Source organism: Mucilaginibacter sp. SMC90 (genome assembly GCF_022811725.1).
Classification (GTDB): domain Bacteria; phylum Bacteroidota; class Bacteroidia; order Sphingobacteriales; family Sphingobacteriaceae; genus Mucilaginibacter.
Map to the genome: position 1 here is coordinate 7262631 of NZ_CP094527.1, position 56067 is coordinate 7318697.

The 56067-nt window shown below is 46.6% G+C and carries 62 protein-coding genes (2 of these 62 running past the window's edge); 25 read left to right on the forward strand and 37 right to left on the reverse strand.

Features of this window, described 5'->3' with window-relative positions; all coding sequences use genetic code 11:
• The 8 genes from MTO98_RS30255 to MTO98_RS30290 form a co-directional block, all read left to right on the forward strand.
• On the forward strand, nt 1-47 hold the end of the coding sequence (locus tag MTO98_RS30255) for a ParA family protein (RefSeq protein ID WP_243482889.1). The gene continues 559 nt to the left of window position 1, outside the view; the window shows 47 of its 606 coding nt (coding positions 560-606); its start codon lies beyond the left edge, outside the window; it ends in the stop codon at nt 45-47.
• 203 nt (nt 48-250) lie between these two features.
• Nucleotides 251-508 carry a hypothetical protein gene (locus MTO98_RS30260; RefSeq protein ID WP_243482891.1) on the forward strand — a complete coding sequence of 86 codons (258 nt, stop codon included), beginning with the start codon at nt 251-253 and terminating at the stop codon, nt 506-508.
• Nucleotides 509-674: 166 nt separating this feature from the next.
• Nucleotides 675-1085, forward strand: a complete 411-nt coding sequence (locus tag MTO98_RS30265) for a plasmid mobilization relaxosome protein MobC (RefSeq protein ID WP_112575083.1) — start codon at nt 675-677, stop codon at nt 1083-1085.
• On the forward strand, nt 1052-2284 hold the full coding sequence (locus MTO98_RS30270; protein WP_243482893.1) for a relaxase/mobilization nuclease domain-containing protein: 1233 nt from the start codon (nt 1052-1054) through the stop codon (nt 2282-2284). The genes MTO98_RS30265 and MTO98_RS30270 overlap by 34 nt, the downstream gene beginning before the upstream one ends.
• Nucleotides 2285-2294: 10 nt before the next feature.
• The gene (gene mobC / locus MTO98_RS30275; protein ID WP_243482895.1) at nt 2295-4232 is read left to right on the forward strand and encodes a conjugal transfer protein MobC; all 1938 of its coding nucleotides are present in this window, start codon (nt 2295-2297) and stop codon (nt 4230-4232) included.
• Between the two features lie 231 nt (nt 4233-4463).
• Nucleotides 4464-7067, forward strand: coding sequence for a lanthionine synthetase LanC family protein (locus MTO98_RS30280; RefSeq protein ID WP_243482897.1), 2604 nt, complete (start codon nt 4464-4466; stop codon nt 7065-7067).
• Nucleotides 7068-7071: 4 nt separating this feature from the next.
• Complete coding sequence (locus tag MTO98_RS30285) at nt 7072-7503, forward strand: MauE/DoxX family redox-associated membrane protein (protein WP_243482899.1); 432 nt, start codon at nt 7072-7074, stop codon at nt 7501-7503.
• An 88-nt stretch (nt 7504-7591) separates the two neighbouring features.
• A complete protein-coding gene (locus tag MTO98_RS30290) occupies nt 7592-7855 on the forward strand; it encodes a hypothetical protein (protein ID WP_112575088.1) in 264 nt (87 codons plus the stop codon).
• Nucleotides 7856-7897: 42 nt separating this feature from the next.
• Here MTO98_RS30290 and MTO98_RS30295 read toward each other — a convergent pair whose 3' ends face one another.
• The 4 genes from MTO98_RS30295 to MTO98_RS30310 all read right to left on the reverse strand — a co-directional run bounded on the left by MTO98_RS30295 (nt 7898) and on the right by MTO98_RS30310 (nt 14420).
• Nucleotides 7898-9316 carry a TlpA disulfide reductase family protein gene (locus MTO98_RS30295; RefSeq protein WP_243482901.1) on the reverse strand — a complete coding sequence of 473 codons (1419 nt, stop codon included), beginning with the start codon at nt 9314-9316 and terminating at the stop codon, nt 7898-7900.
• Between the two features lie 10 nt (nt 9317-9326).
• A complete protein-coding gene (locus tag MTO98_RS30300; RefSeq protein ID WP_243482903.1) occupies nt 9327-10712 on the reverse strand; it encodes a RagB/SusD family nutrient uptake outer membrane protein in 1386 nt (461 codons plus the stop codon).
• Between the two features lie 6 nt (nt 10713-10718).
• Nucleotides 10719-13988: a SusC/RagA family TonB-linked outer membrane protein gene (locus MTO98_RS30305; protein WP_243482906.1), complete on the reverse strand. Its 3270-nt coding sequence runs from the start codon at nt 13986-13988 to the stop codon at nt 10719-10721.
• A gap of 171 nt (nt 13989-14159) precedes the next feature.
• A complete protein-coding gene (locus MTO98_RS30310; protein WP_243482908.1) occupies nt 14160-14420 on the reverse strand; it encodes a hypothetical protein in 261 nt (86 codons plus the stop codon).
• Between the two features lie 334 nt (nt 14421-14754).
• Here MTO98_RS30310 and MTO98_RS30315 point away from each other — a divergent pair, with 334 nt between their 5' ends.
• Nucleotides 14755-14988 carry a helix-turn-helix domain-containing protein gene (locus MTO98_RS30315; protein ID WP_243482910.1) on the forward strand — a complete coding sequence of 78 codons (234 nt, stop codon included), beginning with the start codon at nt 14755-14757 and terminating at the stop codon, nt 14986-14988.
• A 539-nt stretch (nt 14989-15527) separates the two neighbouring features.
• Nucleotides 15528-16751 (forward strand): hypothetical protein, encoded by a 1224-nt coding sequence (locus MTO98_RS30320; RefSeq protein WP_243482911.1) that lies wholly within the window; start codon nt 15528-15530, stop codon nt 16749-16751.
• Here the strand turns inward: MTO98_RS30320 and MTO98_RS30325 are convergent.
• From MTO98_RS30325 to MTO98_RS30345, 5 genes are all read right to left on the reverse strand, one after another.
• Nucleotides 16748-18715, reverse strand: coding sequence for a hypothetical protein (locus MTO98_RS30325; RefSeq protein ID WP_243482913.1), 1968 nt, complete (start codon nt 18713-18715; stop codon nt 16748-16750). The genes MTO98_RS30320 and MTO98_RS30325 overlap by 4 nt on opposite strands.
• Before the next feature lie 2 nt (nt 18716-18717).
• Nucleotides 18718-19773: a hypothetical protein gene (locus MTO98_RS30330; RefSeq protein WP_243482915.1), complete on the reverse strand. Its 1056-nt coding sequence runs from the start codon at nt 19771-19773 to the stop codon at nt 18718-18720.
• 264 nt (nt 19774-20037) lie between these two features.
• Nucleotides 20038-21339 carry a patatin-like phospholipase family protein gene (locus MTO98_RS30335; protein WP_243482917.1) on the reverse strand — a complete coding sequence of 434 codons (1302 nt, stop codon included), beginning with the start codon at nt 21337-21339 and terminating at the stop codon, nt 20038-20040.
• Between the two features lie 3 nt (nt 21340-21342).
• The gene (locus MTO98_RS30340) at nt 21343-23586 is read right to left on the reverse strand and encodes a ThiF family adenylyltransferase (protein ID WP_243482919.1); all 2244 of its coding nucleotides are present in this window, start codon (nt 23584-23586) and stop codon (nt 21343-21345) included.
• Nucleotides 23579-24685 (reverse strand): hypothetical protein, encoded by a 1107-nt coding sequence (locus tag MTO98_RS30345; RefSeq protein WP_243482921.1) that lies wholly within the window; start codon nt 24683-24685, stop codon nt 23579-23581. Before MTO98_RS30345 ends, MTO98_RS30340 begins: the two co-directional genes overlap by 8 nt.
• 451 nt (nt 24686-25136) lie before the next feature.
• Here MTO98_RS30345 and MTO98_RS30350 point away from each other — a divergent pair, with 451 nt between their 5' ends.
• The 6 genes from MTO98_RS30350 (at nt 25137) to MTO98_RS30375 (ending at nt 29956) form a co-directional block, all read left to right on the forward strand.
• Nucleotides 25137-25607 carry a hypothetical protein gene (locus MTO98_RS30350; RefSeq protein ID WP_243482923.1) on the forward strand — a complete coding sequence of 157 codons (471 nt, stop codon included), beginning with the start codon at nt 25137-25139 and terminating at the stop codon, nt 25605-25607.
• A gap of 5 nt (nt 25608-25612) precedes the next feature.
• Nucleotides 25613-25852: a hypothetical protein gene (locus MTO98_RS30355; protein ID WP_243482925.1), complete on the forward strand. Its 240-nt coding sequence runs from the start codon at nt 25613-25615 to the stop codon at nt 25850-25852.
• Between the two features lie 382 nt (nt 25853-26234).
• Nucleotides 26235-26537: a hypothetical protein gene (locus MTO98_RS30360; protein ID WP_243482927.1), complete on the forward strand. Its 303-nt coding sequence runs from the start codon at nt 26235-26237 to the stop codon at nt 26535-26537.
• Nucleotides 26486-27328 (forward strand): SOS response-associated peptidase, encoded by an 843-nt coding sequence (locus MTO98_RS30365; RefSeq protein ID WP_243482929.1) that lies wholly within the window; start codon nt 26486-26488, stop codon nt 27326-27328. Before MTO98_RS30360 ends, MTO98_RS30365 begins: the two co-directional genes overlap by 52 nt.
• A 128-nt stretch (nt 27329-27456) precedes the next feature.
• Entirely contained in the window at nt 27457-28506 is a 1050-nt protein-coding gene (locus MTO98_RS30370; protein WP_243482931.1) for a nucleoid-associated protein, read from the forward strand.
• Nucleotides 28499-29956, forward strand: coding sequence for a hypothetical protein (locus MTO98_RS30375; protein WP_243482934.1), 1458 nt, complete (start codon nt 28499-28501; stop codon nt 29954-29956). The genes MTO98_RS30370 and MTO98_RS30375 overlap by 8 nt, the downstream gene beginning before the upstream one ends.
• A 56-nt stretch (nt 29957-30012) precedes the next feature.
• On the opposite strand, the gene MTO98_RS30380 is transcribed toward MTO98_RS30375, so the two are convergent.
• From MTO98_RS30380 to MTO98_RS30390, 3 genes are read right to left on the reverse strand one after another with little or no spacing between them, the layout of a single operon-like run.
• The gene (locus MTO98_RS30380) at nt 30013-33216 is read right to left on the reverse strand and encodes an error-prone DNA polymerase (RefSeq protein WP_243482936.1); all 3204 of its coding nucleotides are present in this window, start codon (nt 33214-33216) and stop codon (nt 30013-30015) included.
• Nucleotides 33213-34715, reverse strand: a complete 1503-nt coding sequence (locus MTO98_RS30385) for a DNA polymerase Y family protein (RefSeq protein ID WP_243482938.1) — start codon at nt 34713-34715, stop codon at nt 33213-33215. The genes MTO98_RS30380 and MTO98_RS30385 overlap by 4 nt, the downstream gene beginning before the upstream one ends.
• Nucleotides 34708-35433: an ImuA family protein gene (locus MTO98_RS30390; RefSeq protein WP_243482939.1), complete on the reverse strand. Its 726-nt coding sequence runs from the start codon at nt 35431-35433 to the stop codon at nt 34708-34710. Before MTO98_RS30390 ends, MTO98_RS30385 begins: the two co-directional genes overlap by 8 nt.
• A 90-nt stretch (nt 35434-35523) precedes the next feature.
• Between MTO98_RS30390 and MTO98_RS30395 the strand changes: the two genes are divergently transcribed.
• Complete coding sequence (locus MTO98_RS30395; RefSeq protein WP_243482941.1) at nt 35524-35793, forward strand: hypothetical protein; 270 nt, start codon at nt 35524-35526, stop codon at nt 35791-35793.
• A gap of 87 nt (nt 35794-35880) precedes the next feature.
• Here MTO98_RS30395 and MTO98_RS30400 read toward each other — a convergent pair whose 3' ends face one another.
• The 4 genes from MTO98_RS30400 to MTO98_RS30415 are packed head-to-tail and all read right to left on the reverse strand — an operon-like array spanning nt 35881 to nt 37439.
• Nucleotides 35881-36288 (reverse strand): DUF5655 domain-containing protein, encoded by a 408-nt coding sequence (locus MTO98_RS30400; protein ID WP_243482943.1) that lies wholly within the window; start codon nt 36286-36288, stop codon nt 35881-35883.
• A gap of 3 nt (nt 36289-36291) precedes the next feature.
• A complete protein-coding gene (locus MTO98_RS30405) occupies nt 36292-36795 on the reverse strand; it encodes a 2'-5' RNA ligase family protein (protein WP_243482945.1) in 504 nt (167 codons plus the stop codon).
• On the reverse strand, nt 36758-36913 hold the full coding sequence (locus MTO98_RS34515; RefSeq protein ID WP_371825390.1) for a DUF2256 domain-containing protein: 156 nt from the start codon (nt 36911-36913) through the stop codon (nt 36758-36760). The genes MTO98_RS30405 and MTO98_RS34515 overlap by 38 nt, the downstream gene beginning before the upstream one ends.
• Nucleotides 36900-37439 carry a DUF4385 domain-containing protein gene (locus MTO98_RS30415; RefSeq protein WP_243482947.1) on the reverse strand — a complete coding sequence of 180 codons (540 nt, stop codon included), beginning with the start codon at nt 37437-37439 and terminating at the stop codon, nt 36900-36902. The genes MTO98_RS34515 and MTO98_RS30415 overlap by 14 nt, the downstream gene beginning before the upstream one ends.
• A 36-nt stretch (nt 37440-37475) precedes the next feature.
• Between MTO98_RS30415 and MTO98_RS30420 the strand changes: the two genes are divergently transcribed.
• The 4 genes from MTO98_RS30420 (at nt 37476) to MTO98_RS30435 (ending at nt 39037) form a co-directional block, all read left to right on the forward strand.
• Nucleotides 37476-37634, forward strand: a complete 159-nt coding sequence (locus tag MTO98_RS30420) for a DUF3606 domain-containing protein (protein ID WP_112575405.1) — start codon at nt 37476-37478, stop codon at nt 37632-37634.
• A 66-nt stretch (nt 37635-37700) separates the two neighbouring features.
• Nucleotides 37701-37922: a hypothetical protein gene (locus tag MTO98_RS30425; protein WP_243482949.1), complete on the forward strand. Its 222-nt coding sequence runs from the start codon at nt 37701-37703 to the stop codon at nt 37920-37922.
• An 88-nt stretch (nt 37923-38010) separates the two neighbouring features.
• Complete coding sequence (locus tag MTO98_RS30430; RefSeq protein ID WP_243482951.1) at nt 38011-38409, forward strand: TraR/DksA C4-type zinc finger protein; 399 nt, start codon at nt 38011-38013, stop codon at nt 38407-38409.
• A 10-nt stretch (nt 38410-38419) separates the two neighbouring features.
• Nucleotides 38420-39037 carry a hypothetical protein gene (locus tag MTO98_RS30435; protein ID WP_243482953.1) on the forward strand — a complete coding sequence of 206 codons (618 nt, stop codon included), beginning with the start codon at nt 38420-38422 and terminating at the stop codon, nt 39035-39037.
• Between the two features lie 15 nt (nt 39038-39052).
• Here the strand turns inward: MTO98_RS30435 and MTO98_RS30440 are convergent, their stop codons facing one another.
• The 5 genes from MTO98_RS30440 to MTO98_RS30460 all read right to left on the reverse strand — a co-directional run bounded on the left by MTO98_RS30440 (nt 39053) and on the right by MTO98_RS30460 (nt 41272).
• Nucleotides 39053-39823: a Ku protein gene (locus MTO98_RS30440; RefSeq protein WP_243482954.1), complete on the reverse strand. Its 771-nt coding sequence runs from the start codon at nt 39821-39823 to the stop codon at nt 39053-39055.
• Complete coding sequence (locus MTO98_RS30445; protein WP_243482956.1) at nt 39820-40098, reverse strand: hypothetical protein; 279 nt, start codon at nt 40096-40098, stop codon at nt 39820-39822. The genes MTO98_RS30440 and MTO98_RS30445 overlap by 4 nt, the downstream gene beginning before the upstream one ends.
• Before the next feature lie 57 nt (nt 40099-40155).
• Nucleotides 40156-40314 (reverse strand): lmo0937 family membrane protein, encoded by a 159-nt coding sequence (locus tag MTO98_RS30450; protein WP_112575399.1) that lies wholly within the window; start codon nt 40312-40314, stop codon nt 40156-40158.
• Nucleotides 40315-40556: 242 nt separating this feature from the next.
• Nucleotides 40557-40769, reverse strand: coding sequence for a hypothetical protein (locus MTO98_RS30455; RefSeq protein WP_243482958.1), 213 nt, complete (start codon nt 40767-40769; stop codon nt 40557-40559).
• 47 nt (nt 40770-40816) lie between these two features.
• Nucleotides 40817-41272 (reverse strand): PA2169 family four-helix-bundle protein, encoded by a 456-nt coding sequence (locus MTO98_RS30460; RefSeq protein WP_243482960.1) that lies wholly within the window; start codon nt 41270-41272, stop codon nt 40817-40819.
• A 192-nt stretch (nt 41273-41464) separates the two neighbouring features.
• On the opposite strand from MTO98_RS30460, the gene MTO98_RS30465 reads away from it, so the two are divergent.
• Nucleotides 41465-41647, forward strand: a complete 183-nt coding sequence (locus MTO98_RS30465; RefSeq protein ID WP_243482962.1) for a hypothetical protein — start codon at nt 41465-41467, stop codon at nt 41645-41647.
• Nucleotides 41648-41663: 16 nt separating this feature from the next.
• Nucleotides 41664-41864, forward strand: coding sequence for a hypothetical protein (locus MTO98_RS30470; RefSeq protein WP_112575395.1), 201 nt, complete (start codon nt 41664-41666; stop codon nt 41862-41864).
• On the opposite strand, the gene MTO98_RS30475 is transcribed toward MTO98_RS30470, so the two are convergent.
• From MTO98_RS30475 to MTO98_RS30490, 4 genes are all read right to left on the reverse strand, one after another.
• Entirely contained in the window at nt 41865-42734 is an 870-nt protein-coding gene (locus tag MTO98_RS30475; protein WP_243482963.1) for a hypothetical protein, read from the reverse strand.
• Nucleotides 42735-42854: 120 nt separating this feature from the next.
• On the reverse strand, nt 42855-43628 hold the full coding sequence (locus tag MTO98_RS30480; RefSeq protein ID WP_243482965.1) for a DNA-formamidopyrimidine glycosylase family protein: 774 nt from the start codon (nt 43626-43628) through the stop codon (nt 42855-42857).
• Nucleotides 43629-43641: 13 nt separating this feature from the next.
• Nucleotides 43642-43872, reverse strand: a complete 231-nt coding sequence (locus tag MTO98_RS30485) for a hypothetical protein (RefSeq protein ID WP_243482966.1) — start codon at nt 43870-43872, stop codon at nt 43642-43644.
• Nucleotides 43873-43875: 3 nt separating this feature from the next.
• Nucleotides 43876-44769 (reverse strand): DUF72 domain-containing protein, encoded by an 894-nt coding sequence (locus MTO98_RS30490; RefSeq protein WP_243482969.1) that lies wholly within the window; start codon nt 44767-44769, stop codon nt 43876-43878.
• A 260-nt stretch (nt 44770-45029) separates the two neighbouring features.
• Between MTO98_RS30490 and MTO98_RS30495 the strand changes: the two genes are divergently transcribed.
• A complete protein-coding gene (locus MTO98_RS30495; protein WP_190295168.1) occupies nt 45030-45206 on the forward strand; it encodes a hypothetical protein in 177 nt (58 codons plus the stop codon).
• On the forward strand, nt 45203-45730 hold the full coding sequence (locus MTO98_RS30500; RefSeq protein ID WP_112575389.1) for a GNAT family N-acetyltransferase: 528 nt from the start codon (nt 45203-45205) through the stop codon (nt 45728-45730). The genes MTO98_RS30495 and MTO98_RS30500 overlap by 4 nt, the downstream gene beginning before the upstream one ends.
• Nucleotides 45731-45795: 65 nt before the next feature.
• On the opposite strand, the gene MTO98_RS30505 is transcribed toward MTO98_RS30500, so the two are convergent.
• From MTO98_RS30505 to MTO98_RS30560, 12 genes are all read right to left on the reverse strand, one after another.
• Complete coding sequence (locus tag MTO98_RS30505) at nt 45796-46218, reverse strand: hypothetical protein (RefSeq protein ID WP_243482971.1); 423 nt, start codon at nt 46216-46218, stop codon at nt 45796-45798.
• A gap of 212 nt (nt 46219-46430) precedes the next feature.
• On the reverse strand, nt 46431-47654 hold the full coding sequence (locus MTO98_RS30510) for a hypothetical protein (protein WP_243482973.1): 1224 nt from the start codon (nt 47652-47654) through the stop codon (nt 46431-46433).
• Nucleotides 47629-48666: a hypothetical protein gene (locus MTO98_RS30515; RefSeq protein ID WP_243482975.1), complete on the reverse strand. Its 1038-nt coding sequence runs from the start codon at nt 48664-48666 to the stop codon at nt 47629-47631. Before MTO98_RS30515 ends, MTO98_RS30510 begins: the two co-directional genes overlap by 26 nt.
• Nucleotides 48667-48672: 6 nt before the next feature.
• Nucleotides 48673-49800: a conjugative transposon protein TraM gene (gene traM, locus MTO98_RS30520; protein ID WP_243482977.1), complete on the reverse strand. Its 1128-nt coding sequence runs from the start codon at nt 49798-49800 to the stop codon at nt 48673-48675.
• A 5-nt stretch (nt 49801-49805) separates the two neighbouring features.
• Nucleotides 49806-50144 (reverse strand): hypothetical protein, encoded by a 339-nt coding sequence (locus MTO98_RS30525; protein WP_243482979.1) that lies wholly within the window; start codon nt 50142-50144, stop codon nt 49806-49808.
• Nucleotides 50145-50148: 4 nt separating this feature from the next.
• A complete protein-coding gene (gene traK, locus MTO98_RS30530; protein ID WP_243482981.1) occupies nt 50149-50766 on the reverse strand; it encodes a conjugative transposon protein TraK in 618 nt (205 codons plus the stop codon).
• 15 nt (nt 50767-50781) lie between these two features.
• A complete protein-coding gene (traJ, locus tag MTO98_RS30535; RefSeq protein WP_243487963.1) occupies nt 50782-51996 on the reverse strand; it encodes a conjugative transposon protein TraJ in 1215 nt (404 codons plus the stop codon).
• A gap of 5 nt (nt 51997-52001) precedes the next feature.
• A complete protein-coding gene (locus MTO98_RS30540; protein ID WP_243482983.1) occupies nt 52002-52649 on the reverse strand; it encodes a TerB family tellurite resistance protein in 648 nt (215 codons plus the stop codon).
• Nucleotides 52650-52659: 10 nt separating this feature from the next.
• Nucleotides 52660-53346, reverse strand: a complete 687-nt coding sequence (locus tag MTO98_RS30545) for a hypothetical protein (RefSeq protein WP_243482985.1) — start codon at nt 53344-53346, stop codon at nt 52660-52662.
• Nucleotides 53330-54016, reverse strand: a complete 687-nt coding sequence (locus MTO98_RS30550; RefSeq protein WP_243482987.1) for a conjugal transfer protein TraI — start codon at nt 54014-54016, stop codon at nt 53330-53332. The genes MTO98_RS30545 and MTO98_RS30550 overlap by 17 nt, the downstream gene beginning before the upstream one ends.
• A 52-nt stretch (nt 54017-54068) precedes the next feature.
• Nucleotides 54069-54452 carry a hypothetical protein gene (locus MTO98_RS30555; RefSeq protein WP_146750135.1) on the reverse strand — a complete coding sequence of 128 codons (384 nt, stop codon included), beginning with the start codon at nt 54450-54452 and terminating at the stop codon, nt 54069-54071.
• Nucleotides 54453-54463: 11 nt separating this feature from the next.
• Nucleotides 54464-56067, reverse strand: partial view of a TraG family conjugative transposon ATPase gene (locus MTO98_RS30560; protein WP_243482989.1) — the 3' portion only. 853 nt of this gene lie beyond the right edge of the window; only the last 1604 of its 2457 coding nucleotides appear in the window; its start codon lies beyond the right edge, outside the window; its stop codon occupies nt 54464-54466.

Below are 56067 nucleotides of genomic sequence, written 5' to 3' on the forward strand. Positions count from 1 at the left end.
AGGTGACTTTTCTAGCGGAGGAAATCATCAATCTGCTCAGTGAATAGATGTGGAATTGAATAAAGGAACAATGCTATTGATGAATAATGCTGCAAATGCGGCATTGAAGCTTTGCCGAAATATTCATTTGTACATGGATGCTTTTATGCAAACCTCCCTTTGTTCAAATGAAAAAATATCGCATTGTTCAAATGCTCCATTGTTCATCTGGTGATTGATAGCCTGCTGAGCGGTTATTAAAAGGAAAGCTATGGATGACTACAAAAAAAAGCTGGGTTCCCTGGCCGATAAGATCAAAAACGAAAAACCACAGACACCGATCCAACAGGTACTGCCTGTAAAGCCAATAACACATCCGGCAAAAGCGGAAGAGGCGCGGTTTAACAACTGGATTCCCAGGGAGCTGAAGAGGAAAATCAAGGCTTATGGCGTGCAGCACGATCTATCTCAAAAGGAAATCACGATACAGGCCCTGGAGAAATTCCTGGAAGAAAAACGAAGCCGATAGTGGAAAATGAAATGCCTTCAAAACGAGGATCATTGGAATGAAACCGCTGTCTTTTTGCGGTTAGCAAGATGTACGTTTGTTACACAAACGGATCTTGCCCACCCTCCCGAGTCGGTTTGGGGACATGGATTTAAACGCTCCGAAGTCGATTTAATGAAGATGTAATATGGGCGAACAGCATAACAACAGGTCCAACTGGCTGAACCTACGACTCAAGCCGGAGGAGTTTAACCAGTTCAAAAAACAATACGAACGATCCCGTTTCAGGAAAATGAGCGATTATGGGAGGGCGGTACTATTGGGTAAGCCCGTGACGGTTTTTTACCGGGATAAGTCGATGGACGAAATACTGGAAGAACTGGTGCTGCTCAGGCGGGAATTGAACGCGGTCGGAAACAATTTGAATCAGTCGGTAAAGAACATTAATACGGCCCATGGCTTTGCCGATGCCCGGCTTTGGATGAACCTGATGACCATAATCAAAAGCCAGATCGAACCGGCAATTGAACAGATTAAAGTGCAGATGGACAGATACTCCGATGTATGGTCGCAAAAATTAAAAGCGGAAAAAGCCTGATCAACGCCTTGAATTACAACGAAAACAAGGTCAGGAAAGGGCACGCCCGTTTTATCGGGGCAAGTGGCTATGCCAAAGACCTGGAAAAACTGTCGTTCCATGATAAGCTGTTGCGGCTGACCGACCTTGCTTCACGGAACCAGCTAACAAAAACAAACGCGCTGCATGTATCGCTCAATTTTAGTCCCGGGGAAAAACTGGATGTACCTGCACTGAATGCGATTGCGGATAGGTACATGCAAAAAATCGGCTTCGGTGATCAGCCTTATTTGATTTACCGGCATGAGGATGCCGGTCATCCGCACATCCATATCCTTGCTACCAACATCCAACCGGATGGCAGACGCATCAGTATGCATAACATCGGCAAACAAAGATCGGAACCGGCGCGAAAAGCGATAGAAATCGAATTCGGGCTGGTTCAGGCAGAGGGTCAACAGCAGGTGGTGAGTTTGGAAAAAGAGGCGGCGCTGAAACCTTTAAGCTATGGCGAGGACGAAACCAAAAAAGCATTAAGCGGGGTCGTCAGCCGGGTAATCCGGGATTACAAGTTCACAAGTCTCCCGGAGTTCAATGCCATCCTGGGCAGTTTTAATGTTCTAGCGGACCGGGGGTCGAAAGCGTCGGTCATGTACCAACAAAACGGCCTGCGTTATTGGGTAACAGATAGCCGGGGTGCAAAAATGGGCGTGCCGGTTAAAGCAAGCGCGCTGCCTAAAAAACCGACGATCAGGCTTCTGGAGAAACGGTTCCAACTGAATGAATTATTGCGGAGACCATTCAGGGAGCAGCTGAAGTCGAAGATCGACCAGGCCTCATTTCCTTCCGATTCGTTGAGCCGCTTTGAAAAAGAGCTGCATCAGAAAAACATTAGAGTTATCATCCGGAAAAACACCGAGGGCAGGGTTTACGGGCTGACCTTCATCGATGAAGTGAACAAGGTGGTTTTTAACGGCAGTGACCTGGGTAAAAAGTACAGCGCAGCCGCTATCATTCAGCAGTTTGGCGACCAGCAACGAGCTGCAAACACACTACAGGCAGGCCATGGCCAGCTGTGGCATATCAAAGAAGTTGGGGATAGCAGCCATGTTGGTCAAGGCAAAACGCTCCTGGAAGAACTGTTAAGCGCAACTGCGCAGCAGGAGACGGTACCCTATCCTTTGAGAAAAAAGAAAAAGCGAAGGCATTTGAATCTTTAATTAAGAAACCATGCAAACAGGGGAAAATGAACAGGCGTTCCGGAAGATCATCGACTTCACCAGGTTTCTGGGCATTGTCGTATTGATCCTTCATTTTTACTTCATATGTTATCGGGCATTTACTTTCTGGCAATGGCATTACGAAATCCTGAACCGGCTGTTTCAGGCCATCTATAAGCTACCCATATTCAAAACGGTCACCATGACCAAGATAACAGCCGTGCTGTTGCTGGTCGTTTCGTTGATAGGTACGCGTGGAAAAAAGGACGAAAAAGCCCGGCTTAAAGATGCACTTTTGCGCAGCACTGCCGGCCTACTCATCTACTTTATGAGCGCATTCCTGTTAAAGCTTCGCGGTGGTGTGCAGGAGATCGCTACGGCTTACATAACGGCAACGGCTTACGGATACCTCCTTTTCCTATCAGGGGCCGGCATCGCTTTTAAGCTGATCAATGTCAACCTCACCCGGGATATTTTTAACAGGGAAAACGAAACATTTCCCCAGGAGGAACGATGCCTGGAAAACGAATACAGCATTAACCTCCCGGCGCGATACCAGTTAAAAAATAAAATAAGAGATAGCTGGATCAATATCATCAATCCATTTCGAGGCATACTTGTTCCCGGCACACCGGGAGCGGGAAAATCGTATTTCGTCATCCGGCACATCATCACCCAGCACATCAAAAAGGGCTTCAGCATGTTCATCTATGACTTCAAATTTGATGACCTCACCAAAATAGCCTTTAATACGTTGAAGAAGAATCACAGGCAATATGCAGTTAAGCCAAAGCTCTGGATCATCAATTTCGACGACCTGAGCAGGACCCACCGGTGCAACCCGATCATACCTTCTGACATGAAGGATATTACCGATGCCATGGAATCAGCCCGAACATTTATGCTCGGGCTGAACCGTGAATGGATCAAACGCCAGGGCGATTTCTTTGTGGAATCACCAATCAATTTCCTGACTGCGCTGGTATGGTTCTTGAAAAAACACGCAGGTGGAAAATACTGCTCCGTTCCGCATGCGATCGAGCTCTCGCAGGCCGAATATGGCGTCCTCTTCCCGCTCCTGGCCAAAGAACCGGAAATCGAGGTACTGATCAATCCATTCATTTCCGCCTGGAAGAACGAAGCATTCGATCAGCTGGAAGGTCAGATCGCGAGCGCCAAGATCAGCCTGGCCAGGTTATCGTCCCCTCAACTTTACTATGTACTTTCGGGTAACGACTTTAGCCTGGATATCAACAATCCGCTCGAACCCAAAATTGTTTGTATGGGTAACAATCCGCAAAAGCAGCAGGTTTATGGCGCGGTGCTAAGCTTATACATTTCCAGGATGATCAAGCTGGTCAATCAAAAAGACAAACTCAAAAGCAGCCTGATCTTCGATGAATTTCCTACGATCTATGTGGGCGGCGGATCGGGCATCGACGGATTGCTCGCCACCGCAAGAAGTAACAGGGTGGCCACCACCCTGGCAGTGCAGACCTTCGATCAGTTGAAGAAAGATTACGGTAAAGACCAGGCCGATGTGATCATGAATATGGTCGGTAATATCATTTCCGGCCAGGTCACTGGGGATACCGCCAAACAACTGACTGAGCGCTTCGGAAAGATCAACCAGGAAAAACAAAGTCTGACCATCAACAGCCAGGATACCTCTGTCAGTAAATCAACCCAATTGGATTTTGCCGTTCCTGCCGCCAAAATCTCCACGTTATCTTCAGGGCAGTTCGTGGGCATGGTCGCCGATGACCCACAAAATAAAATCGAGCTCAAAGTATTCCACAATGAGATTATCAATGATCATGAGGCCATTAAAAACGAGGAACGGGATTATGAAGAGTTGCCTTTAATCAAAGAAGTGACCGAAGAAATGGTCAGGAAAAATTTTCTCCAGATCAAACTCGACATCGAAAATATACTGGAAGCGGAATAAACCAAGCCCAGACTAATTACAGGAGTAAAAATGGAGTGGCAAAGGGTTGCTGGCCTTGCACCTGGGCAGGCGAGTTATTCCCCTGAGTTGTGTAGTCCCCAGCCGTGATTTTGCGCTTAATTAAAATATTCCCAAAAGTTTTATCCCCTATTTTAACGACAATTGCTACAACCCATTAGCTACTGTTTTCGCATTCGATTCCACCGTTATTTTGGCTTAGAACCAGAACCGATGAAAAAACAAAGCGAAATGATCAATGTGGTACACCATGACGCTCAGCTGCCTGTAACAAAAGGCTACGAGTCGTTTTTTACCGAACACGGCTTGGCATTCCAGAGCACTGGTCATTATTTGATGACCGGTCAGCCGGCCCCTGAAGCGGGCTGGGTGTTTCACGTACCGGTGATCAGGCAGCAAATGCCTGAACTCGCCGGGCATTTGTTCCCGTTGCTGTCAGCATTATCCCTGGCATTTCGCATCCCGACGAGCGCCAACGTACACGCCCTGATCCTGGAAGGTGGCCTGGGTAATCACGAGACGGGCAAAGTCCTGTCCGTATATCCGCGATCGGGCGAAAACCTGCCGGGGCTTGCCGCCTCATTGATCAACGCCATCGGCGATCTGAAAGGGTTAGCTGTCCCCGGAGCGCAACGGCTCAGTGACTGCCTGTATGTGGAATATGTTCAACATCGGGAGTTGACCGGCTTATCAACCGGTCTTAGCCTAGAAATCCCGGAATGGCCTTTCAACAGCATCCATCCCTATCCGACGGTTAAGCCCAGGAAACTTATCGCCAAGAGCTATCTCATCATGGATTACCTGAAGCGCGATACGAAAGGTGATGTGATCAAATGCCTGTCCCTGTACCCATTTTGGAAAATCAATTGGTGTGTCCTCAAAGAAGGCAAGCGTAACCAATGCAGTGACGATTATGGTCGCAATGTCCGTGACCGGCTGATCTGGCAGCAGGCTGCGTATGAACAATTGAAAAGTGACGTGACTTTACCTGCGGTTCATCAGGTTTTCGAGGCTAAAGGCAATCACTATTTGGTGATGCAATATGTGGAAGGCATGTCGCTGCACGAAGAGTTAAAGCGGTTGTACAACGGGCGCTCCTGGAAAAACCTCGAAATTGAGGTGAAACTACAGGTGACAGGTTATGTGCTCGCCGTCGGCCGGTTATTAGGGCAATTTCATTCCCGTGGTTTCCTCCACCGTGACCTCAATCCGGAAAATTTCCAGGTCAGTGCCGGCCAGATCGTGCCCCTCGACCTGGAGCTTGCCTACGACCTCATCCAGGATTGCCCGTCTCCAGCATTCTCACTCGGAACACCGGGTTATATGTCCCCGTCGCAGGCCGCCTCAAAAAAACCGGAAATGGCCGATGACATTTACGGTTTCGGCGCATTGCTGCTCCGGGCGTTCACGGGACTGGCACCGACCAAGTTCAATCCGGAAAACCGGCCGGCATTAAGAGAGGCCATTTCAGCTTTGACCGGCAGCAGGAAGCTCGGCGAATTGATCTCGGCCTGCCTGAACCCGGATGGCCGTTTGCGCCCGGTTTTGATCGAAGTGATCTCCGCTGTCAAACTGTACGAGGCGCTGTTACTGACAGGAGGGGCATCAGACGGGTCTGCCGGGCATAGTGCGAAACCCGTGTTGCGGGAAACCATCGGCAAGGCCCTTGCCAGCTTGATATCGCCGCCAATGGCCGATGGGCAGGGATATTGGCTGTATCATCCCGGCACCGGCGCTTCCGGCGTTGCGAACCCGGTCAGAATGCTGCAATATGACCATAGCCTGTTCAATGGAATACCAGGGACACTGCTGGTGATTTCAAATGCACTGGCCTCCGGTCATGCCAACGCCGGCCTCGTGGGCATTTTCAACAGGAACCTCGCCCATACCCTGGATTTTTCGAATCATCATGATTTGCCCGCAGGCCTGGCCCATGGCGGTTGGGGCCTCGCAACGATTTTAGTACAGCGCATCCGTGCAGGATCCGTATTTATCAACCAGGATCATGTCACTGTGATTCGGAGAGAATTAAGTAAAACGAGTGAAGAAGTCAATGTCGAATCCGGTCTCGCCGGAAAAGCCCTGTGCCTGCTTACCGCCTTGGAGATTCCGCAGCTGGCTGATTTAGAAAAAGACCTGCACCAAACTATTACCGCGATCGTCAACCGGCAGCAAAAAGACGGCTCCTGGGTGATCACGGGACCTGATGGTAAAGAGACAGCCCGTCCCACCGGATTTTTTTCCGGCATTTCCGGGATCGTTTATACGTTACTGCGCTACGTCAACAGGTTTGACCATGGGATTACGGCACACGCGGCGCGGAAAGGTGCAGATTGGCTGCTGGGGCAACGATACACCGCAAACGCCATCGGCATGTGGCCGGTAAAAGCGAAAAGCAAACTGACTGATCCATGGTTCGGTATCGGCTATGCCGGGATCGCAGCCTGCCTGATCCGGGCATGGCAAGTGTTCCGGCATCCGCCATACCGGCTGGCCGCGGAGGAAATACTCGGCAGCTATCCGGATGGCTTGCACAGCAATTATTTATCGGCAGCCTCCGGGGTAGCCGGTATCGGGCAGGTGATGCTGGATGCCTACGTCGTTTTCAAAGATGTGACCTGGCTGGATAAAGCCATCAGCATCGCCGGAAACCTGCTGAACAGCGCGTTCCGCGGGACCAACGGCCATATTTACTGGCTGGAAGGCAGCGATAGCCGTCCGGCGGCATCCTGGATGAACGGCAGTGCAGGCGTCCTTGATTTTCTGATACGTTTAGAACAGCCGGATCGAACCGGCTTCCCATTCAAATTTAACTAAACCAATGAAAAATAACCTGATTTCAGGGATACTCGCATCCCTCCTGATCCTGATGTTCCTGTATGCAGCGACCAGTAAGCTGATGGATATTCAAACCTATGAGCGCGCCATGCACAACCAACCTTTTCCGGACTGGATGGCGGAAGCTTTGATCTACGGTATCCCGCCTCTGGAAGTCATCGTGTCCCTGCTGCTTTTTCGTGACCGAACCAGGTTGCTGGGTTTTTTCTGCGCCGGTGTGCTGATGCTGTCCTTTACGATTTATATCGCTGCTATCCTGCTGCATTTCTTCCCATGGGTGCCCTGCTCCTGCGGCGGCGTGATCAGTCACCTGGGCTGGGGACAACATTTGATTTTTAACCTGTTCTTTCTCGCGGCAGCGCTATGGGGTATGAGCCTGGAAAGACAGGCAATACTTACTGATAAAATTACCTGAAAAGGTTTCAGAATATTTCACGCGCGAAATCGGGTTGATGCCGGTCCTGTGGTAAAACCGGTCAATTATTCATTTTAATTATATCATCATGAAAAAAGTAAAAATGGGCCTGATGGCCCTGGCCGCACTGACCGGAATGGGAAGCGCGTTCGCCGCTGCACCAAGGCATGCTAAAAACGCGACGACTTATTACGCGATCAAAAGCGGATCTTCGTTCGTATGGAGAACGACACCAGCCGGGCATTGTTTAAACACGGCTGTAAGTGCTACCTGCACCATTACCACCGCTGTTCAGCCTACCGACGGGGTAGTTCCTGCGGGTCACGCGGTTACTTTTCAAAATTACAAGTAAACCGTAAGCGGCCTGCCGGAACTCTCCGGCAGGCTGTTGTTATTATAGTAAGGCTTTGATCTGCGCCTCAGCAGAACGTCCGTCATCATCGCGGGGGTCTACGGGAACGTTATGGATCAATCCATTTTTATCAACCAGCACAAACGCCGGGTATTCCCTGATCCGGTAGCTGGTTAATGCCGGATGATTGTTTCCCTTTCCTTCTGTAAAGAAATTATGGTTTTCAGGTGCGGTGTATTGTCCGCCTGAAACACTCTTCTCCCATTGGGTTTTGGACTCGTCAGAGCTTATACTTATAAATTCGACAGCCTGGCCCTTGAACCGCGCCTCCAGTTTACGGATATAGGGTGCGACCACCCGGCAAAATCCGCAGCCGGTAAACCAGAAGTCGATGAAAACAACTTTATTTCTAAAATCCGAAAGTTGATGTATTTCCCCTTTTTGATCGGTGAGCCGGAAATTAAAAGCTTTAGCCCCGTCGACCCGCGTTTCGGAAATGGCTTTCAGTAGGATCCTGTAATCCTCTTCGCGGACAATTGTCAAAGCGTCCTTAATGCAATAGGTTAATTCCGGCGGGTAATCGTTAAGCGGCAGGATCAGGTACGCAAGCAACTCCTCCCGGAGCTTGCCTTTGTATTTTGCTTTGAGATAATCGTAGGCCTCTTTGATATGATAGGGCTTTCTGGCAATAACGCAGGAATCAATGCGGTATTTCAATAGCATTTTGTAAAGAAAACTTTCACAATAAAAAGCATCAGGGTATTGCTTTACGGCTGCTTCAAGCATCGATTTAACGGTATCACGTGTCTGCAGGAACCGCTCCAAATATGGGTTAGACGTAGAATCGGCATATCGTCGGGAGATCAGTTCAACATTACTGTATTTACCTGACATATTGATAGCCATCAGGTCAACCTTCATAAACTGGTAAAAACCTGCCGGTAGCCTTTCACGGTAATGCTCCAGAATATGAAGCAAGGATAACGTTTTCTTGTTTCCATGCTGCACCAACAAAGCCGCGTCTGCATCATCTTCCTCCGTGGTAGTGGTTACCTGTTGCGCTTTGATCAGTTCGGCCTGTACCTTTGCTATGGTACCGCTCCCTTCCGGGTCAATGCCATCCTGATTAAAATGGAGCTGTAAAGGCTGACCTGGCACAGCGTAATATTTGTAAATTCCTTTACCCGAATGCCCTTTGAATCTTAAATTAAAATAATGCGGAAAGTTATCACAGGGGATACGAAACCGGAAGCTTTTACCGGTCGCGCGCTGGGTAAGTTCCGTTTGCAGACCCGGCTCCTGGTCGGTATTGGGATGACGGTAGAGGCGGAACAGGATGGTATCGCCCTGATGCAGAAAATCGGCTGTACCGTAGACTTCAACAAATGGCTGCTGAGCATTCGCTATGAGGCATGTGGTTAGCAGCATCATGGTCAATAAAATTGATCTGGTGGTTTTCATAATAAATAAATTAGCGTTGGTTTTGGGGAATGGGGTTCAACTGGATTTCGGTATCCGGGATCGGCATCGCGTACCGCGGATCGTTAGGCGGTAAGGTGAATTGCTCGCCGTTAAGATCCCTGCGCAGGGTAACGGCCCTTGCCGCCTCCTGGTTCAGTCGCCGCAGGTCATACCAGCGGACACCGGTCATGACCAGTTCCTTCCGGCGTTCCTGCAGAATGAGATTCAGGGCGTCCGCGGCGCTGTTTGCGCTGTAGGGGATAAACGTGCCTTTTTTCCAGCGGGTGACCAGCAAGGTGTTCAGGTCGCTCATCGCGGCGGCAGCGTTCCCCGCCCTCGCCTCGCATTCCGCTTTGGTCAGGTACATTTCAGCGGTAGAGATACCGGTGGTCACGCTCCCGTGTTTGCCATACTGGCTGTTAAACTCATACAAACCATCGCCGTCCTTGTAAAAGAAAATGGCTTTACGAAGATCATTCGGCCCGTCGAAGGATTGCAACAACGTGGTATCGGCATAACTGTACAGGTTATAGTAACCGCTGAGCGAGGCATGGAACAGCTCTTCCGGCGAGTAGTTGGGAAAAACAGGATATGCTGATGGATCGAGCGCGTTGAAATCCTGCAATTTGTTGTAGACTGCCAGGGAAGCCGTCGCATTTTTCAGGGCTTCATCGTACCGGCCCATACACAGGTTGACCCGGGCAGTCATCCCGTATGCCGCGGCTTTATTGGGCTGTGTCGGGGAAGAGGTCGCAGGTTGCAGAAGCTGGAGGGCCTGATCGAGGTCGGACAGTACCTGCGCATAACAGGCCTGCTGCGAAGCGCGCGGGGCTTTAGCCGTCAGGTTGGTACCCGGACGAAGCGGAACCCCCGGTTCGCTGGCAGCGGTCGCGGCGTCGTAGGGCATGGCAAAAGTTTGAACAAGGTCGAAGCAGGCCATCGCACGAAAGAACAGGGCACTGCCTTTGGCCTGGTTGAAGGCGGCTTCATCGCCCGCCTTTCGCGGAACGGTCGCCAGGATCTGTTGTACTTGGTTTGCATAGTAAATAGCCTGATAGGGCACGGACCAGGCATCGACATAGGCACCTGCGGGATAAAGCGATTTAGCCCAGATATAGGCGTTTTGCTCGGTAGCACTCATATTGGTGTAAAACCCGTCGGTCACGTAATAATCGTCTGTAGCGAGTTCACCCAGGGTGGCGTAGTTGCGGTTGAAAATATCTTCATTGGCCAGCAGCGATTGCACATCCGCCAGGGTCGACGGCACATTCAGTGCCGCGTCCGGCCTTGCGTTCAGGAGCTCGTCCTGCTTTTTGCAGCCATCATAAAAAGCCATGATCGGCGGAAATAGCATCAGGCAGACACGGACGGCTGTTAATTTGATCAGCGTTTTCATTATCATTTATTTTAAGTTCGTTTTAAGGCCGACGGCGAAAGTCCTCGGCAATGGCAGCGCAGTGGTGCCGCCGCCCGGCGTCGTGAATACATCAGGATCGAGGTGGTCCGGATTGGCCCGCCACAGGATCGCTACGTTGTTGACATATGCGTACACATTGATGTGGGAGAACGGGCCTTTAGGACCGAATACCTTGGTCAGGTCATAACTGATATTGATGTCCTGCAAACGGATATGATCGCCCTTATCGACCAGCCCATCCGAAAAGGTGTAAAACAGGTCGCGGTTGGTGTTCACAGGCGTTTTCGGCATGGAAGGGATCAAGGTCCTGGCCTCATCGCCCGGCTGTTGCCAGCGCCCGGTATAGTCATTATTGCCCAGCCAGTTGCTGTACAGCGAACCGTATTGAACAGAGGAACGGCGGATGTAATAACCCAATTTATAGATCAGGTTGAAAGACAGCGAAAATTCATGATAGCTGAAAGTATTACGAAGCGAACCGAAACTCGTCGGCCGGGAAGGTCCGTTATAATGTAAATCTTTCACTGTCGTACCGCCAATGATCGCGGCATAGTCCGTACTTAGCGCCCCGTTTAGGTAACCCTGCGGGTCACCCGTCTCATGGGTCAGCGGGCCGGAGCGGAAGCTGTAGATGCCGAACAGGGGTTGTCCCACCAGCGGCGTGATCGTACCGGAATTACCCGCTCCCTGTTGCAGGAAGGCCAGGGTCCGCAGTTGGGCGTTATATTGGGTCACCTTATCAATGGCATAGCTATACTGGAAATTGGTTTGCCAGCTGAATCCACCCCTTTGGATATTCCGGCTGTTGATCGTGATATCGGCACCATGCCCCTTCGTTTCGGCGGTATTACCGAAAAAGGTCAGGAACCCGGTGGACGGGGCGACCGAAGCGTTGCCGAACAGGTTGACGCCTTTTTTAAAATAAAACTCCACGGTACCTGTAATGGCCTGGTTTTTCAGGCCGAAGTCCAGCCCCAGGTTGATCATCCGGTCCTTTTCCCAGCGCAGGTCCGGGTTGCCGGGATTGGCGATCACCGCGTAGGGAAGCCCGGAGAAATAAGAATTGCTTTGCTGCCGGATCGTCGTTACCGCGGCCGCTGATTTATTGATATTGCCGTTATAGCCGAACGTACCACGCAGGCGCAGTTGTTCCAGCCAGTCCACGTGGTAGAATTTTTCTTCGGCGATGTTCCAGGTGAAACCGGCGGAATACAGAGGGACCGCCTTCTGGTTCGTATTGACCCCGAACAGGTTGGAGCGGTCGATCCTGCCGCTCGCGGAAACGGTATATCGGCCCAAAAAACTGTAGGCGGCATTGCCGAAATAGGAAATAAAATTATCGGTCCGTTTACCGAAGAACTGCCCGTTTGGGATCTGTGCCGATCCGAGCTGCCGCGGGTTCAGGCCAAAATAATCCGCGTAATTGACCGAGCCGCTGAATGCGCCGGTTGCCGGGTTATAGCCGTAAGCGGGCGTTTCCGAAGTGCTCTCCGTATTTTCTCCGCTCCATTCCGTTCCGGCAATGGCGTTGAGTTGTCCGCCTTTGCCGACCCTGCCGCTATAATTCAGCTGCCCGCGGATGCGGTGCGAGGCCAGTGCGGAACTGCCATCCATCCGGATGCCGCCCAGCGGCACGGGGAAGCTTAAACTACCGTCAGCGGAAGTCTGCGCATACTGGTTGATCAGGTTCCGGGCATAATAGCTGTCCTGGCTGTATATCGTCCGGTCGGTAGACTCGGCACGTTCGTACTGGTATTTGATATCTGCCGTGAAGTGTTGGAGAAACCGATAATTCAGCCCGAAGTTCAGTCGGGTGTCGATACTGCCGGAATGATGGTTACTGTAATTCAGTTCGTCCAGCGGCCGGTAATTCCAATCCAGGAAACCCGTATTACCGGGGTTATCGACAAAGGCCTGCGAAAAATCCTTGACCGTGGCTAAAGGATTGCCTGCATCATCGGCGAGCCGGGCATAAGGGTAGATCATGCTCTTGCCACGGATATTGCTCAGATCGCTGAGCGTGCTGTTCAGCGCCGCCGTGTTCTTGATATAATTAATCCCGGACGAAAGTTTGAGATTTTTGAACGGGGAGAAATTATAGTTGCTATTGATGGTGAGGCGGTCGTTCGTATTGCCCCGCAAAGCGGCGTTGTTCTGGTCATACCCTGCCGAGAAATAGTAATCGCTGTTCTGTCCCCCGCCCCGGAAATTAAGATTGTATTGCCGGGTAAACGACCGGCGCAGCAGGTATTCGCTCTCGTCCCGCCGGATGTCATAGCCTTTCATCGCGGCGATCTGTTGGTCGGCATCGGCTTGGCTAATAGCCCCGGAGCGTGCCTTGCCCAGTAAGGCGACCGCGGGCGACACGACCTGGTAGCCGGTTTTTAATGCCCCATCGTAATAGCCGGCTTTAAACAGGTTTTGTTCCAGCCCGATAAATTGTCCCGCGTTCAGGTAATTGGGATCATAAAACAGGTTAGGCTTGTTGCCTGAGGTCAGGTTGGCGTTGAACTCGATGGCTGTCGGCTGTCCGCTCCTCCCCTTTTTCGTGGTGATCACGATCACCCCGTTGCCGGAACGGACGCCCCAGATCGAGGCGGCGGCAGCATCTTTCAGGATGGTAATGGAGGCCACATCATTGGGGTTGATATTGTTAAGATCGCCGTCATAAGGAAAATTGTCGATGACCACCAATGGCTGGTCATTGGAGAACAGCGTACTGTGGCCGCGGATCGACAGGTCGGCGGTATTGCCTGCTGCCGTGCTCGTGTTCCGGTTGAACAACAGCCCGGGGACCACGCCTTCCAGCCTGCTCAACACGTCAGGGCCCGTGCGGCGGTTAACGACCGCGCTGTCCAGGTGGACGAAGGAACCTGTGGCCCGCTCCCGGGCGATATTCTGATAACCCGTGGACACGATTACTTCCTGGATCTCCAGTTTAGCGGGCTGCATCCGGATGTCGGGTAATGCGGGTTTGGCTGGATCGGCGGTGACAGTGAGCCGCTGGTAGCCGGTAAAGCTGATGATCAGCGCGGTCTTGCCTTTCAGGCGCAGGCTGAATCTGCCCTCAGGGTCGGTATAAGTGATTTGTTGATCGGGGCCGTAGCGGACCGTGGCGCCGGGCAGGGGCTTTCCCCTTTCATCCGTCACCCGTCCGGTCACCGTCACAGGTTTCCGGGGGTTGATTTCCTGGGCGGGCAGCTTAAAAAAAAGGCAAAGCGTGGCCAGCACAGCGAAAAATATCGTTTTTTTCATGTGTTAATTTTGGAGTACGTTTAAAAATCAGGTAGGACGCCGTTGCGGCGTCAGGGAGAAACAGGCAATAACGGCGGCCCTTATTTAACTATTAACTGACCGGGCCGCCGCTACTGTCTTATCATTCCGGCGGGCAAATGACAAGTAACCATTGATTTTGAGGGATCAGGGTCATTTGTCTCCTCCTTTCTGAATTTCCTTTTGGTACGCATACAGGGCCAGGACCAGGTCGGGTAACCTGTCCATGAAATCACCCAGTTCCTCGGCGGTTAGGGTATGCAGGTCTCCTGCGGCTTCGGAAAGTCCGAAATCCTGCCATTTGGAAAGCTGTGCCTTTAACGCTGGTGAATCGACCATGGCAAAGATCCGCTTCAGCGCCTCTTCGGCGGTAAGCAGTGTCATGCGGTTAATGGTCTTGAGTTTAGCGTTCATCCCTGTATTTTTTGAAGAAGGGACCGGCCTGATAGCAAAGAAGGCGTGGAACCCGACTTATTGCAACTTGGTACGTAGGAGAACCGACGACAATAAGGGAGCCCACGCCAGGAGCGTGAGCATTCCACTTATCTTCCCGCCGTCATGAAATTTCCTACGTTTCAGTTACGAGATTCAAAGCGAATGCTTCTAATATTTTGAAGTATCGCAAATTTATGATTTAAGCGTCAATTGGCGCTTTATTTCATTTATTAATTCAAATATATAACTAAAAATCCAAAATAGGGCATACATCACCTAATATTTAATTTAGTTTACGCACACCTTGCGAGAGGTGAAAAATAAGCACTATAGGAACCAAGATTTAATTGATAAGGTCCGCGCAAATATTCTTGAGATTAGGAAATCGAAAAAAATCACTCAAGAAGATTTGGTGGAACGAACTGGATTTGACATTAAACAAATTGGTCGTATTGAAAGGGGAATCTCTAATCCCAGTATAAGTTCAATCGAAGCTATAGCCACAGCTTTAGGAGTTCCTGTAAAAGATCTGTTTGATTTTAAATAAATTTTGGGCGTTGCCTTCGGCCCAGGCTTTCCGTTACAAGTCCTCGCTGCGCTGCGGGCTTCCACTGCAATCCTTAACGCAAAATTCGATCTATCGTGTATAAAGTTGCGAATGTCATTATAACAAAATCAACTGAGCGATAAAACAGGCGAATAACTATTTCAGCTAAATAGCTATTTGCTTCTATGAAATTTAAAATGAAAGCCTAATTCTAGACCCGGACGCCCCGACAAGTTGTTTTGCGATGATCGAAAGCCGGCTTCCTCATGTTCCTATATGCTAAAATGGATAATGTTCAGTTATCCATTATTGATAGCATGTATAGTTCGGAAACTTATTATAAATAAGCCTGGGGAAGAATCATACGGAAGGAATAACAAAGCCTCAAAAACGGGCAAAACTAAATGGGCGGCTTGCGGCGCATTTAGCCACGGTGAAGCGGTTGACGAGTTACTGGGAAGCGGCTAGAGCAGATGGTCTTACAGTTTCTAACATTGTTACGATTGATGATTTTGTAAACGTTAAGTATATTTACAAGAATGATTGCTCCGAATAACATATATCCTCCAAAAAACTGGCAGGATTTTGAAATGCTTTGTTTAAAGCTTTGGGGTGAATTATGGAATATCCCTAATGAGATAGACTTTAACTCAGATAATGCCCAAGGCCAACAAGGCGTCGATATTTATGGGCCTGTAGAAGGAGGACTAAAGTATAACGGTATTCAGTGTAAGAATAAGAAATTAAACCTGATAGATGGTTCGCCCAACCGCATAACGATTGCAGACATCCAAACGGAAATAGATAAAGCAAAGGAATTTAAACCAGCACTGAATAAGTTAATTATTGCGACTTCCCTTCCTAAAGACCAGAAAATTGAAGAGTACGCCCGTTTACAAAGTGTCGAAAACGTCCAGCAAGGATTGTTTACTATACAAGTTTGTTTTTGGGATTTCTTTGAGCGTAAGCTGCCGGAGTTTCAAAAGGTATACGATTGGTACTTAAAGAACGAGAACTTTCACCGGGTTTCTTCTGCCGAAGTGGTATTTTCGGGTGGCTCTACAGCAAATACCTATCAGCCTAAATTTCAGAGGATAATCGACCGATACACTTTTAAAGAGATTAAAGAAGATAACCGAGATCCTTTAACTCGATTACAAAGTGGCGATATAGATACAGACACATACCTTAATTTGAGCTTATCGCGGCAGTTATCGGCGATGAGGCAGTTTAATTTTCATGAAAAAAAATACGACTGGAAACAAAATTTCTGGTTCAAGCTCAGCATACGAAATTCAGGACAATCGGTAATAGAAGATTTTAAACTGGAATTGGATTTTGAGGGAGACTTTATCAAAGTCGGTGCTGAGAGCCGCTCGGGCCTAGAAGCACAATATTTCTCGACCGATGTGCATGAATACAGCAATACCGAGCGCTCGCTTTATATAAAGCCGAAAGAAAAGATTATAGTACAAGGAGATTCTTACACCACAGGCAGTATATTTTTAAAACCCACGCTTGCAGTAAAGAGCGAGGTAACTTTGTATTGGAAACTCCTTGCACGCGATTTTGAAGATAGCGGCAAGTTGATTATTAAAATTGAACCACGATACTACACCGTATTGAATAAACATGATGTGGAAACCATCGGCGAAGAAAAGGAAGAAATAAGTTATGGGCTAATACAGCGGCCCGGTAATTTTAATATAATGGGAGGTGGTGTATATTTTACCGATAAAGATTCTAATTATACATTCGATTAGTCGGGAATGACTTCTGTGATATACCCTATGTTAAATTTCTGAAAGTCATTTACCCTAAAATCGGCGATTGTTTCAATATCTATAACAATTGATGTTCGGATCAGTGTTTTGGCATCATGCTCCGATAATTCTATGCCCTCATTAGTGAATTTCCACTTTTCGGGCTGCTTCTCGTATTTCTCTTGTATCTGCTCCTCTGAAGGTAATAGGACTTTAACAGATAGCTCGTTTTCATACCAGTCGGGGTTTGTTTTATGAAGCATAGTAAATGCCGCTCCAAAATCACTGACCAGCACTTTGTTCTTTAAATGCTGACTATATGAAGTAAAAATGGGAATTTGATCAAAAGTCCCTAGCACGAAAAAGTTCACATCATCAGGATTGAGTACCGGATCATAAAACTGCGAATATCTGGAGGAACTTAAAAACACATCGTCTTTATATAAGAACTGTGGCTCTAAAAAAATCATGGTGGGTGTAGCACCTGAATTGACCAACTGTTGCAGACAGGCAGAAAGTGTTTCTAATAAGCTCTTACCCTCGATGATTGTTGTATTGTTATTTTCAATGGTTCTTAAAAACAGATCGTCTTCCCAACGACCTACATTTTGACCAAGCTGTTCCATTCCATAAATCTGTGAATGGTGTTCACCGTCGATGAAACGTATTTTCGCTTTTTCAAAAAAGATGTTTTGACCAACCAACTTTAACTTTATGTCCTGTCCGCTAACATCTTCTATGTTGCCAAAGTAGTTGAATAATCGCCGTATTCTGGTTTGAGCTTTCCAAGCAGCCCCCATCTGCTGTTTGAATCCTGTAATTTGTTCTTCATTTAGGGGGGCAGCGGCAATGGCTCTTTCTTTTTCGCCTATTACGCTACGCTTTCCAAGTGCGATAGATGCAAGTAATTGGATTGCACGACCATCAAACTCCTCAACGTCAGTTACATTTAACAGTTTTTGCCACTTGTCGAAATTGTTCCGCAGATTATTGATCTCTTCCTGAACGGCATCGTAAAGGAATGGCACGTCGGAAAACTTCGCCGGATCTATTTTTTCAGAATTGAAATACGCATTGTTGTTGCGAATCCTATCAATTACGAAACCAGACGTCATCCACTGTGAGGGCATTGGGGGATAGTAAAGTTCATTTTCAGGCCGTTCAATGTAATCCCAGTTCTCCCAGCCCATATATTGCTGTAAATCACCCGTTCTGAAAAAAAGCAAATCGTCGATTTCTTTATTTGCATCATAGAATTGCCTGGCAAAACCCTTCAGTAGCTCAAGTACTGTTTCCTCGGTTATTTTTCCATTATCAAAAAGTAAGAATACCCAGTATTTCAGTGCTGCTAAAGGTTGTCTTCTATATCGCAAAAAAGCTTCCCGGTATTTAATTTGAGTACGGAGTGAAACTATTTCATCGCTATCAATCCCGTCAATATTAGCTTCATTGAGATTTTTAAGTTTAAGTTCATCAAGAGAGGTTCCATTATAGACTTCATCACCAATTTGACTGTAACGGGTAAGTGAACTTTTGAGTAATTTCCAATCCTGTTGCATTACCTGCCTAAATAGGAAATCATTAAAAGCATTGAAACCCTCATAAAAGAACACATCAATTTCCGCTTTGGCCTCTGTGTTTTTTTCAGACTTGCTGGCAAACACTATGTAATAAGCTATGATTTCTTTTAAATGTAATGACAATTGGTCTGCTATCTGATCGACTAAAACCTGAGCAGCAATATTCTTGCGGCGCTGAAATACAATCTGACTGTAAATACGCGATGGAAAATTGATATATTCTCTAAAAGGATCAATTTTTTTGTATTCAAGACTGTCGCGCAACACATCCCTAAAAAAACCAATAAATGTAGAGATTGTATCGACGCTACTACCTTCAACAGCTTTTGACATGGCATTCCACACATTTATAGAAGTGCCTTCGGTAACCCTTGATTTACTCATATTTATATGCCGTTCCTCATTTCCAGGAGGTAAAGTTCATGATAGTAAGATAATATGCCTTCCACTTTTGAATGCTTGCCGTCCTTAGCATATTCGTTCAGCTTGCTATCAAAATATGCTTTGTATTCATCTGATCCGTTTATTCTGCTTTCCTTTTTCTTCGTTTTTATGCAATTAGAAAGTTGCATTGATTCTTTCCCTTGACCACTATTTGGATAAATAAATGTTTCATATTCATTGGTGACAAGGTTCAGAGATAAGGGTGTTGTAAAATGCAAAGCGGTTCCCTGCTTTGGTTTTGCAAGCTCTTTTTCAAGCTGTAGAAGGTTGATGTCATATATTAATCTTTCTTGGTATTGTTTCTGAAAAGTGCTATTGTTTTGCGATTGTGTGTTCCCCATCGCCATACGAAGAGTGTATTTAGTGATGTTCTTACGGGTCATCAGTTCTAAAAACATTTCGGCACTGTATTTTGAAAGCAAAATAGTCTTCAGATTTTCCTTGGCTTCGTCAAGAAGTTTTTGACTTAGTATTTGCTCGATACTATTGGCACTGGCAAAATTTATGATTGTACGAAAGAGGTATCCAATGCCCAAAAGGATAAAGACTGCCAAATAAGTCCCTGCAAGTACCATCTGTCTGAAAACGTCTATATCAAGTGTATTTCTTAGCGTAGATATAGTTATCAAACATGCAATGACGCTTAATGTGTAATACAGAATTAAATAAAGTCTTGAATGTACGAAAAGAAGCTTGTATGTTAGATTGTCCTTAACCGCTAGGTTACTTAGTAAAAGCCCAATAACAGCTAAAGTCATACTGATGATAGTAGCTACATTGGATGTTCGTTGGTCAATTATTGCTTCAGCAGAATTTTCTTTGAAAACGATTAAGGAAAAGAAATTGCAGCGAATAAATGAAAACGCCAGCAGTAAAATAATAACATGGAGAAAAACCAACCACCATTTATCACGTTGAGAAAGGAAATTTAAGTAACGTATTAAAAACGTGTTACCAGGCGGCATAATTTCTTTGTGCTGAGATTTTATCCTGGCCATAGTATGGCTACGAAGTGAGGTTTTTTTTGATAGGCGCATAATAAAATTTAACCAAGATAGCGGAAACTTAAAACATTTTCATGGCGCAGTAAAAAAGCCTGACCGTTTCCAATCAGGTCCTATATCCGAAACTTACTTTTCTTCTCGCTGTCACTTCGTAACGAATATCCTGTACCTTTTTCGGCGTTGGATTGGTGTCCGGCGAAAAGGAGGTATCAGCCTTCAAGAGCTCCAACCAAGCAACAGTGTCGATGGCGATATAGATTATGGGGTGGTGATTAAGGATGGGCAGTATAATCGGACCTGAATTTCCGTCAGATTTTCGGCGTGGATGATCATATCGTTGATTAAAGCCGGTTTGATACGGGTCAAGTTAGTGCCGATGTTACGAATCGCTTTCAGGCGCTCAGGTGATAATCCGCGAAGCTTAATCTGCTCTAAATAGCTATTTTCTGAAAGACGCTTAATGATTGCTTCCTTGAATTTTTTAGGGTCGGCTACCCATTCCTTTCCCAGGCCATGTGCGCTGATCAGTTTGTCAGAAATGTTCCGGTTGAGCAAGCTGGTATAAAAGCCCGAAACGCATGCGTCGATATCCCAACCTAATGATTGGTAGGCAATTTCCCGGCCATGATGGTTCTCATAAATATTTTGGATCATTTGAAAGTTTTTGATACGCATCATGAATGTATCCACCGTTCGCAAAAGCAGGGTTAAGGTATTATTATAAAGTTTTTCAAAAGGCATTTTATTGCCTGCGTCACTCACAATGATGATGTCGCAAGCGTATGAACTATTGGCTTGAGTGACCTTGTGTATGCCTTGATTGTCGTATACACCACCGTCAACTAATTTAGGATCAACGGTGCTGAAAAGTTCCTGATCTTTGAAGTAGCTTTTATCAATGGAAACTGGCGTAAAGGCAAAGGGCACACAAGAGGACGCCATTACTGCGCGCGCTACCGGAAATTTTGCGCCATCAAAAAACACTGGCTTAGGATAGTAAGCATAAGCAGAATCTTCCATTTTACGCTTTGAAAAAGTAAAATGCCGCATAGTTTGGAGGTTGGTTGAACCAATAGCAAGTTCGGGGCTGTCACAAAGATCGCCCATCGTGCTTTCCAAACAGAAAAAGCGATTGTAGGCCTTTTCGATAATCGTGCTTAATGGCAGAAATTTGAACTGGAAACGAATAACCAAGAAAATAATTATAAACAAGGGCAGGATAGCGAAACGTGACCAATGCGTAAATGGCAAAGCCACAGCAGCAATCAATAAAGCCAATAAAGGCAACGCGCCCCGCCAGAATAACCACGATTTTAATACAAACCCGATCACACTTTTAGTGGTGATCGCATGGATCATTTTTGCTTCAAATGAAGCAAAATCGCCGTCATGCAGGCAATAAGCCGCACCCGTGATCGAACCGCCGGATATCGTAGATAACACATCTGCATTTTTCAGCACCCTAAGTTCATGGAGCTTTTTTAAGGTGCCGATATGGTAACCTGCGGCGCGGTAACCACCACCGGAAAGGGCAATGCCAAAACGTTTGTTTGCTATCATAAGTCAATGTTTAGGTTGAAAATAGATTTGATATTTTTTATCGTCGCCGGCGATGATCATGAGTGTTGGAAACCCAATGGCCAGCATTTCCTGGTGTATATGTTCAAACAGTTTGATATCGTCGCCGCTCTTTGCCAATGAGCAATTTTGTGGATGCGAGTGCCACTCGCCGGCATATTTAAGGTGGTCGGCGGTTTTACTGCTATACTTGGACAACATCATTTCCACACCATCCGTTCCCCGGATATAAGCAGTCGGGTATTCTTCACTGTCTTTCGGTGAAAGTATAGTATCGGTCAAATAGATCTTTTTGCGTTCCAAATCATACCCGCCGATCAGGATGCCGCCGGTTTCATTCGGCAATTTACTCAACCTCGCCTGCGCGATTTTATCGATCAGCTGTACCGATACCCTGATTGTCCAGCCTTCAATCTCCCAAACATCCTCATTTTCTGCTTCGATCAGTGAAGGTATGACGCTCATGTTGGCCTCGTTAATTCGCCAAATGCCAATCATGGGGACGTCCATGCTCAGCATTTTACGAAATGCTGCCGAGGCGATACCCGCATGGATAGCCACATGATCCTGGGAAATGCGCGCAGAAATATCACGGCAGGAGGTAGAAAGCCGGACACCTTTTTCACTCGCCAGGTGATCTTTCATTTCGGGGTCGTCGACTAAACGTTGGTAATACTGAAACTCCAGTGCATCCAGGGGTAACAGCCGGTGCTGGTCTTCTGCTAAAATCACTAAGTCACGTCCGCTCGGGCTTAAAAACATCGAAATCCGCTTGGCGGTCAGATCCTTTCGATCGGCCAGATGGCGCGCGACTGCAATTGAAGTCGATACATCCACTATAACGCTGGCTTGTTGCAACCGGGCGGTCAGCTCCTCGGGTCTTTCCGGATGCAGGTAGTTCTCGACGATGGCGTCGGCGAAGTTATCGCCGCCAAATATCTGGTTGGCGGTTAGCGCCAAACCGATGGATTTGAAATTGCCCATGTAAGTTGCGTCGCCGGCATGTCTGACCAAATTATGCGGCAAAAGCGTATCGTGATCCGTGAGGGTCCAGCGGCCAAAGCCGCTCCGGGCGTTGTTCATGAAAAATTGTGAACCCAAAGCGCCGACACCGATTTGCAAAATCCTGGTTTCGCGCTGGTCGAAATGCTTGATGTTGCCTGACAAGAGCAAAGCCCAATCAGGAGTTAATTGAATTTGAGGCAACAAAGCAGCCACCCCAAGTGGATTACCTAAAGCCATATCCGTTCGCTCAAACAAAACATTCCCTAAAGCATTGACTTCGTCTTTATCCAAAAACTGCATTTGTATGCCGATCTCGTCTGCGTTTTCGGCGGTAAGAAATACATAAAAATCATTCTCATTCACACCAGGTCTTGGCGCCAGTTTGGGTAAATCTAAAAAGATCATCAATCGTTGCGCCATACTTTCTGCCGTTTTCGGCAAGCCGTGTATCGTTTTTTTGATCACGTCAAAAAGATCGACACCGGCACCCAGCAACATTTGATGCAGATCGGTCAAATTATTCGGCGTCATACCGATCACACCCTGTGCCTGCGGCTCACCTTTCAACAAAATGACATGGGCCGGATAGGGCTCATAATTTTTGAGTTCGATACGACTGGCGGCCAAACTTAGCCGGCCACCTTTGCGGGCGATATAATAAATAAAGAGCGTTTCTTCGGCCTTGTAATCCGGTGGCACGATGATCGTTCCCATATTGGCTATTAAAAATGCCTCCAGGGGCTGATCGTCCTGATGCAACACGTCTTTGGCCGTCAGTTCGAGCCAATGACGGATATCCTCCAAAAATTTAATGGAACGCCAGTCCACTTTAAGTTCATCATAGGTATTTTCATAGATGCACAGACATTGCGGCTGTTCAAAGTACAGCGCGTTACGGTGCACCACTTTGGGGAAATCCGCGCGCAGGGCGTAGACCCATGGAATATTATGATCCAGGGCATCAAAATGGACCGCGATACGCTCGACGAAACGAATATCATTAATCGGCTGTTGACCGACTTGTGGGGTAATATCAAAAACAACGATCTCGTCACCTTGCCTGAAAAACAGATCGTCATTGGCTGTTACCTGCCGGCAATCCACCAACTCGGCAAAACTGCTTTGCACGATAATTTGAGCAAAAGAAATCGCTTTGGGGACCTTCAGGGCCTCCAAAGTAATCGCTACATTTTCTGGCAGGGGTAGCGAGTTATAATCATCCATGGTAACCGGCTCTTGGTGTAGGTGCCCCAAAGGCGAACGCAGCATTGCTGGTTTCCTTAATTTTAAGCGACATACAGTTAAACTGATCGATCTCCAGCGTTAGCTCGTCCGGTTTATTTTTGTCAGGGTGTTCCATGGTCACATGGTAAATGCCATTTTTGGACTTGGTGATCCGCTTATAGTAATTCGCTGCCTGGCGGTGTGGGGGCTGCACGCTATCAATCGGGATGATCTCCCAACTCGGCGAAACGATCCGACCACGCTGGTTACCCATATCCTCGATCAGCCATTTCACTTCCGGGTTTGGCTCAGTTTCTTCTTCGCCTTTATTGGGGCCAATAGCCGTATAACTGGAATGATGCGAGATATGGAAGATGTCCCAGCGCAAGCGTTCCTCGTTATGGTAATACTTGGTAATTTTGACGATATCCGTCCAAGCGTCATGATCCACATCTGACCCCAATAGTAACTTGGTGCTACAACGGTCATTAAAGGTCGCCTGAATTACAATAGATTCATTATTGCGATCTATGTCCAAATTATCGCTGGCAAAAGGAGAATGCGCAAAGAACTCTACGCCGTTGCCTGCAACGGTAAATCCAGGTACCAGCGTGCCCGCGTCTACGATCAGGTGTTTGATATCGTCAAAGCAAATATCATCCTGGCAATCACACCAATCCTTCAATTTTTTAGGCCGGGAAAAAACACGGATGCCGTATTTGTTTTTCAGCCGGTAACGAGCTTCCTGGCGCAAAATGCGTGCATCACCATCAACATTCGTTTCCACCAAGACATTGGCAGGCACCCAAAGTTCTTTGATCTTTTTGCGATCATCGCCCTGGTAAGCTGCGGCATGGTCTAAATAAAAATACTCACTGAACCGGCAAATATGATCTTCATCCGCATGCGTGAAACAAACAACATCGAAATCGCTGATAACCTGTTTATCCATCGCCGTCGGCAGGTCAATGCGCTTGTCCTCCTTATCATAGCATCGCATGTGTGCGTAGTCGATCAGGACATTTTGGCCATTTGATAATTTAATTAAAGTGGTGTCGGCATTGCCGATCGGAAAAAAAGTAAGGCTATGTGTACCCATACGTTAAAAGTTAAGTTAAACCATTGCAACCTTACTCTCGTATGGGTGCCCTGCTACTATTTCATATGCAGACAGCCTCCAAATCTGTACCTAAACGCTGAATTTGGCATCACTTTATTTGTTGTTAATATTATTAATTAAGAATAATATTTAACTGCCATGTTGGCGCACTAACTGTGTGTTAGGCTATGAGTTAGTCAATTATTGACAGGGAGCAATATTTGTTTCGCATCGGCCGATAGTGAATCTAATTGCTGCCTTCGTAGTCCATCGATCAAAGCGAAACTAGTAATTAACAATAGATAACTATTTATTATCATTAATAATTTGGATAGACAGAGGGTTAACTGACTATAAAAGGCCAAACAATGTAGACCGTTAGTATGAGGGACGAAAGAGCGCACCGCAAACATTTCTGCCTGAATTTTATTATTAATAAAATTCTTGCGAAATGATTGATTTAACAACATTTACGGTTTTGATGGAAGATAATCGCCATAAAACAATCACCATCGATCCGGTTTTCATAGGTCTGCCCGAGGTCAGGCAGTTTACAGGCGTGTACCGGATTTTGGAAACTGATATGACCGGGAATGAGTTGGGTGAACTCGCATTTCACTTGGAAGATTCAAGTCAATGGGAATTCACCGGAGATTATTTCTCGGATGCCGAGCAGGAGCAAATTGTAGAATTTATCAGGCAAAAAGAACCGTTTGATTCGTTCACATTTGCCGAGAAAATTAATAATGTCGAACACCATTTTCGCGTAACGGATAATGAAGGTCATTTTGGTATTGAACAGGATGGCATATTCATAGCAGTTATTGAGCAGTTCGAAGAATGGAAGCAAACCGAAGGAAAACCCTTAGGCGATGATTTGTTCAATAAAATAGTATCAAAAATTGAAGAACGCAGAGATTGAAAACTATGGATACCATCAGAATCAATTGCATCATAGGCACACAGCATTGCAATATCGATGCTAATGAAATTGAATGCGGCGGGCACAAAGGCCCATGCTTCGAACTGGTTCAGGACAGCGTTGTCTTAGGGACGATCTGCAAAACAGTGGAAGGGGTTTACATCATCATTGGCCACACGGAGTTGAGCAGGGACGATATAGACGCGATCGGAGAGCAGATCGATGCGGAATTAAGCAGCTTTTAGATTTTTTTGCCTCCGGCGAACAAGTTATCGGTTAAAGATTGCCCCCTTTTCCCCAAACGTACCTCCCTGACATGCAATTGACGCAAAAGAATTTGCGAACTGCATAAATCTTTCTGAGGAAGATAAAAAACCAGTCTATTTTTACTTCATAAACCAACTTGTTACCGCAGCGCGGGCAGCGGGGCTTTGAAATCATCTGTGCTTCAAGATTGGCTTCCATGTTAATTGATCTTTACTAGATTGCTATAAGTTCGATTATTCGATATTTTTCTCGTATACAATTTACGAAGGAACATCGAAATTTGATACAGCATTTTGAATTTACAACAATACTAATTAATTTAGCATTATTACTTTTTTCGGATTAATCTGTAACTTTAACATGGCAGCGATACAGGAATTTGAAATAACTTATCAGGGGTTATCAGCAACTGTTGCGGAACACAGCCTGAAACATGGAAGGGTCTTTCATATTGACTTTGCGCAACCGACAATGATGCCGCTGGTGATCACCGTCGCTTATGACTCCGATGATAAGAAATTTTGGACGTCAATTCCGGAAGGCCGCCAGGAACTGGCTGAGGAGGTTGGCAAACTTGTTGCCGGTTATATCAGAAACAAGAAAAAAGAAATATGTGTTACTACAACGGTCAAAAAGTCACCCGTTCTGAGTTTATTCGACTGAAAAACCTCGAAAAAGAGGTAAGAAGATATAACTTTCTTAACGTCGGTGTTCACAATGGTTTTAACTACCCCCCCTGCGCCATTCTGATACCATCTGAAGACAGCAAGGATTTTGAGATTGTGCAAGCTGAATGGGGCTATGTACCTGGCTTTGTGAAGACCAGGGCGGAGGCTAACTTATTTCGCGCTAAATTCACGACCTTAAATTTCAAATCGGAAAACCTGTTTATTAATGCAACCGGAAAACGGTCGATGTGGGCGGACGCGGCGAAAAACCGTCGTTGCCTGGTGTTATCTACAGGCATTGTAGAAAGCAGGCACGTGCCCAAGATCGGGAAGAAAGGGCAGGAATTAAAAGAGACCATCAAGTACCCATATTATATTGCGGTAAAAGATCAAGAGTATTTTTTTTTACCAGGACTATATAACGAATGGCTTGATCCAGAAACAAGCCAATTTGTAAATACGGTGGCAATTGCTACAACGGAAGCAAATATGCTCATGAAACAGGTGCATAATAGCAAAATGCGTATGCCAACGATACCTCCCGACGATTTGGCTTATGAATGGTTGTTTGCCAATCCCACCGAACAAAGGCTTGTCGAAATTGCTCGCACTCAAATTCCATCCAAAATGCTGGAGTTCTGCACGATCGATTCAAACTACAGAATAACGGGAGAAGCTACTCCGAAACAATATGCGGAATTAGCACCCCTAGATGTGACCTATTTAGACACCGCGGAAATACTACAATTTGATCATTGGCCGCCAGAAGAAATGGAATTGGCTTAAATGCGATGCATATATCTGTACATAGCCATGATAATCGATATATTATAATTAAAACTGACTTCGTTTTTATAAGCAGGTTTACATATCCATATTTAATATTATATTAGTTGACCTAATTATCATAAACCATGGATATTATTTACAATTCGCTTTTTAAAATAGATATAAACGAGGCATCAGCCGCACAGATCCCACTGCCGGACGGCACAAATGATTTAAGAAGCTATATCATTGATTTACTTGACAAAATTGTTTCGGATCCGGACAAGAAAGGTTTTGAATTTGAAAGTGAGAAGTCCGGTGTAAAACGCTTAATTGAAGATATTGTTAACATAAAGGGTGATGATTATGATACGTTTTCAGCATTAACGCTTGAGCTGGCTAATCGACTTCATAAAAGAGAGCAGGAATCGGACAAGCGAAATAATCTCGGAGTGGATCTACTTAAAGGTATTGCCGTTATGTCACTCGTTCGTTTTCAAGATGGAATGAGAAAAATGATCATATCGAAAGCAGATTACAACGAGTTCCTAGATGTATTGAGTTATACCAAACGTCAAGGTTTTCCTATTAAGAAAAAAATCTATAAAGCATTTGTTGCTGAAGTCGACACCACTGATAACATCACCAAAGTTGCAGTCTACGATACAAATTCGGTATTTACAGTTTACTGGTATCGGGACTTTTTGGAGCTTACTCAAGTCCATACGGATGAACATAATACTGAACAGGTATTTAATGTTATTGAAACGAAGATTTTAAATCCAATTAAAAAAACCAGTAAACGTGATTATATTGAGTTATGGAATGCTACGATCAGGTATTTCCGTATTAGACCTGAATTTACTTTAGATGGGTTTATAGAAGACATTATTAGCAGTCATGTACCCTTTGATCCGAATTTAGATATCCATGATTTAGAAAGTAAAACGAGGAAGCAACTTGCCAAAGGTAATTTTGATAGTAAATTTAATATCGCTCCAAATAAAATCAGCAAAAGATTCAAAAACTCTATACCCTTAACTCCTCAGATCGATCTCAATATAAAAGATGGCATTCAAAACCTAAAAGGAACCATTCAACGATATGAAGAAAAAAATGGTGACAGGTGGGTAATGATCAAATCATCGGAAGGTTTTGATTACTTCACTGATACCGATGTCATGACCAATGAATAAAAATCCGCTCTCAATTTTTTTAGACCTTTTTGAATTTGATCAAAAAGATATCAAGGAACGTTTCAACGAATTGACCATCATTCTTAACGCGACTTCCTATAAAAATCTTGACTCAGGATTGTTGACCACTGGCTTATCGTTTTGGAACGCAAGAGACACAGTTCATATATCTGTTAGTATAGATGACGGAGATCCTTTAGACTTTTATAGCGGAGACGATGCCGAAGAATTTAAATCTTCGTTCGAAACTAAATTATCGATTGTTGAAAATGAAGAAATAAAAATCATCGTTACGGTTTCTAAAGAGGTCAATGATGGTGTTATTTCGATATACGACATTAATCTTTTTTTTGATTCCCTTAATAAACTAAGTCTTGAGGCCATCATTCACGAGTTTAACACTTATTTGCTAAAAAAGAATCACCTTGTATTTGAATTACAAAACGATAATTTTACCATAAAATCGGACACCATATGGTTTGTAAGAAGTGGATACTCCGGAAGTCCCTTGCAAATCGATCGACCAGTTATTTTCAACAAAGCGAAATCGGCCTGCTATTATAATTTCATCTCAAAATACATACTGATACCGGAGGATTTCAGTTTAACAGACACCGATCATAAGGGCTTGGGAGCTTTATTTAATAAACTTTCGTCGATCATCTCAGTAGCCCTGATCTTTGATATCACCACGATACAGGGTAGCGAAATCGCTTACCGCCTTAATGGCTATAAATCGATTAATGCGATAGCTCAGTACTTAGCAGTTCAAGAAGATGATAGCAGGCAGTACCTGAAAATATATAAATGGATATATGAATCCGGTAGCTTTACTGACAAACTTGGTTTAGCACGTAATATCATTTCACTTCAATTAGAGAACCCCTCCGACCTTTCACTGAAAGGAGAACCATTCTTGTCTGTTCAATCGAGCTACAAGGTTTATGAAAAACAAAACATCAAACAGTATATTGAAATCAGAAATAAGGTATCTGATCAGTTGTTTGGTTTCCATGACCGGGCGAATAAGATAGTAGACGGTTTCGCAAGCGGTTTCCAGAAAAGTACATTGGCGCTTTTGTCGTTTTATATTTCGACAATTATCCTTAAAGTAATCGGCAAAGACAAGTTGGAGAATGTATTTACGATCGATGCTGTTACTCTATCTACTACATTTATTATTTGTTCAATTGGTTATTTTTTTCTGATTAACTGGGAAGTAAATGAACAACGAAAGAGGTTTGCGGATAGTTACGTCGACCTGAAACAACGTTACACAGATCTGCTGGACGCACAGGATATAAATAGAATCCTTAATAGCGACATAGAGCATAATGCAGACCTCCAATTCATCGATGACAAAAAGAAATGGTACACTTATCTATGGTTTGGTTACTTAAGCCTCTTTTTTATTGTGACCTGGCTGCTTTATTTTATTTATAAACACTAGCACTTCTAATCCGAAGAATGGTGCCATTTAAAGGAAGCAATACAATGGTCTTAAAGTCATTTAAAATTTCTTCCCTTGTGAAAGCTTTCCTCCGTCGATTGCGTTTTCAAAGGCTTTTCCATTGGAATAAAAGGCGATGCTTTTTCGTCCGCCCTGGACAAGGTCATTATTGGCTGCTGTTCATTACGGATAGCAGTTAGGTCACCTAACAATTTGGTAATATCGAAAACGCGCCTGACAATGATGTGCGTTACTTCGGTGCGTTCAACCACGCCTTCGACCATCAGGAGACGGGCGTGAAGGATCTCCTTGCGGTATTTATCAAAGAGTTTAGGGAAGACAACCAGGTTGGTGGTACCGGTTTCGTCTTCCAGCGTGATAAAACAAACACCTTTAGCGGTACCGGGCCGCTGGCGGATCAGGATCAAACCTGCGGTTTTTATAATCTTTTTGTTCCCCGTTTTGTTCGCCTGGCTGGCAGTGATAATATGCAATAGCTCCAGCTTATCCCTGACAAAGCTGAGGGGATGGCCCTTGACCGATAAACCGGTTGTGGCATAATCCTGTACGACATGCTCCGATTGACGCAGCAGGGGAAGGTCCACCTGCGGTTCATAATTACTTTCCGAAGGCTGTCCTTCATACAGCGCAACCGGACGGTCATGCAAAGCCGAGACCTGCCAAAGAGCCTGCCTGCGGTCAAGCCCCATGGACCGGAATGCATCTGCGTTGGCCAATTTCTCCATGGTAGCGACGCTGACGCCTGCGTCACAAAGCTGGTGAACTTCTGTATAATGTTTAACTCTTCCCCTGACCAGTTTTTCCATTTCCTCCTCGCGGATGCCTTTGATCTGCCGGAAACCCAATCGCAATTGACAGTATCTGCCATGCTTGCCTTCCAGTAAATTGTTCCATTCCGAATAGTTGACGTCGATCTCCAGGATCCTCACCTCATGTTCCTGTGCGTTCCGTACAATTTGAGCAGGCTGATAAAATCCCATAGGCTGGCTGTTCAGCAGCGCTGCCGCGAAAACGTCGGGATAATAATGCTTCAGCCAGCAGGAGACGTAGACCAGTAGCGCGAAGCTGGCCGCATGGCTTTCCGGAAAACCGTAGCTGCCGAACCCTTCCAGTTGCTTAAAGATCCGTTGCGCAAAGTCCTTACTGTAGCCGCGGGAGGTCATGCCATTAATCAGCTTGTGCTCAAATTTGGTGACCAACCCGTTGAATTTAAAGGTCGCCATGCTCCGTCTGAGCAGGTCAGCCTCACCCGGCGTAAAGCCCGCTGCGACGATGGCCAGTTCCATCGCCTGTTCCTGGAAGAGCGGGACACCCAGGGTACGCTCCAGGATTGACCGGATCTCATCGGACGGGTAATCTACCGCCTCCTCCCCGTTTCGTCTCCGGATATACGGATGCACCATATCGCCCTGGATCGGACCGGGCCTGACTATGGCAACTTCGATGACGAGGTCATAAAAACAGTTGGGTTTCATCCGCGGCAGCATGGACATTTGTGCCCGGCTTTCGATCTGAAAAACACCGAGCGTATCAGCTTCAGTGATCATCTCGTAAACAGCGGGGTCATCCTGGGGGATATTAGCCAGGGTAAGCTGTTTGCCATAGTGCTTTTCAACGAGGTCGAAGGCCTTACGGATACAGGTTAGCATGCCCAAAGCCAGGATATCCACCTTCATAAAACCCAATGCATCGATATCATCCTTATTCCATTCGATATTGGTACGGTTTTCCATGCGGGCATGAAAGATCGGACAAAGGTCGCTCAGCTTACCGTCCGTAATTACAAAACCGCCGGTGTGCTGTCCCAACTGGCGGGGGAACCCGATCATCTGGGAAGTCAGCTGCATCACTTTGAGCAACAGCGGTTCTTTGGCGTTCAGGCCAAAGGACCGCAACTGGCCGGTATTCATATCTTCTTCCGAAAAGTCGCCAAAAGCTTCGGAGAGCTTGCCGACAACGTCCACCGAAAGTCCCATCGCCCGGCCTACATCCCTTATCGCGCCTTTAAAGTGCAACATCGTCACGGTGGGTAAAATTGCGGCACGGTCACGGCCGAAGCGCTCGAAAACATATTGGATCACTTCTTCCCGGCGTTCATGCTCAAAATCCACATCGATGTCAGGCGGTTCATTCCGCTCCTTCGAAAGGAATCTGGCAAACAGCAGGTTAAACTTATCCGGTGCTACCGAGGTGATGCCCAGTACGAAGCATACCGCTGAATTGGCTGCCGATCCCCTGCCTTGGCATAGGATGCGCCTGTTTCTCGCCCACCTGACATAATCTTCTACGGTCAGGAAATAATTGGCTGTATCCGTTTCTTGAATGATATTCAGCTCATCGATGAGCGATGCTTTAACTTTTTGGGGTATGCCCTCCGGGTAAATCTCATCTGCCCCCTTCCAGGTCAGCCATTCCAGCTGCTGTTGGGGCGTACGGCCATCGGTGGTCAGTTCATGCGGGTACTGGTATTTTAAGGTTTTCAGATCAAAATGACAGGCATCGGCGATCTTTCGCGCATTGGCTACAGCTTCGGGGTACTGGTTGAAAAGCCGGTCGATCTCTGTTGCCGGCTTTAGAAACCGCTCCGCGTTTTGATGTAGTTTGTAACCGGCATTGAAAATCGTACATTTTTCACGAACGCAGGTGAGCACATCCTGAAGTTCCCGCCGCTCAGGTGCATGATAATGAACATCATTGGTGGCGACCAGGGGCACATTCAGCTCCGACAGCAGGAACAGTCTTTTCATATCGTCCCCGAGGTAAGAGCGGGTAGCCGCCACAAACAGCTCCTGCAAATTGGACCGGTATTCCTGTACATGAGTTTTAAATACCAGCTCAAATTCAAAGTCATTCGTCAGTTTCCCCGGGGGAATAATGATAAAAATGCTGCCCTCACTATGTTCATACACATCTTTTTTATAGAGATAGCACTTTTCCTTTTCCGCCCGCAGGTTACCCTTAGTAAGCAGGGCTGATAAACGGGCGTAGGCTACTTTGTCTTTCGGGTAAGCTAAAAGCGAAGGACCGTCAACCAGGTCAAGACGGACTCCCGGTATCAAGCGGATATTCCTGTCCCTGGCAACTACATAAGCCCGGACCAATCCCGCGAAAGTATTGCGGTCGGTGATGCCAATCGCATCATAACCCAGATCAGCCGCCTGGTCGACAAGTTCTTCCGGGTGGCTCCCCCCACGCCGGAAGCTGAAATTGCTGGTTACCTGTAATTCAACGTAGCTCATGCGAAAAATCCATGGAGGTACCACAATTGCGATTGGCCGGAATCATAATGTCCGGAACGGAACAGCCAGTAACGCCCACCCTCTTCATCTTCCACGATATAATAATCCCGGTGTTCGCCGGGCTCCAGCCACCATTCCCGTTCGATACGTTCCGGGCCGTCAGCAGCGACAATGACATGACGTTCACCTTTATAATTGAACATTTTGGGCGGATAATCCGGCGTCAGGGCCATGGCTTGAATCAGCTCAGGCTGATCAAGTAACTGGATAGGCCTTGGCCGGTCAGACCACCATGCACCTGCCAGGTCATCTTTTCGTTGATCTCCGGGAGCAGCGGCACGCTCGGGCCAGTAATGTTCCGAGGGAAGGTAACGGCGAACGCCCTGACTACCTATGCGCCCAACGATCCGGTCCACCAGTTCAGCGATCTCCTCGCTGTCCGGACCCGGCTTCCCGGCCCAAAGCCCCCCCTGCTTATCGCTCGCCGCCTCCGTTTGGGATGCTTCCATGACGAAAAGCTCGATTCCCAGCCCCGGTTCGATCTGATCGAACTGAAACGAAAAAAGTTTGAACAGGTGTTCCGTACGGTTACTGGCCTGGCTGGTGCCGATAGCGATCTGCCCTTTCTTTCCATCGATACGGAACCAGATCAGTTCAGATTGGCGGAGGCCCCTGCCCTCCGCGTAAAGCCGCTTACATAAACGCTCCAGTAAGTTGCTTACCGCGATTCCGATAGCTTCACGTGTAGTGATGGGTTCGAGGCATTCCAGGCGTTCGCTGTACGGCACCGGTTCTTTTAGCGGAATCAGGAATTCCTCCTCCTGGCCCAAAGCCTGCAAAAGGCGCAGCACCAGTTCTTTTTGAAATCGTCTGCGCAGGACCGCCTGCGGCATATGGACAAAACCGCTGATCGTATAGAGCCCTAAGTTCCGGAGCTTGATCAGGAGATCTGTAGGAAGCCGGAGTGCTGCGGGCGGCAAAGGCATTAATGCATTTCGATGACCACCAACCGGAACGATCAGGCCGTTTTTTGCACATCGCGCAACACCCCACGCACTGCCGATAGTATCGGCGAGCCCGGGCCGGACATCATAACCGATCTCCTTTAAGCGGCCGATCATGTCTTTCAGAAATTCGCGCTCCCCTCCCTTCAGATGCGTGCAACCGGTTACATCCAGCAGCAGTCCGTCGGGCGGATCCAGCGCAATCAGCGGGGTATACCGCAAACACCATTCAGCCAGCCCGGTTAGCAGTTTCACCGCCCTGCCTTTTTTTCCGTCAAAGACGACAAGGTCAGGGCTGATCACCTTGGCATCGGCAACGGTCATCCCCTCTTCGATCCCGAACTGCTGGGCAACGGCGGTTGCCGCTGTCACCAAAAGCCGGCTATGATCAGGCTCAGCAAAAACAAAAGCTTTGCCCTTCAGATCAGGCTGCCGAATCGTCTTCCAGTCGGTCAGCAGATAACGGAACCAAAGGGATAAAAAACGCTTAGGCATACTGGTGGAATTTTTCAGGTGCGGTGTAAGGCGTAACAACCCTGAACTGTTCCTGGGACCATTCCAGTGTCCAGATTCCCGGGTTGCCGTTCTTAATTTTGCTCAGTTGAACCTGCCAGCGGGGCATACCAACACCGGGCATACCGGGACGGAGCTGGCTGCGGACCGGCCGGACATACCAGCGCGCGGTACAGGCCGTTGTATTCTCTTTTTTGACGTCCTTTCTCAGGATAAAACCGGTAACCTGACTTTGTTCGACAGCCAGTTGCAAACGCCTGGATTCCATAAAACTAAGGTTATGCGTTTCGCAGACCACGGCCGCCACCCCTTCGCATTTCAATGCCTCTTCCGTTACCCAAAGCACATCTTTCTGTAGTGACACGTCGACAAAGATCACCCGGTCGGGCGTTATGCCAAATCGCTTCAACGCCGGCGGATAGATCCTTCTCGTATAGCTGACCCAAACACAGATACCGCCCTTTTCAAGCAATACCCGAAGAATACCGGCGATCATGCCGCCGCAAGCAGCCGTTTCCACGGGACGCTGGCTAATGAATTCGTGAATGGCCCCGGTCGGAAAAACCCGATTGGGAAATGCGGCCTCAAGCGGACCCAAGCCAAATGAATTGAATGCTCCCGGAGCTGCGGGCTTAAAGCCCTCCCAGGTCAGGATATCCTGCCTGAGCTTGTCGATGATTGCCTGTTTCTCGCCTGCCATAACATTTCAATTTGGGGACTACAAAACTATGCTAATATTTTTAGCATTTCCTTATTCTTTTTTACATTTTTTTATTCACTTTTGTTTTACATGAGAAATAAGTTATTCAACGATAAGGCAGTAACTGTTAAAACGGGTTCGGGGCGATGGATCCAGCTTGTACCGGATACCATGGGAAGTTACTGGCTTTATGAACCGATACCGGGGTTGAAACTGGGTAGATTGCTGTTCGATGATAATGATAACTGGATTTATGACGGTGACTTACTCGACGTAAACGAGCAGGAAGATGTTGCCGGCATAATCACCGGCTGTCAGCGTGAAATGGATGAATTATTGAAAAGCATCCACGAAGAATAGGTTTGAAGTAAGTATGTTTATTTTAGCAAATTCAGGGTTAAGCCTGTAAAAGGCTCATCAGGTGATTTTGTGTTTAAAGATCTAATGCTAATTCCGCATTAGTTCATATGATTCCCGGATATACACGAACAAGGCGGGCCGGATATCATCCAATGAATCCAGGCGGATGTGGTTCTCGAACTTTTTTCCTGCTGCTACGCTCTTGATAACAGGCTTTTCCGGATGTTGCGCAGCAGAATAAAACTTAAGGTCCAGCCATTTTTTCATCGGACGGATGATAAGGAAACCGACACGCCGCGTAAAAACGATACAGTTCGGCGTCACACCGACCAATACCTTGTCCCAATCGGAAACCTCGGCCAGGATCTTGTCAAAGGCCAGCACCAGTTCAGGCGAACGGCCTTCAAATAAAGTATCGAGGTTTACGCGCGCGCAATAATGGCGGTAATCTTTCCAGGGCAGTTCACGGTCACATTTCGGGCAGGTCCAGCTCATTATTCATTTTATAAAATCATAACTAAAATTGTGCCGCCATGGACCGCCCAGGTATTCCCATAAATCAAGCCCGATACCATTAACGGTGAACGGTTTAAAATGCGCACTCAATTCCCTTAATAAAGCTTCGGATGCCTCCGGTGTCACTTTATTTTGTATCGTAATGTGCGGTTTGAACGCTTGACGGTCCTGTGGACTTAATACAGGCCAGAAATAAAGGCCCGCTTCCTTTCTTAGCTGCTGCAATTCCGGCGATTCAATCTGATAGGCCACTCCTGCGCCAAGATGCCGCAAACCGATAACCTTCATTTCAAAGGTACCATATTGCAAATTATTAAAATATTCCAGGGTGTCCGGTTGATCCGGCAATTTGTGGAATAAAGTCAAATGGGCTTTTAGAAAATTACGATCCGGGGGAAAATGTCTCTCCCGCAGTTCATCAAAGAACGCCTGGCTGCTATCATCCAGCCTAAGGGTCAATATCAGCGGATTTTGCTCCGTTTGCATTTTTCCGAACAGTATTTAACTTCCTCCCAAACTTTTCCCACTTTTTGCGCCAATGAAACGGTTTGCCGCATGTAACGCATAGCTTTTGCGGTAAGTTTTCCTTTTTAACCCCTCGCATGCTTCCAGTCTTTTTTCATAGCGGCGTAAACTTCATTAGCCTCCGCTGCTTTCCATCTGGCATAAAATACTTTGGCCGCCTCCGCTTTTTCGGGATCACCGCTACCGCGCTCCAGCAAGACGTAGTCCTGGTGCCCATCGTATTTTTTGCCGCCCTTATAATTCGCGTAACGACGGGCACGCGTGTAACCCATCTGCAAATATTTACGCGCCATATCTGCACCAACAAAATCACCGGCGGCTAGATATTCAGTAAACAAATTGAATATCCGTTCACTGCTTTCCCCGGCGATCGCTTTTGTTTTAAAACGCCAATATTGCCCGATCTCGCTTTTGTAAGGTTCGCAGATCAGCACGCCCTGTTCCCCTTTGCCCACACGATAAAGTTCCGGTCGTTCCCGGTAATCAGTATCCGGTTTCCAGGCGTAATGATCCGGGTCAAAATTCAGGTAGCTGGGTTGTTGCATCAATAAAACAACAAAAAAAATGGTATCCCTGTTTTTAAAACCATTAAAACCTTGTATCACGAATTTTGTTACTAATTGAAAACATATCATTGAATTATGAGCACAAGAGGAAGTAAAGTGGAAAGGAATTCGGTTTCGGATCAGCCACACGAGATCAAATATGAGGCGCATAAAGAGGGTACCAGTAAGCAAGCCGTGAAGGATGCAAAAAAGGAAGTCGGCAATCAGCGCAGGAATATTGAAAAGAAAGTATAGTTCAGCATTTATTTAAACGATGAGCCCTGCATTGCGGGGCTTTATTGTTTACCAATCAAAGGATGTATGAGCAGGGCATTTGTCAAAGAAGGAGAAAGCGACCAGTTAAAAGATGTGGCTCCAAACATGGCATCCTTATTGTTTTTCCTGAAAAGAGAAAGCGGCGCACCGGTTCGGGAACTGCATACGCGCTATAGCGATAAGTATCGGAAAGAAGTGCATGAGATGAGCGATGGACTGGGCTACATGTTAAATAATGATCAGGAATGGCAGATTGTGCTGGATTGATCGACGGTCAGCAATGGGATATAACCTGGGAATTGAATAAAGTCCGCATATTTTTAAACAAGCCTGCCAGATATGCGTTAATTGGGTCATGGAAAAACTAACGACTAACACTAATAATAAAACCCGCTATTCTGACCAGGAACTGGAAGAATTTAAACGACTGATCCAGCAAAAAATCGCTGCCGCTAAAGAGGAACTGGATGTTTTGCTGGGTTCGTTGCGGGGAGGAAATCCCAATGGCACGGACGACACCGGCGGTGTTTACTCCACACTGGAAGATGGCGCTGCGACCTTAGAGAAAGAAACCGTTCACCAAATGGCAGCGCGTCAGAAGAAATTCATTACTGACCTTGAAGCTGCGTTGCAGCGGATTGGTAACAAAACTTACGGGACTTGTCGCGTCACCGGTAAACTGATCCAAAAGGAGCGGCTGATGGCAGTTCCGCATACCACATTGAGCATGGAGGCTAAGCTTCGGCAAAACTAATCTATACGCTATGGCAATCCTGAATAACCCGGTATCGGTGGCAGTTGTGCGTGAAAACGGCAGTCTCGAGATTTTTGATTTGATTCCCGTCTATGAGGAAGAAGCGCATGCCTTTGTCGCAACCGATGTCTTACGAATTTATGAAGGCTTTCCGAGAGCAGGTGAAGATGGATCGGCAGAACAAAGCAACCGGGACCGGTATCTGCAATATATCGATTCGCCTGAAATTCATCATGACTTTTTTTTGGGGGAACTGAGGCTTAATAGAGACAGGATACCGGATTGGAAATATCAAGGGAACAAACTGACTTCGAACGAAATCTGGCAGCTGGTTACAGCACTCAAGGTATTGACGGACGAGCATATAGAGGAGGAAGCCGCCATTGCCGCCATCCTGAACGAGGAAGCTAACTCAACCAAAAGCATGGCATTCATTTATGGCGAAGACTTCCAGGCGGACACCGTCCGCATCCAGGAAATGAAAGGACATTTTATTATCTTGATCAATGAACAGATCGTCGCAAAGCTTGAGATGACTGGTGGGCATTGGGAGGTAACGGGCGGTAGCATTGATGACCCGTTTCTGCTGTCAGAAATTATAAGCCATATTAATGCCGCTGCAACCTAAATAGCACACTTAAATTTATGCGCCTTTTTTTGACTGTAAGCTGTTCAGGAGCTGGTCATAAAGGTCATTGCTCTTCGACGGTTTGGGTTTCAATTTCTTGATCGTAGGTCGTTTACCCTTCGCCTTTGCCTCAATGATCTTCACCAGCTCATCATGATACTGGTCTTGATATTTGGAAAGATCGAGTGGCTCCGCATATTGGTTGATCAACGCCAAACCCATGTCCAGCTCCTTTTTGCTTACCGTGATATTTTCATCCAGTGATAATTCTTTTTGATCCCGGATTTGCTGAGCAAAACGGATTCGGGTAATTACGATATTTTGTTCAACAGGATGTACAATACAAAGGCTCTCCGTACTACGCAATACGAAACGGGCGAGGCCTGCTTTACCCGATTTTTTTAATGCCTCCAACAATAGTGCGTAGGCTTTATTCTTCTTTGTTGCCGGTTGTGTATAATAGGAGCTTTCATAGTACATCGGGCTCACCGAATCCAGGTCGACAAAGTTTTCAATTTCGATCACTTTGCTCTTTTCCGGCGCAGCCGCCTCAAAGTCCGCGTCTTCTATGATGACGTAGTCATCGTCGTATTTATAACCTTTTACGATCTTGTCGTAAGGTACTTCTTTTTTCGTGTGTTCATTGACACGCATGAACTTGATGTTCGCGTGATCACGGCTGTCCAGCATATCCAGATCCAGCCTCGTTTCCTGTACGGCCGAAAATAGTTTGATGGGTATGCTTACCAGACCGAAGCCGATTGATCCTGTCCAGATTGATCTCATTGTTCCCGGTCTTTTAAATCAAGGTGCTTATTGCCGGGGTGCTGTAGTTTCGCTTCTATCTGATCAGCCAGTAAATGAAGCAGTTCCTCTTCCAGCCCGGCCGCATTTTGGCAAACATAAAGATAATCCTGAGCGTCCGGTTCAAAGCTGGCAACCAGTTTCCCGTCCTCATAAACGCGGTAACGGCAGCGGTTTTCATCATGATGCGGGTATTCCCCTACTTCAAAATGATGTACTTGTCGATCTAAAGTGATGCTGATGGGATAATTAGCCATAAGAACAGATAAACCGATAACCCGGTTGCTCACCGGGTTATCGGTTAGGTTGATAAATTAGACTACAGTGGTATCTCTCCTGAGAAATCCGAGGATCAACGAAATAATTGCAATAACCAATAATACATGGATCAGCCCGCCGGCTGCGTAAGCGAATGTTCCGATAGCCCATCCTATAACGAGGATAACTGCTACGATGTACAAAAGTGATCTCATTTTATTTTCTTTAGGTAAATGATGACCTCATCATGCAAAGGCTGTTCCAAAAACTCTCACAGGTTGTATAAAATATCAATTGAGCAGCGCTATTGACAAAGTATTCGGTACACGGATCTTATAATTTGCTGTTGTGGCCCCTTTGTTCCTGACATTACATCCCAACTGTAAAGTAATGGTCCTTCCGGATACCCTGGTACATTTGAATGGCCATACCGTGATCACCAAAAGCTACACTATTTTCAGAGACCCTGGATTTGCAGCCAGTATTCGACTTGACCGGCAAACCCGATCAGCTCGGGTATCTCGTTGTGAGTCCTTATCTCGATCAGTTTAGCGTCGGGATATTTGGCCAGGATCTCCCTGCCCCTGGCGTAATCAAGGAAGTCGGCTTCCTGATAGATTTCATGAATGGTCAACAATTGGGCTATATTGTTTTCGTAGAGCATGGGCAATAAAAAAGCTGCCCCTCAAGGCAGCTTTCAAAAAAACTACATGGAAATTAAATTTTAGCGGCATCCCGCAAAGCTTTGATCTGGTCGTGCGCGGCATTGATCTCCTGTGCCTGGCTGCTTACCGTTTCACGTCCATTGACCGGAAGATCTTCACTGTTCAATGCATCCTGATACGCTTTTTTGATGGCATCTTCGCCCCTTTCCGCTTCTGAAAGGATACTAACACGGTCGCTGCCGCCAAACAGGGACTTAACGTCTATCCAGGCCCGGTGTAAAGTACCACTTACGCTGTTACCTGTTTCCACCTCATCAACGTTCCCTACCAGCGCCGCGAGTTCCTGGCTGTTTTTACGGCTCTGTGCAGCATAACCATGGAACAGTTCTTTGAGGTCAATATTTTCATCTTTGATATCCGCAATGGCTTTTTCAAAACCCGCTACGCGGTCATTGTTAATTTCGATCAGGTCGTTGATAACGCCTGTTGCTGCTGTTGTCGTGCTCATAGTGTTTTTCTTTTGATAGGCTAAACCTATTGCCAATACCGTGCCATTTATAAGAAATTAAATTAATTAGTAAGAAATAAAACCCAGCCGTGTTCGTCCTGTATTTTTTTCTGAACGGGATGTCAGATTGGAACAATAATTGGGTAGATATTTCAAATAAACTGATTTATTATGGGTAAGCAACACGAGACCATGCCGAATGAGCCGCAGGAAGCGCCGGTTCGGCCCGCTTCGCCGGAAATACAACAACCCAGTGACCCCGCAAGCCCCGGCATACCAACGGAAGCGCCGGACAAGGAGCCGGTTGAATTGCCGCAACATCCGGAGATCAGCCCGGAAAAACCGGGTTCATTGCTGAACAGAACAGAAGTTTAATTTTATTTCGACGCCTATGCCATGGTACAACGGCGACTATCCGCCATCCTACAAGAACCAGCCCGGTTATCTGCGCGATAAAGCAACGGAGATCGCCAATGAGGTTTTGAAAACAACCAACGATGAAGGTGAAGCAATTGCTACAGGTCTGAAACAGGCACGGAAATATTTTAAAAATCATCCGGAAGAAGTGCCGGAAGATTTGCCAGATCAATGATCAATCCCCTTTATATACGATATGCCGGGGGATCCAGCCTTCCATGTCTTCTTCAGGGAGCTTCATCGGTTTTTCGTAAAGCAGATGACAATGAACAGGCATATCATATGGATTACCGATGATTATCCGGTGTTCTTGTTCCGGCAAACTCAAATTCCGGACTCTATATTCCGATGTGATCTTTTTACCTTCCCATTGAGATTGAAAAGCCAGAAGCTCGGCTGATTTCGTGTAAACGGGACATGCCGGTTTGTTCCATTTGAATGTGACGGTGAACTCCGTCAGCAACCAGCTGTTATTCCTGCGGATAAACACGCTTTCATCCTGTAATTTCGATTTTTCATAACCAAGCAGGTTAGGCCGTTTCTGCAGGTATTGCCCGGCAATGTAATCGCCCAGTTTGATTTGTGTTTGCCCCCCATCCAAAGAAACTATTCCGAAATCTCCAGGTACCTGTTCCAGGCACGGAGGAGGGTTAAAGCACATGGCATTGTTATAAAATACAGTTTGATTCACTTCCGCTGCACTTAGCGTCGGGTTGAAAAATTTGACTGGAACTTCCGGCTCGATCAGAAAATCTCCGGACAAGATTCCATCCTGATAAACAAGTTCGACACCATTTCTGCGGCTGAATTTATAAACGTCCTTATTGGGATTCTGGTTGTGGATAAGAAAGCCTTTGGATGCCTTGAGCGCTTTCATGCGCTGTCCGAATTGTGCCACTCTTGGGCCATTTAACCTCGCAGCAATATCAATGATCTCAAATAAGTAAAGCACTTGCAGTCCTGCAATAACGCCGCTAACATGTATTTGGATATTTCTTTGCTGACCATCGGCATCTTCAGGGTCCCGCCCAACCGGTACCCGCATGTCTGGAAGCAAGTGAGCCAACCGATCATAAAGAGATGCTCATGTCAAAGCGTTCTCAGGCATAATGGCAAATTAGGAATTATTAACCTTAAACGGTAAGATCCCGCGGGCCTAACAAATTTACTCAAATAAATGCTGGCTTTCTGTATAATACGTCTTGCGTTTATCCACTTCAGCCTTAAGAATAGGTTCGCCGCTGAGTGTTAAGCTTTGTTTCGGGCGGTGTACCTGCAAAAAATCACGTTCCTTTTCGGTGATCGTATCCGGAAAGTTGTGACGGATATGATTTTCAGCATCCGTCAATACTGATTTAATCGCTGCGGTTAAAATCTCAATATTTGTTTCAGGGATTTTATTGGCTTTGGAAAAAGGTGATATTTTGGCGGCATAAAGGATCTCATCAACATAGGCGTTTCCTATGCCCTGCACAGTTTTGCCCTCGGTCAACACAGTTTTAATGGATTTCGATAACTTCGGCAATGCCGATCGCAGATATCCGTCCGGTAGCTGCAAGGCATCGGGGGCGACAGCCGGCTTGGGATCGAGGGTCAGGATTACCGCTTTCTGCCAATCCGTGATCGCAAGACCGGTTTGGTCTTCAAATAATAATTCCGCGATCGTAAACCGGTTTGTATTTTCACCTTCATACCAGTACATGGTACCGTGCAACATGAGGTGCACACTTAATACATGGCCGTTTTGAAATATAAAATGTAATTCTTTGCCTGTTCTCCTGATATCGGTTAAAGCATGCCCCTGCAGGGATTCCTGTATGACGATTTCCGGAACTTTGAGTTGACGGGTTATGGGAATATGGATGGCTGACAAAGTTCTGCCAACAAGCTTTTTAGCAAGGTTGTCACGGAATATGTTGAGATCAGGAATTTCTGGCATGGTTGATTTAAGCTTAAAGGTATTCACTTTCGACCCGAAGGCCAATTTCTTCAATGATCGAATCCGGTAGTGTGACGCCCGATTCCTGTATCCAGGTCGCATCACCCGTAAGGGCTATAGTCGCGATAAAGCGCCCGTCGAACAATATCTCGCAGGATTGCGCCTGCATGTTCACCCGGCACCTGACTTTTTCTCCTGCGTAATCCAGTTCAAAACTAAAAGTAGGATTTTGATCTTCCATCATAAATTATTTAAGCGACTGACCGGGAATCTGGATTTTTAAGCTGAGTTCCCGGTTCAGGCTATCAATGAGATAATCATACAATGACAATGAAGGCGCGTCGCCGGCGTGGATGAAAAAGTAAAGGGACCTGAGGCCGGTTTGCTTCCACGCTTTAAGCCGTTTGACCCACTCATCTAACCTGAGTAAATCTGTTCGCTCGTCCCCGCAATTAACGAATCGTATAAAAGCGTGTGGGACCGTCAGTTCCATGTGTAGGCAATCCCGCCTTCCGGCCGTGTCCGAGATGACCGCACCGATATTTAGATCACTGAGCAAGTTAAACAAACTATTCCGGTGTTCTTCCGCTGCAAACCAGCTTTTATTCCTTACTTCGATATACAAAGGCGCATCTGAAGGTAAAGATGATAAATAGGACCTCAATTCGGGAAAGCTCTTGGGTGAGAAGTTATCCGCCAGTTGAAGAAACAAAGGTCCGAGATGTTTTCCGAAAACGGAGATATTAGTGTAAAATTCGTTGGTTTGTTCCTCTACATTGCGAAACCTGCGGATATGCGTAATACTCTGCGGAAACTTGGGGCAGAATTTAAAGTCAGGTATGTCCTGAACCATTTCTTTCCAGGCGGCGATCCGTTCCCGGGGTTGTGGCTGATAAAATGTAGCCCCAAGCTCTACCGTATTAAAATACCTGGCATAATTCCTTAAAAAGTCTGCGTCTTTGGTTCCTTTGGGATATAAGCTGCCGATCCAATTCTTATAACCCCACTTTGGCGCGCCCACAAAGGCTTCAAAATCACCCACAGGTTCCGCGTTTTCGAAAACCCGTAAAGTTCTCACGCTGTCCGCCGGCAAGTGATGATCAAAATTTGTTATGTCTATTTCGTTTCTACCAAAGTGCATAAATCAAAGGTATTGAGTCCTTTCAAAAAAGCATTATCATACGCTAAATAAATTGTCCGATCGCCGGCATCTCTGCATTAAAAAGAGTCCTAAAAGGAGCATAACGGACATATTGTTTATGCGATGCACTTATACTCTGCTGGATGGCCGGCATGATCGCTTAATTTGACCGAAAAGAAAAAATAAATTAATTTCAGCCGCTGGGTATGGGACAATTACTAAGGATAAATTTTGAGAATCAAGATCATAGTTTCAGGATCTTGAACAAAGAAGCAATTACGCGTGAAACACAGATCATCGATCTGCTGCTGGACGGCCAGCCGTTGACGATCATTAAAGAAGGCAAGTTTTGGGTGGCGGAAAAACCAATGCAAGGTATTACGGCGGACCTGGTTAGTGCAGTCGCTAAAAACATCGCCCTACGTTTCCGGATATGACCGTTATCGAAAACGATGCCTATTGTATCGAACCTTTAGCCGCAAATGATGTCCTGCAACATGAAAGACTGGCCTCGGAAATCTATCAGTTATTATCCGATGAGCATACGTTACAATACCTACCCGACAAAAAACTCACATCATTGCATGAGGCCAGGATCTGGCTGAGTACCGCTATATTAAATTTCTATTCCGGCCGCAACCAGGTCCATTTGATCCGCTCAAAGTCGAACGGTGCATTATTAGGTGTTCTGGACCTTATACCGCCGGTAGTGGCTAAAGAGCATTACCAGCTGGCACACTATCCATTTTTTATCGAATTTTATTTGAAAGGACACGTCCGGGGCAAAGCATTAATGACGGGATTACTGCCGAAAGTAGTCAAACATTTGGAAGGTAAAGGGATCCGAGAACTGGCAGCCGTTGTCAACCGGCGTAATATTCCGGCTGCAAAAGTATTAAAGCGTTCCGGTTTCAGGTTAGCCGGAATTTTTGATCAGATGCAGGATATTTATTATTACTGAATACCTTAAAAATTTATGACAAAATAATTTTAAAGTCGCTAGAATTAGTATCATGCAAAACCGGGTTAGCCCATTGAGATTTTCTCAATATGAGATTCCAATACACGAATAAGAAGCTGATATTTTAAATTTTTTTTTGAGTGGATAAGTTGCATCAGCAGGAATATCCATAAAACAGCCAGTATCATTGATCCCATCAGAAGTCCCATCCTGATTTCCTGGAAGGGCGATCCCCCCCTGAACGCTAAAGCCGAGATAATTGCACTAACCACGAGAAAAACCGAAATAAGTTTGTAGAGACTAAATCCCTGATAGCGTTGTTCTTCAGCCTGACGTTCTTTGAGTAAGACCACAAAAAACTTTAGTTTTTCAAGACTTACCGGAGGAAAGGCGGAAAAAAAAGCCTGAATCTTGGATACCTGTACATCCAAAGGATCAGCAGGCTTCAGCTGTTGCTTTTCAAAATAAATGAGTTCCTCGACGATCATGTTCAAAAATAAAGATTTCCGGCAGTTTTAATTGATATGTTGAAAGTTCTGCTCAATCGCCGCCAAAAATAAAAGCCCCAAAGCGCTCGCCGCCGGGACTTTTTCCTAAACCTTATCACAATGAGCTTAGGAGAGCTCATTAAAGCCAAAGATGATGATTAATATGGATTTACTACTGGTTTGAGAACAATCGTGATTTGCTGTGACGACGATCAAACTTTTACACTGCTTTTACGGGACTGCTTTTTCTCAGGCTCCTGCGCTTTTGAAGAATCACCCTGCTTTTCTGATCTGGTTTGTTTTTGACTTGTTTCCTGTTTCTGGGCAGACGGGAACAATTCTTCCCTTTTCATCTTTTTCATTTGATGGTCAAAGACGTTGACGGTTTTATATTGCGGGTTGGCAGCGATAAAATACTTCTGCTCATTGCCGTCCTTTTCGACCGTAATCTGCTGTTTGTTGCCTTTCTTTAGCGAACGAAGCAGGTCTTCCCTTGATTTGGGATCATTCATTTCCTTGATTCCCTTGCCGTCAAGGAATTTTTCGACGTCAAAGCTGTGCTGCTTTAAACGGGCATTCCCGCCATCGGTCAGGTCCTTCCAATCCAGCTTCACCCAGGCATGATATTTCTCATGATCTTTATTGAACAGCTGCTTGAATACCGCCCTGCCGTCCAGGCCATCCGACCGGTCCATAAGGTTAAACGCTTCCTTCGCCGTAACGCCGTTACCTTTGTTGATATAAAAACTTTGCGTGGTGTTTTCATTGCCTTGTTTTACGGAGGCGTCGAATTTATTCAGGAAATACATATCCTGATTATTCCCGGCCTTAAAATGAAGCGTATAGTCGACTTTACGCTGGTTATATTCCTGTTGCGTGGTCAGGTTAAATTCAGGCGTTTTCGCTTCGATCTGCTTTTCCATTTCACCGTTCAGCTTCTCGCCAAACCCAAGGTTCAGCAGACTGTTCTTCAAAAATTCTACGTTCTGATTCATTGGACTATGATTTAATTGTTGGAAATAATCAATTCGCTTCGGGTTGTTTTCTGCCAGGTAAGCTTTAACACCTTCCTGATTCAGCATCCAGGGCTTTGCCTGCTCATCGGGTAATTGCTGTACCAATGCCTTTGCCAGCACCTGAGCGGCGCTTTCCTTGGAGATATCGGCATGGAAGCCCCGCCAGCTCTCGTTCATGGTATTTTGTTGGTATAAAGCCGCGTCGTAACCATACAAAACGACCGGACCATCCCGTTCCGGGCGGTACAGATCGAAAAAGAAGTCGAACGCTACCCGCTCGGAAACCTCGCGGTGCTGGATTTGCCACTGAATGTTATCACTCATGACACTTTCTCTCAGCCTGTCAACCAATTGTGGCGAAACAAAGCCAAGGTCAGCCAGTTGGTTCTTCAATTCAAACAAGTTTGTGGCGCGATCCATTTTTCACTCCTTTTGTTAAGTTTGATAATTCAGGTTCCGCTTTAATGCTATTATCCGCCTTTTCTTTCTTGTACTCAGGCTGAGGTGGTTTGAAGGGCCGATAATCGGCATCGAAAAGCAGGATCATTTTGTTTGCAGGGTCAGCCTGCAGGAAAACCTCGTGTGATTGCCCGTGCTGTTTCCATTGCGTTTCTACCTGCTGACCGTTTTCGAGCAGCCGGATAATCTCCCCCTTATCCGGTGGCAGTGCGTGAAAATCGGCTAATGCTCTTCCAATATCAAAGGCATAATCCGGATGATACTCCCGGATGCCTTCGAAACCGAGCTGCACCCAGCGCTGACGTTCCCGTCCTTCGAAATCCAGGTACTGTTGTTTGAGGGCGCGGCCTTCCAAAAGTCCCCTGACCTGACCGACTTTAATTTCCGGCCAGTCGGATTTTATAAAGGTGTACGCGCTCACTTCAACGCTGCCGTGAAGCAACTTGCCGTCGATTTGGGTCAGTTGGAAATTACCATAGGGATCTTTTTCAAAATGCAGGTTCAATCCGAGTTTCTTGTCCTGTTCCAATTGCGAACCTACAGCGAGGTCAATTTGACGACGGTCCTGATCAAGGTGATCTTCCAATCGGCCTGCCATCGAACCAAGACCAGAGTTTCGAAGGATCCTCTTGAGTTCGATCATATTATTTTCACGCTGAATACGCTGTTGTTCCAGGAAAGCAGGCCGGTCGATGTAACGATCTTTCAACCGTTGAATATACCTGACCAATGGATTGGGGTATAATTGACGCTCCAGGTTTTTGATCTGCTTATTCAGCAACAACATAAAAGGCTTTTCATCCGGCCGCACTGTTCCGACAAGCAGGTGGCGGGCTTCCCGAAGATGATGATACTGCAGCCTGCTGATACCTGCATCGTCGGCAGCCCCTGCCCTGATCAGCGGGTCCATGGACTTTTTTTTATCCTCCCAATCATTGAAGACCAGGAGTACCCGGTTTGTCATGGTTTTCATCACGATTTAAGGATTGATCTTAAGCAGAACAGGATAAGCATCGCTTAGCCGCACCTTGATTTTCCTGGCCTTTTTACTAAAAATGCTTTTGGCAGCATTTACGCCGCCAGCAGCGGCCTGCGCGCCAATGCTTTGATCGGCGGATAAAAACTGCATGCTTTGAATGGCATTATCGCCGGCCGAAATGGCCGGTCCTGAAATTTCCGCTTCAGGGGCAGGGATACCCGGCATCCCGTCCAGACTGAAGACGATCAGGTTAACCGGCAGGATCTGCTTGTCCAGCCTGATATTCCGGATCGTCAGCAGCAGCCGCTGATTGGTTATCTGGCACACGCCAAACAATTCCTGCCCTTTCGGCAAAACCTGGTTCTTAACCGTCAACATATCGGTCAGCTTCAGTTTCACAGCGCCGCCGTCCGCTACTTTTTGTTTTCCGTCAATTATCGCTGGAACGGCGCGAAAAGGCTGCGTGGCAGAATCCGTCTTTAGCGGATTGGATTTGCCTGGTGAAGTTTCAGGCCGTTGTGAATTCTGTAATGTTTGTAATTGCTCCATCAGTTTGCTTAATTGCTGGATCTCCGGGTCCGGACTATTATCGGCATGCATACTGTTAACCATCTTTTGGATCTGCTCTACGTTTTTTACAGCTTCCGCATGTTCAGGGCTATAGGAAGGTGCTATTGCAGCAGGCTGCGCCTGATTGAGCTGACGGTTAAGTTGTGAAAGCCGCGCCTCGATCTTTGCGGATTGCTGGTCGGCAGTATACGGTTTAGCAGGATTAGCTGCCTGCTTTTCCTTAGGTATATTATTCTGGCTTCCAAAACCCATGCGTTCAACAAAACTTTGGCTGATGCCATCCGCTGATTGATCAGAATCTCTAGTGGCGGATTGATAGATCCCCATTTTATCTTTGGCTTTATCTTCTTTAAACTGCGCTGAAGGTAAAGCCATATCGATCCCTTTCTGCTCTGCCACGGGAGAAGATGATTTTGCAGATTTCCCCCCGCCAAGTGCCCAGAATGCCATAGTGGTAAATGGGAGTACCAGCAAGGGTAATACCATAAGGAATCGTCTTTTCTTTAAAAATTCATTGCTGTGCTGCGGCTTCGCAGCCTTCTGTTGTTGCTTTTTCATAAGATCTATTTTCGATGGGTTAATGAATCTGTTTTTAATACGGTATCCTCCCCGGGCGGCTGGCCATTTGACGCTTCGCCGATATGCCGGGAAACGTAGCTTCCGCTGGTAATCGGCGCCGACCTCCCGCGCTGCAGGATCAAACTGGCTACCATCGCCCCCGCAAATACCGCAATGATCGCGGCCAGTATCCCCGCTTGCCGGCGAAGGGAATAATTACCGACCATCTTATTCATGCGCATGCTGACATGATCCTGCCACCGGATGACCTTACCGGCGATCCTGATCGCCAACGGATCATTTGCCGCGTCAATAATTTTCGGTTGTCTGCTGAATAGGTTCATAGGATTAATGTTTAATCGTTGTGTCGCGGTTCGTCAATACCTGCCAGTGCTGGATCAGGAATCCATGTGGATTATTATCGGTCTGTTGCTGCATATCCCGGACCTCCCCACGGGTCACCAGCTTCCGGGTTACTGTGCTGCTCGCCCGGATAAGCTTTTCGGTCGCGTAACAGGTGAAAGAATAGGGAAACTGGTTTCCCTCCAAACTCATACTGTCTACCTTGATCTGTTGCGATATATTCGCGGAGATCAGGTTATTGAAATATCCGGACTCCTTGAGGTTATCGTACTGGTGTTTGGCAGATTCGTCGGCCAGGTAAAGCGCTTTGGAGATATTAGCCTGTATGGCCTGGTCATCCGGGCTAAGGTTGAAAAAATCCTCGTGAAAAGTCTTAATATGGTCTCGCAGCTCTACCGGCAGATTGCTCTTCCGGTCGGACGCGAGCGCCTCCAGCACTTTCCCGTCGTAAAGGATATGAACGGTTTGTTGTGCCCTGGCAACCGTTTTACTATTGATATAGCAGACAAAACAGGTAATAAAAATATTTGCGCCGATCAGCACGATGCTGAAAACTTTGATATGCTTAAAGGCGGTGTCGATATTTTTCAGATGTGTAAACATGGCAGTCGTTTTTGGTTAAGAGACTTTATTATCTTTATCACCGGATAAGCGCCCGGCCTGGTAATTATCGACCTGGTTTTCCCTACCGCCGGAACGGTATCCCGCTGCAAGATCACCGGGTGCTGAAGCGAGATTAAACGCACCGTTTAAGGCCCGCTGCCCTCCGGCCGTACCTGCCTGCGTAATCGTACGGGAAGACTGGCTGATCAGCGTATTTACTTTTTGTAGTAAACCGTTGCCGCCACCCGCATTCACGATATATCCTGCAATGCCGGGCACGGTGAAATAACCGAGGATGCCAATGATCAGGAAGATCAGGTAGGCAGTATCGGTGGAACTGAAGAAAGTATCACCGGTATTTTCCACCTGGGAAATATCCAGCTTGAGCATGTTCTCCTGGACCTTGCCGATGATGGCCCCGAAGATGTTGGCCACCGGCAGCCATAGGAATACATTGATGTACTTGGCTAACCAGACAGACAGCGTATGCTGAAATCCGTCAAATACCGCTAAACCAAAAACAATTGGCCCGAGAATGGCAAGCACGATCAGGTAAAAGGTCCTGATGGTATTGATACAAAGTGCAGCGGCTTCATAAAGAACCTGTAAAACTTCTGACATCCATTGCTTTACCGTATTTCTGAAATTATAAGATGCTTTGGCCATGGCGAATTTTACATCATTGCCTATCCCATCAATGACACCTTCATTTGCACCTGTTGGGTCATCGTGATGCGTGTATTTATACCAGGTTGCACGGTCCCCCTCTCCACTTTCCCCGACATACATTTGCCAGGTTTCCGTCTGCTTTACTGCCGCCTCTTTGGCCTGCAACAGTTTTTCAATGGCGGCATCCGAATTCTGTACCATCCCTGAAGTAGCGGTGACGGTCGGTTGCATGACGCCATTGATCACAGCGATCACGCCCGGAAAAATTATCAATGCGATACCTAAGGCAAAGGGACGCATCAGGGGATAAAAATCGATAGGCTCGGCATTGGCGATCTGACGCCACACCCGGTAGCTGATATAAAGTAATGCACCAAAACCCGCAATAGCGCGACCCACACCGATGAGTTCGCCGCATAATGGCAGCATATCATTATAAACGCTGTCGAGGGTTGCCTGTAATCCGTGTATATCATCAGCGATGCCTGCGGCGCGGGAATTGAATGGCAATAGCATCATGGCCCCAGCGACGATTCCGGCGAATAATAATTTGTTTCTCATCATGATCAATTTTTAATGGTAAATACCTGTTTCATTGTCCGGCTGTCCGCCAGATCTTTGGCGCGCTGGATAGCGAGCAGCGCTCCCTGCCGGTTAAAAGACCGAAGGAACTGTAGCTTATCCGATCCTGTCGCATAAAGCCGGTCAATGCCTTCGATGCGCTCGGCGTCTGACATCCGAAGTTCATTTGCGGTAATCAAATGAGTAAGTTCCGTCAGGTCATCCAAACTTTCGGCGAGAAGTTTGGAATACACATTTTCCATATAAGAAAGCTCAGCCGCGCTGAAAACGCCCCGCCTCCGGAATCCGGAGATGGCAGACTTATATTCGCTTACTAAACTAACCTGCATACTGATGACCTCCGCTACACGCCCGTAGTTCCTGATGGAAGGGTTGATGGCCATCAAGCTTCCCAGGTAGAGATCGTGCAGGTTAAAATTACCTTTGGATAAGTTCGAGACCAGGCCGTAACCTTTATTATAAATCCGGTAGCCGGTCTTCATATCGTTAAGGATATTCTTGAACTGAGTTAGTTTCTCCACATCCAGGATTAATTGCTGGAGTTCCTGGCTTTGAGCCGATGCCTTCTCTGGAGAGATGAAGGGAAACAACAGTAAAACCAGGGGTAAAATGTATTTCAAAAGATGCTTCATAAGGAAATGGTTAATGCTTGAAGTATAAAGCGTTGCTCGTTTGAATAGCGTTCTTTTCCTGTTGCCGCTGAATGACCAGTATGCTAACACTATTCAGGAAAGTCAGGACAAAGCGATAGGTGTCCTGCATGGCTCCATGGATCTGACCGATCAGCCGCAGCCGCTCGGAATCATTCATTTTCAGCTGACCATCCGTGATGACCTGCTCAAGGTGAGCGATTTGCGAATCGCAGTCCATTTGGACGGCATCTCCCACTCTTGCTACGTATTGCTGCTCCTGAGGCATCAATCCGGTGTAGGCATCACCCGGTCCCAATGCCTTGAGTATTTCGCTCCGCCAGTTCAGAATCTCGGTAATCTCCGGGCTTTCTCTGATCGAAGGATCAGCCGTTTCGAGCCTGGAATAGAATCCGTTGTGAAGGGTATATTCCGAACTGAGATAACCGGAAATGGAACCGAGCCCTTTGCCTGCGATCCTGTAGCCATCCCTGACATAGCCGCCCAATAATTGGAGAGCGGCAATCTGCTGAAGCAGGTATTTCTTTTGCGTACTGTTCTGCCGGAACCATTCCGCGAAAGTTTGTGCATGGACGTTTGAGCCCTTGGCTGAAACGATCAGGATCCAAAAAATGTAGAAAAACAGCTTAAAAACAGGTGCACTGCTTTTGCTGGTGTTGTCGTTATTGCGGAATTTCATAAAGTTTTTTGATAGTTTTTATTTCACCTGTTTCCTTGCCCCGCTGCTGGCTGAGTAATATATTCTGTTCGTTGAAGCGATGCAGGTCATCATAGTTTTCATCGAGCCGGTCACCCGCTTTATTGATGAGTACGAGACGCTGCTCATCGGTCATTTGGGTCTTAAACCCGTTAATGACCATCATGATCTGATCCAGGTTCCTGAGACTCGCATCCAGCATCCCGGCATACACCTCTTCCATATAGCTTAATTCTGCCGGGCTGAACCGGCCATCCCGGTTGACCACCGCCCAGGCTTGCCGGTACTCCCTGACCATCGCCAGTTGCTTTGCGGTCATATCCTTGATCCGCTGATAATAAGTGATCACAGATTTGATCCGCCACAGCTCATCATAATAGTTGCTGTAAAGCTGCCGCTGTTGATCGGTCCAACTGGTAATTTCGTCGAGCCTGAGTTTGGAAAGCTGGTTCTCCAGAACCTTCTGCGCATTTTGCAGCCAGATCGTTTGGTTTTGCATGCGCTGAACTTTGAGATCGATCGCTTTAATTACTTTCGTAGCTGCAGCTTTGATGACGTCTGTAATGACGAACTGTGCCCTGGCATTTTCCGCAGATACCGATACCAGTACAAAAGCAAGACTGATCGGTAGTGTAACCTTAAAAATTTTCATAATCCTCCCTTCTCCCGAGATTTCCGGGCAGTACTATCGTTTGAATAGGATATCAGTTTTTTACTTTTTGATATGGCGTAGTTCTTAACAGGATGCCTTGATGATCGGGTGAAATCCTGATTTGCCTACCGTATTGGCCCTCTGTCAGGACCTGATGATTCGCATCCCAATTGCCAACCCATTTACTTTGCTCATATTGCCGAGGCAACATTCTGCCATTTTTGATTGAGTTGAATCCGGTATGTCTCTCAATCAGAAATGTCATACTTTCAGAATTCAACTCGGATATGATAAGTGTATCTGAGGCAACGCTAAACTCGCTTCTACCATCATTTACATAAACGCCGGAGAGGTTTTGTTCTTTATTGCTTTTGCAGGTCGCAAAGATCATCAGACCACAGAAAAGCACGAATAAATTGATTTTAAATGATTTCATAAGACTTGCGATTACTGAGAATGATTTTGTTTTTGTTCTTTAACCATTGCGGTGATTCCCTGCTCCATACCGCCATGGAGCGAAGCCAGTTCCTGGATCTTCACCCGTTCGGTACCTTCTGTAGTGTAAGCGAAATATTCCTCGGAACAGAGTTCGTTTTTGACCACTTTCATCACCTGGCCGCCGAGGTCGATATAAATGTCCCGGTTTTCCTTGCTGACTGATAAGACCTGCGCTTTCCCCTTATCCGACATCCCCAAAGTAGCCTGCAGTTTATCGAACTTGTTCAGGTAGCTGCGCATATCCATCAGGATCTTGATCGCTGCATTGTTGATGATCGCATCCTTCACGATGGGTGAACTGATCAGGTCGTCCAATTCCTGGGTGACCACATTCGGAACGCCGTTGAACTTCCGGATGGTCTTGAAGGCGTACTGGATGAAACCCGCCATTCCTGAATTCGCAATGGCCTTCCAGGCCTCGTCAATAGTCAGCACCTTACGGATGCCTTTCAGTTTCCGCATTTTCGAAAGGAACATCTCCATGATGATCAGTGTCACCACGGGGAACAGGATCGGGTGGTCCTTGATATTATCCAGCTCGATAACCACGAATCTCTGCTCCAACAGATCGATGTTATCGGTCGCATTCAGCAGGTAATCGAATTCCCCGCCGGCGTAAAATGGTTGAAGTACGTAAAGAAAGCTGTCCAGGTCGAAATCTTTGTCTTTGACTTTATGAGCTTTCAATACCTTGGCATAGGTTCCATACAGATAATCATAGAAAGTATTGAAAGATGGAAATATATCGCGGTGTTTTTTTAGATGATCATAATAACCCTGTAAAGCATTGGATAGGGCTACATATTCGCTCCGGATAAAACTTTCGTTCTCCTGTTTCCATAAAGTCACCAGCAAGGCCTTCAGGCTTTCCTTTTTCTCCGTGTCCAGCGTTTGTCCTTCAGGGATATAGAAGGGGTTGAACCGGATAGGGTTTGCTTCTTCATAGGTGAAATAATAACCGCCGACCAGTTCACAAAGGCCCTTGTAACTGCCCCCGATATCGACCGTTACGCAATGCGCGCCCTGGTCATACAGCGTTCTCAGGATATGGTTGACTGTCATGCTCTTTCCGCCGCCTGATGTGCCGCAAACCAGCATGCCCATGTTCGAGGTGATACCTTTCTTTCTCGGCGCATCGAACAGGTCGATGTAAACGGGCTTGCCGGACAGGCGGTCACAGAACCGGATCCCCAGGGATGGCGGATCACTCCGGTAATTGCTTTCCAGGTTCAGGAAGCAGGTACCCTGTTCCAGAAAAGTATCGAAGGTATCATTCAACGGAAAGTCCGCCGCGTTACCCGGGATACCGGCCCACCAGATCTGCGCTGCGCCGTCCGATTCCAGCTTGGCGCTCGCCCCGAGTTGCGCCATCGCCGAGCCTACCTGGTTCTTGATCTCCTGCAGTTTCTCCGGCTGGTCACTCCAGACCATAACGTTGAAATGTGCTTTGACCGGCAGCCTTTGCTGGCTGATCGCTTCATTCAGGAAATCATTGGTTGCATCCATGCTGATCGTGTTTTCCCGGCTGTAGGCGGACAGCGACTGCAGCCGCA

Bases quoted from the DNA above. Each gene is read 5' to 3' on its own strand.
- MTO98_RS30260 (WP_243482891.1), top strand. From the start codon at position 251: ATGGATGACTACAAAAAAAAGCTGGGTTCCCTGGCCGATAAGATCAAA.
- MTO98_RS30265 (WP_112575083.1), top strand. From the start codon at position 675: ATGGGCGAACAGCATAACAACAGGTCCAACTGGCTGAACCTACGACTC.
- MTO98_RS30270 (WP_243482893.1), top strand. From the start codon at position 1,052: ATGGTCGCAAAAATTAAAAGCGGAAAAAGCCTGATCAACGCCTTGAAT.
- mobC (WP_243482895.1), top strand. From the start codon at position 2,295: ATGCAAACAGGGGAAAATGAACAGGCGTTCCGGAAGATCATCGACTTC.
- MTO98_RS30280 (WP_243482897.1), top strand. From the start codon at position 4,464: ATGAAAAAACAAAGCGAAATGATCAATGTGGTACACCATGACGCTCAG.
- MTO98_RS30285 (WP_243482899.1), top strand. From the start codon at position 7,072: ATGAAAAATAACCTGATTTCAGGGATACTCGCATCCCTCCTGATCCTG.
- MTO98_RS30290 (WP_112575088.1), top strand. From the start codon at position 7,592: ATGAAAAAAGTAAAAATGGGCCTGATGGCCCTGGCCGCACTGACCGGA.
- MTO98_RS30295 (WP_243482901.1), bottom strand. From the start codon at position 9,316: ATGAAAACCACCAGATCAATTTTATTGACCATGATGCTGCTAACCACA.
- MTO98_RS30300 (WP_243482903.1), bottom strand. From the start codon at position 10,712: ATGAAAACGCTGATCAAATTAACAGCCGTCCGTGTCTGCCTGATGCTA.
- MTO98_RS30305 (WP_243482906.1), bottom strand. From the start codon at position 13,988: ATGAAAAAAACGATATTTTTCGCTGTGCTGGCCACGCTTTGCCTTTTT.
- MTO98_RS30310 (WP_243482908.1), bottom strand. From the start codon at position 14,420: ATGAACGCTAAACTCAAGACCATTAACCGCATGACACTGCTTACCGCC.
- MTO98_RS30320 (WP_243482911.1), top strand. From the start codon at position 15,528: ATGATTGCTCCGAATAACATATATCCTCCAAAAAACTGGCAGGATTTT.
- MTO98_RS30325 (WP_243482913.1), bottom strand. From the start codon at position 18,715: ATGAGTAAATCAAGGGTTACCGAAGGCACTTCTATAAATGTGTGGAAT.
- MTO98_RS30330 (WP_243482915.1), bottom strand. From the start codon at position 19,773: ATGGCCAGGATAAAATCTCAGCACAAAGAAATTATGCCGCCTGGTAAC.
- MTO98_RS30335 (WP_243482917.1), bottom strand. From the start codon at position 21,339: ATGATAGCAAACAAACGTTTTGGCATTGCCCTTTCCGGTGGTGGTTAC.
- MTO98_RS30340 (WP_243482919.1), bottom strand. From the start codon at position 23,586: ATGGATGATTATAACTCGCTACCCCTGCCAGAAAATGTAGCGATTACT.
- MTO98_RS30345 (WP_243482921.1), bottom strand. From the start codon at position 24,685: ATGGGTACACATAGCCTTACTTTTTTTCCGATCGGCAATGCCGACACC.
- MTO98_RS30350 (WP_243482923.1), top strand. From the start codon at position 25,137: ATGATTGATTTAACAACATTTACGGTTTTGATGGAAGATAATCGCCAT.
- MTO98_RS30355 (WP_243482925.1), top strand. From the start codon at position 25,613: ATGGATACCATCAGAATCAATTGCATCATAGGCACACAGCATTGCAAT.
- MTO98_RS30360 (WP_243482927.1), top strand. From the start codon at position 26,235: ATGGCAGCGATACAGGAATTTGAAATAACTTATCAGGGGTTATCAGCA.
- MTO98_RS30365 (WP_243482929.1), top strand. From the start codon at position 26,486: ATGTGTTACTACAACGGTCAAAAAGTCACCCGTTCTGAGTTTATTCGA.
- MTO98_RS30370 (WP_243482931.1), top strand. From the start codon at position 27,457: ATGGATATTATTTACAATTCGCTTTTTAAAATAGATATAAACGAGGCA.
- MTO98_RS30375 (WP_243482934.1), top strand. From the start codon at position 28,499: ATGAATAAAAATCCGCTCTCAATTTTTTTAGACCTTTTTGAATTTGAT.
- MTO98_RS30380 (WP_243482936.1), bottom strand. From the start codon at position 33,216: ATGAGCTACGTTGAATTACAGGTAACCAGCAATTTCAGCTTCCGGCGT.
- MTO98_RS30385 (WP_243482938.1), bottom strand. From the start codon at position 34,715: ATGCCTAAGCGTTTTTTATCCCTTTGGTTCCGTTATCTGCTGACCGAC.
- MTO98_RS30390 (WP_243482939.1), bottom strand. From the start codon at position 35,433: ATGGCAGGCGAGAAACAGGCAATCATCGACAAGCTCAGGCAGGATATC.
- MTO98_RS30395 (WP_243482941.1), top strand. From the start codon at position 35,524: ATGAGAAATAAGTTATTCAACGATAAGGCAGTAACTGTTAAAACGGGT.
- MTO98_RS30400 (WP_243482943.1), bottom strand. From the start codon at position 36,288: ATGAGCTGGACCTGCCCGAAATGTGACCGTGAACTGCCCTGGAAAGAT.
- MTO98_RS30405 (WP_243482945.1), bottom strand. From the start codon at position 36,795: ATGCAAACGGAGCAAAATCCGCTGATATTGACCCTTAGGCTGGATGAT.
- MTO98_RS34515 (WP_371825390.1), bottom strand. From the start codon at position 36,913: ATGCGAGGGGTTAAAAAGGAAAACTTACCGCAAAAGCTATGCGTTACA.
- MTO98_RS30420 (WP_112575405.1), top strand. From the start codon at position 37,476: ATGAGCACAAGAGGAAGTAAAGTGGAAAGGAATTCGGTTTCGGATCAG.
- MTO98_RS30425 (WP_243482949.1), top strand. From the start codon at position 37,701: ATGAGCAGGGCATTTGTCAAAGAAGGAGAAAGCGACCAGTTAAAAGAT.
- MTO98_RS30430 (WP_243482951.1), top strand. From the start codon at position 38,011: ATGGAAAAACTAACGACTAACACTAATAATAAAACCCGCTATTCTGAC.
- MTO98_RS30435 (WP_243482953.1), top strand. From the start codon at position 38,420: ATGGCAATCCTGAATAACCCGGTATCGGTGGCAGTTGTGCGTGAAAAC.
- MTO98_RS30440 (WP_243482954.1), bottom strand. From the start codon at position 39,823: ATGAGATCAATCTGGACAGGATCAATCGGCTTCGGTCTGGTAAGCATA.
- MTO98_RS30445 (WP_243482956.1), bottom strand. From the start codon at position 40,098: ATGGCTAATTATCCCATCAGCATCACTTTAGATCGACAAGTACATCAT.
- MTO98_RS30450 (WP_112575399.1), bottom strand. From the start codon at position 40,314: ATGAGATCACTTTTGTACATCGTAGCAGTTATCCTCGTTATAGGATGG.
- MTO98_RS30460 (WP_243482960.1), bottom strand. From the start codon at position 41,272: ATGAGCACGACAACAGCAGCAACAGGCGTTATCAACGACCTGATCGAA.
- MTO98_RS30465 (WP_243482962.1), top strand. From the start codon at position 41,465: ATGCCGAATGAGCCGCAGGAAGCGCCGGTTCGGCCCGCTTCGCCGGAA.
- MTO98_RS30470 (WP_112575395.1), top strand. From the start codon at position 41,664: ATGCCATGGTACAACGGCGACTATCCGCCATCCTACAAGAACCAGCCC.
- MTO98_RS30475 (WP_243482963.1), bottom strand. From the start codon at position 42,734: ATGCGGGTACCGGTTGGGCGGGACCCTGAAGATGCCGATGGTCAGCAA.
- MTO98_RS30480 (WP_243482965.1), bottom strand. From the start codon at position 43,628: ATGCCAGAAATTCCTGATCTCAACATATTCCGTGACAACCTTGCTAAA.
- MTO98_RS30485 (WP_243482966.1), bottom strand. From the start codon at position 43,872: ATGATGGAAGATCAAAATCCTACTTTTAGTTTTGAACTGGATTACGCA.
- MTO98_RS30490 (WP_243482969.1), bottom strand. From the start codon at position 44,769: ATGCACTTTGGTAGAAACGAAATAGACATAACAAATTTTGATCATCAC.
- MTO98_RS30500 (WP_112575389.1), top strand. From the start codon at position 45,203: ATGACCGTTATCGAAAACGATGCCTATTGTATCGAACCTTTAGCCGCA.
- MTO98_RS30505 (WP_243482971.1), bottom strand. From the start codon at position 46,218: ATGATCGTCGAGGAACTCATTTATTTTGAAAAGCAACAGCTGAAGCCT.
- MTO98_RS30510 (WP_243482973.1), bottom strand. From the start codon at position 47,654: ATGGATCGCGCCACAAACTTGTTTGAATTGAAGAACCAACTGGCTGAC.
- MTO98_RS30515 (WP_243482975.1), bottom strand. From the start codon at position 48,666: ATGAAAACCATGACAAACCGGGTACTCCTGGTCTTCAATGATTGGGAG.
- traM (WP_243482977.1), bottom strand. From the start codon at position 49,800: ATGAAAAAGCAACAACAGAAGGCTGCGAAGCCGCAGCACAGCAATGAA.
- MTO98_RS30525 (WP_243482979.1), bottom strand. From the start codon at position 50,144: ATGAACCTATTCAGCAGACAACCGAAAATTATTGACGCGGCAAATGAT.
- traK (WP_243482981.1), bottom strand. From the start codon at position 50,766: ATGTTTACACATCTGAAAAATATCGACACCGCCTTTAAGCATATCAAA.
- traJ (WP_243487963.1), bottom strand. From the start codon at position 51,996: ATGAGAAACAAATTATTATTCGCCGGAATCGTCGCTGGGGCCATGATG.
- MTO98_RS30540 (WP_243482983.1), bottom strand. From the start codon at position 52,649: ATGAAGCATCTTTTGAAATACATTTTACCCCTGGTTTTACTGTTGTTT.
- MTO98_RS30545 (WP_243482985.1), bottom strand. From the start codon at position 53,346: ATGAAATTCCGCAATAACGACAACACCAGCAAAAGCAGTGCACCTGTT.
- MTO98_RS30550 (WP_243482987.1), bottom strand. From the start codon at position 54,016: ATGAAAATTTTTAAGGTTACACTACCGATCAGTCTTGCTTTTGTACTG.
- MTO98_RS30555 (WP_146750135.1), bottom strand. From the start codon at position 54,452: ATGAAATCATTTAAAATCAATTTATTCGTGCTTTTCTGTGGTCTGATG.